We start from the raw sequence: 56,821 nt of genomic DNA on the forward strand, positions 1-56,821 counted from the left end.
CCCTGCGGACTTTCCCCGTTCTTCCAGGTCGCGCGCGACAACGCTGAGCGATGCCCTCGCGCGTCCGGCTTCGTCCTCGACGGACTTCGTGCTTGGTGTGTCCTGCGGCTCGGGCAATGGCTCAGACATGCGGGCGACGACACCGACGACCACACCCTGTCCGATCCCGGTGCCCTGCAGTGTTGTGTGTGTTCCTGTCACTGTCATGACTGCTCTCCTCGGCTCGTCGATCTTTTATTCGTCATGGTCCGTCACAAGAAGCTCCACGAGTTGGTCGAGCACAGCATCGGCGTTGGTGCCGTCTGCGGTGAGCGTCACGTAGTCGCCGAAGTCAACACCGAGCGAGATCACGCCGAGGATGCTCGAGGCGTTGACCGGCTTGCCACTTCCCTTGGCGATGGTGACATTCGCTCCGGAAGCCGCGGCCGCCTGTGTGAACAGCTTCGCGGGACGGGCGTGGAGACCGTGAGATGAACCGATTCGAACGGTGCGTTCAGCCATGAAGTGTTTCCTCCGTCGCTTGCCTGTGTGTTCCCTCACGTGTTGACCGTGCTCCGGCAGCAGAAAGAGCAAGGTCGAGGGCTTCGTCGCCAGCCGGCGACGAGAAGACTGAGGCGGGCATGACCGCGACGGCCACACCTCGCGAGTGCGCTGTCGCACGGATGATGTCGACGTGCGAGGTCAGGTGGGGTCCGACGAGAACGACATCAGCGCCCGCGCTCTGCGCATCGAACGCAGTGAGTGGACAGGCTGTAGCGGAGACATCGATCTTTCTCGCCATGGCGGCTTTTCTGACGCGCTGGGCGACAAACGTGCTGGACGCTCCCGCACCGCACACTACGAGGATCTTCATTGATCCGCCTCCGTCGACAATCTTGCTGTGGAAATCTGCTTGCTGTGGAAATCTACGCCGGGAAATGGCCAGCTTGTCAAGCATTCCGAGTTCCGACGATGATTGCCACCAGGTTCTCTTCCGCGGGGTAGGAAAGCGGGAGGGGCTTTCACGCACAAAATGGACGAAGTCGGCCCGCTCAAGGGTAACGTTGACTGGAGTCGGGACCGGCCATCGCGGACTCGGGTTCGACAGGAGTTGCACGTGACACGCGAGAAACAAGACCGCATCGCCTGGTATCTCGCGCGCGCCGACACCTGGGTGACCGCGGCCGAACTGGCAGATGCGCTTGGCGTGACCACGCGCAGCGTGAGGAATTACGTGACCGCGCTCAAGGAACGGGCTGCAGGACTCGACCTCATCTCGGGCGGGCCGCAAGGGTACCGGATTTCCCTTGACGCCTGGGCGGCGTTCCGGCAGGGCGCGGCTGAGCCGCAGACCGAGACCCCCCGTGCCCGCCTGTACTCGATCGTGCGTCGGCTCGTCGACAGCCCTGACGGCCTCGATGTCTTTGAGCTTGCGGCGGCGCTGTACGTCTCTGAGTCCACCGTCGAGGCGGATCTTTCGCGGGTCAGGCTTCTCCTCTCCGAAGCGGAGTTGACGCTCGTCAGATCCGGAAGCACAGTGATGCTCAGCGGCAGCGAGCTCGCAAGACGCCGCTTGCTCAGTCGCATGTTCCGTGACGAAACCGAACGTGGGCTGATTGAACTCGAGGCGATCCAGCGCGAATTCTCGGCACACAACCTCAGCGGGTTCAAGACCGACCTGCTCGCGATGCTCACCGACCTCGGTTATCTCCTCAACGACTACGGCATCGACAACGTCCTGCTGCATATTGCGATCGCCGTGGACCGGGTGTCGAAAGACCAGCAGGTCAAGGCGCCCGCGTCGCAGCCCGACGAGGCATCCACCGAGCTGTCGCGCCGGCTTGGCGCTCTCATCGAGGCATCCCTCGGCACGAGGCTCGGCGCTGCAGACGTCGAGTATCTCGCGTATCTCCTCGCGACGAGGGGCGTCCAGGCCGCTGACGCCACCGATGGTACCGCTGCGCACCCGGGGTACCTCGACTCGTCCGACCTCGAAACCGTGCGTTCCATCGTGCTCTCCGCCGGCAACGAGTATCTCGTTGACCTCAGCGATGAAGATTTCATCACGAGGCTGACCCTGCACGTGCAGAACCTGCTTCGCCGGGCGCAGGAACGCTCGTACTCCCGCAACCCGCTCGCGCGGAGTATCAAGACGTCGTACCCGATGATCTACGAACTCGCCGTGTTCATCGCGAGTCAACTGCAACGCCAGGGATCCATCGAGATCAATGACGACGAGATCGCATACATTGCCATGCACGTCGGCGCTCACCTTCAACAGCAGGTCAGGCGCGACGAGCTGATGCGCTGTGTGATCGTCTGCCCGAACTATTACGACATGCACCTCATGCTTCGCGACCGCGTCATGATCCTTCTCGGCGACACCCTCGAGGTCGTGAAGGTCGTCACGCGGAGCGACGTCGCGTGGAACGACCTCGACGCAGATATCGTGCTCACCACCATCGAGCCTCCCGTGCCATCCGACTCGATCCTCACCGTGCAGCCGTTCTTCACCGATGCGGATGCCGACCGGGTGCGCCAGGCGATCGCCCGGCTGAAACGCGTACGCCGCCGAGCACTCATCAAGGACGACGTTCTCCGCTATTTCGATAGCGCTCTCTTTCTCCGCAACGTTCAGGCCAGCGACGAAGAATCCATGATCCGCACCCTCGGTGAACTCATGCGCGATCGCGGCATCATCGACGACAGCTACATCGAGGGTGCCATCGAGCGCGAACGGATGTCGTCGACCGCCTTTACCGATTCGCTCGCGGTTCCGCACGCGATGGCGATGACGGCATCCACCACGTCGATTGCGATCGCCGTGAACGAATCGAGCATGCCGTGGGGCGACAATCGCGTGAACGTTGTCGCGCTCATCGCGTTCAGCGAAGCGGGGCGCGCGAGCTTCCAGACGGTGTTCGATCAGTTCGTCGAGGTCTTCTCAGACCGCGAGGACGTTCAGCGCATCATCCGCAAGTCGACGGACTTCGCCGCGTTCATCGACGAACTCGTCCACACCATGGACTCCTGACCTCAGGCAAGCAACGCAGCGTTCAGTTGCCTGGTCAGTCCACGGTCGGTCGGTATCTCTGTGCCGTCGACCTCGGTGACCGGTACGGCGAGCCGGACGCTCGACACCAGCCAGAGCGCATCCGACCGCTGCAGCTCAGCTATCTCGACCTTGCGGTAGACGCACTCGAAGCCATCACCTTCGAGGTGCGCGAACAGGTCGGCCTGGGTGGTACCGGCCAGAATCCCGTGCTGGATGACCGGGGTGACTATGGTGTTTCCCTGCCTGAGGAGCAGCGTCGATGTCGGTGCTTCCAGAGCGAACCCATCTGTCGACGTAAACACGGCATCGTCCGCCCCGCGCCGCTGAGCTTCGCGAAGCGCGGCCATGTTGATGGCGTAGGACAGCGTCTTGGCCCCGACGAGCAGCCAGGGGCTTGCCTCGCCGACGTCGTTGGCATATCCCCGGCTCAGGGTAACGACTTTCACCCCGTTCTCCCGCTCGGGAAAGTCACCGGTGATCGGCGTCGCCGTCGCCCAGCAGGTTGGTCCGCCCTGGCCGGTTCCGCGGGTGATGGTGAGCCGGATTGATGCCTGCCCGACACTCGGAAGCGCGTCGAGCAATGCGGCGATGGCTGCCCGCCACTGGTCGTGATTGGGTGCGGGCAGGTCCAGCTTGTGCGCGGAGCCGGTCAGCCTGGCGAGGTGGGCCTCGATACCGCGGGCCCGGCCGTCGTTCGCTCCGAGGGTCTCAAACACTCCGTCACCACGTGCCGCCGCGGCGTCGAACGCGGTGAGAATGGGCTCGTTCTCGGCTACGAACGTCAGTGACGCACTGAGTACGGCGTCGGTGGCGGCCCGGTCCTCCGGGATCGGATCGATCAGCAGCACGAGTCGAGTCATGTCATCGACACTAGCCGCACAACCGGCGTCAGGCGATGGGCGTTGGGGTGACGCCGAACGGGGCAAGCCCGGCTGCTCCCCCATCCTCGGCGGTCAGGACCCAGATTCCGTCCTTGTGCACCGCAACGCTGTGCTCCCAGTGGGCAGCTGCCAGGCCGTCGTCGGTGGCGACCGTCCAGTCGTCGTCGCGAGTGTGGGTGTCGATGCCTCCGAGCACGACCATCGGCTCGATGGCGACCACCAGCCCCGGTTTCACCTCAGGGCCCTTCTGCCTGACCCGGTAGTTGAACACGGGCGGTGATTCATGCATCGCCCTTCCGATGCCGTGGCCAACGTAGTCCGTGAGGATGCCGTAGCTTCCGCGCTTCTCGACATACTCCTCGACCGCCTCACCGACCTCGTTGAGGTATCGGGCCCTTGCGAGCCGCGCGATACCGGCCCAGAGCGAGCCCTCGGTGACGTCGGAAAGCTTCTGCCGCTCGGCAACGAGCTGTGGGCGTGACGGGTCGGGCAGGACAACACTGATCGCGGCGTCGCCGTTCCAGCCGCCCAGGATCGCGCCGCTGTCCACCGAGAGGATATCGCCCGGTTCCAGGCGACGCCCGTTCGGGATTCCGTGCACGACTTCCTCGTTGACCGAGGCGCAGATCGTGTGGTTGTACCCCGGCTCCAGCTTGAAGTTCGGCTGGCCACCGAGCGCGACGATCGCGGCTTCAGCCGCCGCGTCGATCTCGAGGGTTGTCCGACCGACAGCGATCGTCTGCCGAGCCGCGGCGAGCGATGCGGCCGTCGCGAGTCCCGGCTCCACCATGAGGCGAAGCTGGGCTGGGGTTTTGTAAATGGACTTGCGCAGCATTTCGTGTGTTTCTTGTTGTTCTACTCGGACGATCCGGTCAGACGGTGACGGCGATCCCCCGGGCAGCGAGTGCATCCCTGACGCGGGCCGCAACCTCGCCAACGGGGCCGAGCCCGTCGACGTCGATGACGAGTCCACGCTCGGCGTATGCGGCGATGACCGGTTCCGTCTGGTCCTGGTAGACGTCCTGGCGGTGCCTGATCACATCTTCGGTGTCATCGGCACGACCCTGTTCCGAGGCCCGCTTGAGCAGCCTCGCGACAACCTCATCCGGGTCGGCCACCAGACGCACAACGGCGTCGAGCTCAGCTCCGGTTTCGGCGAGGATCGAGTCAAGCTCGTGCACCTGGTCGACGGTACGGGGGTAACCGTCGAGGAGGAATCCCTCGCTCGCGTCGTCCTGGTGGAGCCGGTCGCGCACGATTTCGTTGGTGAGCGAATCGGGAACGTATGAACCGCTCGACACGATCTCCTGGATTTTCATCCCGAGTTCGGTCCCGTCCTTGATGTTCGCGCGAAAGATGTCGCCCGTCGAGATGGCCGGGATTCCGAACGTCTCGGCGATGATGGCGGCCTGGGTTCCTTTTCCTGCACCGGGAGGACCGACGATCAAGAGGCGGGTCATCGGAGAAGTCCTTCGTAGTGACGCTGTTGCAGCTGTGAATCGATTTGTTTGACGGTCTCGAGCCCGACGCCGACGATGATGAGGATCGACGCGCCACCGAACGGGAAGTTGGCATTTGCGCCAACCAGCGCAAGGGCGACCAGCGGGATGAGAGCGACGAGTCCGAGGTAGACCGAGCCGGGCAGGGTCACGCGGGTGAGCACGTAGTCGAGGTACTCGGCCGTCGGCCGGCCCGCACGGATACCGGGGATGAAGCCACCGTACTTCTTCATGTTGTCTGCCACTTCCTCCGGGTTGAAGGTGATGGCGACGTAGAAGTAGGTGAAGCCGACGATGAGCAGGAAGTACAGCGCCATGTACAGCGGGTGGTCGCCCTGCACGAGGTAGTTCGTCACCCAGGTGACCCACGCGGCTGGCTCCTGGCCAGCAGCCGGGGTGTTGAACTGGGCGATCAGCGCGGGCAGGTACAGGAGCGACGACGCAAAGATCACGGGCACGACACCGGCCATGTTGACCTTGATCGGAATGTAGGTGTTGTTGCCACCGTATGTGCGGCGTCCCACCATCCGCTTCGCATACTGAACAGGGATGCGTCTCTGCGACTGTTCAACGAAGACCACGAGCATCATGATCACGATTCCGACCGCGAGGACGAGCAGGAACGTCTCGAAGCCCTTCGCAGCCCAGATCGAACCGAGCGAGCTGGGGAAGGTTGCAGCGATCGAGGTGAAGATCAGCAGCGACATTCCGTTGCCGATGCCGCGCTCGGTGATCATTTCACCGAACCACATGATGAGCCCGGTACCGGCCGTCATGGTGATGACCATGAGAAGGACGGCGTACCAGGTGTCGTTGGTCAGCAGCTGGCTGCACTCGGCGCTCGCGTTCGTGCCGAACAGCGCCCCCGACCTCGCGACGGTGATGAGCGTCGTCGACTGCAGGATGCCGAGGAAGATGGTGAGGTACCTGGTGTACTGGGTGAGCTTGCCCTGGCCGGACTGGCCTTCTTTATGGAGCGTCTCGAAGTGCGGGATCACGACGCGCAGCAACTGCACGATGATCGACGCTGTGATGTACGGCATGATCCCGAGCGCGAAGATCGAGAGCTGGAGCAGGGCTCCGCCGGAGAAGAGGTTGACAAGTTCGTAGAGGCCGGAGGTCCCCTGGTTCTGCGCCAGGCAGGCCTGGACGTTGCCGAAGTCGACGAACGGTGCTGGAACGAATGAACCAAGGCGATACAGGGCGATGATGCCCAGTGTGAACCCGATCTTCCGTCGAAGGTCTGGAGTGCGGAAGATCCGCGCAACGGCGCTAAACAAAAAAGGCCTCCTGGTTTTCGAGCCGAAGAATTCGGCTCTTATTGCCGGTTGATGGCCCCGTATCGAACAGGCCCGGCAATCGAATCTACTCGATTACCGGGCCTGTCGAACAATCGGTGACCTGCTCGCTAGGGGCGAGCGCTCGACCGGCGTCTTTTGTTTTACTTTACAGAGCCGCCAGCAGCAACGATCTTCTGCTCAGCTGACCCGGAGACTTTGTCTACCGAGATGTTCAGCTTCACGTCGATGTCGCCGTTTCCGAGGACCTTGACCTTCTCGTTCTTGCGAACAGCACCCTTGGCTACGAGGTCGGCAACTGTGACGTCGCCGCCCTTCGGGTAGAGCTCAGCGAGACGCTCAAGGTTCACAACCTGGTACTCGACGCGGAACGGGTTCTTGAACCCGCGCAGCTTCGGAGCACGCATGTGCAGGGGCAGCTGGCCACCGGCGAAGCCGGGACGAACCGAGTAACGAGCCTTCGTACCCTTGGTACCACGACCTGCAGTCTTACCCTTGGAGCCTTCACCGCGGCCGACGCGCTGGCGGTCCTTCTTCGAGCCCTCAGCGGGACGAAGGTGGTGGACCTTGAGCACCTGCGGGCGGGGAGCGGACTCCTCCGCCTTCTTCGCGGGGGCCTTGCGGGCAGGAGCCTTCGCCACGGGGGCGTCAGCTGCTACGGACTCGGCCTTGGTGGAAGCAGCCTTGGTCGAAGCTGCCTTGGTCGAAGCCGCCTTGGCAGGCGCCTTCTTCGCAGGAGCCTTCTTGGCAGCGGGCGCCTTTGCGTCAGCCGTCTTTGCAGCGGCCTTCTTCGCGGGAGCCTTCTTGGCGGTCTCCTCGGTGACGTCTTTCTTGTCAGCCATTAGTCGATCTCCTCAACCTTGACGAGGTGAGCAACAGTGTTGACGTAGCCACGGTTCTGCGAGTTGTCCTCACGGACAACCACAGCGCCGATTCGCTTAAGTCCCAGGCTGCGCAGAGTGTCGCGCTGGTTCTGCTTCTCACTAATTTTGGATTTGATCTGCGTGATTCGCAATGAAGCCATTACGCACCTACCTTTGCGGCTGCCTTGGCAGCGGCCTGGGCCTCGACCTGCAGCAGCTTGGCAGGAGCAATCTCGGAGTACTCCTTGCCACGGCGTGCGGCAACGGCGCGAGGCTCTTCGAGCATCTTCAACGCGGTAACTGTCGCGTGAACGATGTTGATGGTGTTCGACGAACCGAGCGACTTGCTGAGAACGTCGTGGATGCCTGCACACTCAAGGACGGCACGGACGGGACCACCGGCGATAACACCGGTACCCGCAGCAGCCGGACGCAGGAGAACAACACCTGCGGCTGCCTCACCCTGGACGGGGTGCGGGATGGTCGAGCCGACGCGGGGAACGCGGAAGAAGTTCTTCTTCGCTTCCTCGACGCCCTTGGAGATGGCGAGAGGCACTTCGCGAGCCTTGCCGTAGCCGACGCCGACCATTCCGTTGCCGTCTCCGACGACGACGAGAGCGGTGAAGCTGAAGCGACGACCACCCTTGACGACCTTGGAGACACGGTTGATGGTGACGACGCGCTCGAGGAACTGGTTCTTGTCAGCGTCGCGGCTGTTACGCTCGCGGCCCTGGTTACGCTCGCCACGACCGCCACGGCGGCTGTCGCGAGCATCGGTGCGACCCGAGCTCTCGGTACCGGCTGCAGTTTCGACCGGCTTTTCGACGGCTGGCAGCTCAGCAGCAGCTGCAACCTCGGTCTTCTGTACATCACTCACAGGTTCAACCCACCCTCTCGAGCACCTTCGGCGATTGCCGCGACGCGACCCGCGTAACGGTTGCCACCGCGGTCAAAAACGACTTCTTCGATGCCGGCGCTCTTCGCACGCTCTGCAACGAGCTCGCCGACCTTCTTGGCCTTTGCGGTCTTGTCACCGTCAAAGGTACGGAGGTCAGTTTCGAGGGTCGATGCCGACGCGAGGGTGAAACCCTTGCTGTCGTCGACGACCTGCACGAATACGTGACGAGCCGAACGGGTCACAACGAGACGCGGACGAGCCGCTGTTCCCGCGATCTTCTTACGGAGGCGCGCGTGACGACGGTCACGCGCAGCCGACTTGGACTTTACGGCCATGGTTACTTACCAGCCTTTCCGGCCTTGCGGCGAACAATCTCGCCGGCGTAACGCACACCCTTGCCCTTGTACGGCTCAGGCTTGCGAATCTTACGAATGTTGGCAGCAGCCTCGCCGACGGCCTGCTTGTCGATACCAGACACCGTGAGCTTGTTGTTGCCCTCAACGGTGAGTGTGATGCCGGCAGGCGGGTCGATCAGGACCGGGTGCGAGAAGCCGAGCGCGAACTCAACAGAGCCGCCCTTCTGGGCAACGCGGTAACCGGTTCCGACAACCTCAAGGCCCTTGGTGTAGCCCTGGGTTACGCCGACGATCTGGTTGCTGATGAGTGTGCGGGTGAGTCCGTGGAGCGAACGTGATTCACGCTCGTCGTCGGGGCGAGTGACCAGAACCTGGCCATCCTCAACCTTGACCTCGATGGGGCTTGCGACGTTCAGCGCGAGCTCACCCTTCGGGCCCTGGACGGTGACGGCTGAACCGTCGACCGAAACTGTGACCCCTGCGGGGATCTCAATGGGAAGTCTTCCAATACGCGACATATCTGGCTACCACACGTAAGCGAGAATTTCTCCGCCTACGCCCTTCTTCTCAGCCTGACGGTCTGTAAGCAGACCAGAGGAGGTGGACAGGATGGCGACGCCGAGGCCGCCGAGAACCTTGGGGATCTCCGTCGACTTTGCGTACACGCGGAGGCCTGGCTTCGAGACACGCTTGATGCCCACGATGGAGCGCTCGCGGTTCGGGCCGAACTTGAGGTTCAGCGTCAGGGTCTGTCCGACGCGGGCGTCAGCAACTTCCCATCCGGAGATGTAGCCCTCTGACGTGAGGATCTCTGCGATGTGGCTCTTGAGCTTCGAGTGCGGCATGGACACGGTGTCGTGGTGCGCCGAGTTCGCGTTGCGCAGTCTGGTCAGCATGTCTGCGACCGGATCTGTCATTGTCATGTGTTATTTCCTTCGGTTCACCAGGTTTCGTTCACCCGTTACACGAATGACGACCTGTGGTGGTTAGGGGAGAAACGGATGCTCCGCCCCCCTGATCTCCACGCTCGAGTGCGCCGGACACCGATTTGTCAAACAAATGAGTGCCGGCGCAACCGTGCGAGAGAAATCTTCAGTTGTGGGCAACCGCAGTGCGGGCCGGCTGCAAGCAACCGACCCACTCTACAGTTACTTTGCTGAGTCTGTTGACGTGAAGGGGAATCCGAGCGCCTTGAGGAGCGCGCGACCCTGCTCGTCGGACTTCGCCGTCGTAACAACGGTGATGTCCATTCCGCGTACGCGGTCGATCTTGTCCTGGTCGATTTCGTGGAACATCGACTGCTCGGTCAGACCGAACGTGTAGTTGCCGGTGCCGTCGAACTGCTTCGGGCTGAGGCCGCGGAAGTCGCGGATTCGCGGGAGAGCGAGGCTCAGCAGGCGGTCCAGGAACTCCCACATGCGGTCGCCACGAAGCGTGACGTGGGCGCCGATGGGCTGACCTTCGCGCAGCTTGAACTGTGCGATGGACTTGCGGGCCTTGGTGACCTGTGGCTTCTGACCGGTGATCTTGGTCAGGTCGGCAACAGCGCCATCGATGATCTTTCCATCGCGGGCTGCCTCACCGACACCCATGTTCACGACGATCTTGGTGAGTGTCGGAATCTGGTGCACGTTGGTCAGGCCGAGTTCCTTGAGCAGCTGCTCCTGGATCTCTGCCTTGTACTTTTCCTTGAGGCGGGGCTGGATTTTGCCAGCCGCCACTGCCGTGTCAGTCATTAGAGGTCCTTACCTGACTTCTTGGCGTAACGAACACGGACCGTCTTGGTGACGCCGTTCTTCGTTACTTGCTCGTTGCGGTGTCCGACTCGCGTCGGCTTCTTGGTCTCGGGGTCAACGAGAGCCACATTCGAGATGTGGATCGGAGCCTCGTGGGTCTCGACGCCACCGGTCTTCGTTCCGCGCTGGGTCTGACCCTGGCGGACGTGCTTGGTGACGTAGTTGACGCCCTCAACGATGACGCGGTTCTTCTCGACCAGGACCTGGATGACACGACCCTGCTTGCCGCGTGAACCGCCGCGAGCCTGGGTTGCGCCAGAGATGACCTGGACGAGGTCGCCCTTTTTGATCTTCGCCATGACTAAATAACCTCCGGTGCCAGCGAGACGATCTTCATGAACTTCTTGTCGCGAAGCTCGCGACCGACCGGTCCGAAGATACGGGTACCGCGGGGGTCGCCGTCGTTCTTCAAAATCACTGCTGCGTTCTCATCGAACTTGATGTAGGAGCCGTCCTGACGACGAACTTCCTTCTTGGTGCGAACGATGACTGCCTTGACGACGTCACCCTTCTTGACGTTTCCGCCGGGGATTGCGTCCTTGACGGTCGCAACGATGGTGTCGCCGAGGCTGGCGTAACGCCGGCCGGATCCGCCGAGAACACGAATGGTGAGAAGCTCCTTGGCGCCGGTGTTGTCGGCAACCTTGACTCTGGATTCCTGCTGAAGCATTTTCTAACTCCTTCTGACAAGTAAAGCCCGGGGGCTTACTTGGCCTTCTCGAGGATCTCGACCAGGCGCCAGCGCTTTGTGGCGCTGAGCGGGCGGGTCTCGCTGATCAGAACCAGGTCACCGATGCCGGCGCCGTTGAGCTCGTCGTGCACCTTCCTCTTGGAGGTGCGGCGGATGACCTTGCCGTAAAGCGGGTGCTTTACGCGGTCTTCGACCTCAACCGTGATGGTCTTGTCCATGCGGTCGCTGATGACGTATCCACGTGCCGTCTTGCGGTAGCCACGAACAACGGCCTCAGCCTCAGTCGAGGGTGCTGCGCCCTTAGCGTCAGACTTAGCCATTACTTGGCCTCCTCAGTCTCGGTTTCGGGTGCCGCTTCAACGGCATCCTTCTTCTTGGTCTTCTTCGCAGCCTTGACCGGAGCCTCGACTTCAACGGCAACCGGGGTGGCCCGGATTCCGAGCTCGCGCTCACGGATGACCGTGTAGATACGAGCGATGTCGCGCTTCACGGCGCGCAGGCGGCCGTGGGTCTCGAGCTGGCCGGTGGCCGACTGGAAGCGCAGGTTGAACAGCTCTTCCTTGGCCTTGCGCAGCTCGTCGACAAGACGTTCGTCTTCAAATGTGTCGAGCTCAACGGGGGTGAGCTCCTTGGAACCGATCGCCATTATGCGTCGCCCTCCTCGCGCTTGATGATGCGTGCCTTGAGAGGCAGCTTGTGGATTGCACGGGTCAGTGCCTCGCGGGCGAGTGTCTCTGGGACACCGGCAACCTCGAAGAGCACACGGCCGGGCTTGACGTTCGCGACCCACCACTCGGGTGAACCCTTACCGGAACCCATGCGGGTTTCAGCAGGCTTCTTGGTGAGCGGACGGTCGGGGTAGATGTTGATCCAGACCTTTCCACCACGCTTGATGTGACGCGTCATCGCGATTCGAGCGGACTCGATCTGACGGTTGGTCACATAAGCGGGGGTGAGGGCCTGAATGCCGTACTCGCCGAAGCTGACAACGGTTCCACCGGTGGCCTGGCCAGTGCGGTGTGGACGGTGCTGCTTGCGGTGCTTGACACGACGTGGAATAAGCATGATTAAGCCGTAGCCCCTTCTGCAACCGGAGCGTCCGCACGAGGTGCACGACGCGGACGGTCACTGCGCTCCGGGCGGCTCGACTTAGCGTTTGCCTGCTCGCGAGCGAGTTCCTTGTTGGTGATGTCGCCCTTGTAGATCCAGACCTTCACGCCGATGCGGCCGAAGGTGGTCTTTGCCTCGTAGAAGCCGTAGTCGATGTTCGCGCGGAGCGTGTGCAGTGGCACACGGCCTTCGCGGTAGAACTCCGAACGGCTCATCTCGGCGCCGCCGAGGCGGCCGGAGACCTGGATGCGGACACCCTTGACAGTCGAGACGCGCTGGGCGCCCTGCAGGCCCTTACGCATTGCGCGGCGGAATGCCACACGTGCGGAGAGCTGCTCGGCGATGCCCTGTGCAACCAGCTGGGCGTCAGCCTCTGGGTTCTTGACCTCGAGGATGTTCAGCTGGATCTGCTTGCCCGTGAGCTTCTCGAGGTCTGTGCGAATCCGCTCAGCCTCGGCGCCACGGCGACCGATCACAATGCCCGGACGGGCGGTGTGAATGTCGACGCGGACACGGTCACGGGTGCGCTCGATCTCGATACGCGAGACACCGGCGCGGTCAAGCGAGGTGCCGAGCAGTCGACGGATCTTGACGTCTTCAGCAACGTAGTCGCTGTAACGCTGGCCAGGCTTGGTGCTGTCGGAAAACCAGCGCGACACGTGGTCGGTGGTGATGCCGAGGCGGAAGCCGTATGGATTTACTTTCTGACCCATTACTTCGTACCCTCCTCAGGAGTGGCGAGCACAACAGTGATGTGGCTGGTGCGCTTCAGAATCTGGAATGCCCGGCCCTGTGCACGCGGCTGGAAGCGCTTGAGGGTCGTGCCCTCATCAACGAATGCCTTGGCGATGTACAGGTCCTGCTCGTCGAGGAACTGGTTGTCCTTGTCTGCCTTGACGCGAGCGTTCGCGATGGCAGAAGCAACCAGCTTGTAGACGGGCTCTGATGCACCCTGCGGTGCGAACTTCAGAATGGCCAAGGCCTCAGTGGCCTGCTTTCCGCGGATCATGTTGACGACGCGGCGGGCCTTCATGGGGGTGACGCGGATGTGACGCACTCGTGCGACTGACTCCACCATTTCTCTCCTCCTTTTCGTCACCGCGTTAGCGGCGACGACCCTTCTTGTCATCCTTCACGTGTCCACGGAAGGTGCGGGTGGGTGCAAACTCGCCGAGCTTGTGCCCGACCATCGACTCGGTGATGAACACCGGGATGTGCTTGCGACCGTCGTGCACCGCGATGGTGTGCCCAAGCATGTTGGGGACAATCATCGAACGGCGCGACCAGGTCTTGATGACGTTTTTGCTGTTGGCCTCGTTCGCGCGAACCACCTTGCGGAGCAGGTGGTCATCAACGAAGGGGCCCTTCTTAAGACTGCGTGGCATCTTCTACAACTCCTACTTACGCTTCTTGGTGGCGGTACGGCGACGAACGATGAGCTTGTCGCTTTCCTTGTTCGGGTGGCGGGTGCGGCCTTCTTTCTGACCCCACGGGCTGACCGGGTGACGTCCACCGGAGGTCTTGCCCTCACCACCACCGTGCGGGTGGTCGACCGGGTTCATGGCGACACCACGCACGGTCGGGCGGATGCCCTTCCAGCGGCTGCGGCCGGCCTTACCCCAGTTGATGTTCGACTGCTCGGCGTTGCCGACCTCGCCGATGGTTGCGCGGCAGCGTGCGTCGACGTTGCGGATTTCACCGGACGGCAGACGAAGCTGCGCGTAGGGGCCATCCTTGGCGACGAGACGAACCGATGCGCCTGCTGAACGAGCCATCTTGGCGCCTCCACCCGGACGCAATTCGATTGCGTGGATGACGGTACCCGTTGGGATGTTCTTCAGCGGCAGGTTGTTGCCCGGCTTGATGTCAGCGCTTGCGCCCGACTCAACAACGTCGCCCTGTGCGAGCTTGTTGGGAGCCAGGATGTAGCGCTTGGTGCCGTCAACGTAGTGCAGGAGCGCGATGCGAGCCGTGCGGTTGGGGTCGTACTCGATGTGAGCGACGCGGGCGTTGACGCCGTCTTTGTCGTTACGACGGAAGTCGATAACGCGGTACTGGCGCTTGTGGCCACCACCGATGTGACGGGTCGTGATGCGGCCCTGGTTGTTGCGACCACCGGTCTTGGAGAGCGGACGCAGAAGCGACTTCTCCGGGGTCGAGCGGGTGATTTCAGCGAAATCAGAAACGCTCGATCCGCGACGACCAGGTGTCGTGGGCTTGTATTTGCGAATAGCCATAGTTTTTCCTTACGCCCCTTAGCCGACAGCCGTGAAGATGTCGATGGAACCGGACTTGAGCGTCACGATCGCGCGCTTGGTGTCCTTGCGCTTGCCCATACCGAACTTGGTACGACGAGTCTTGCCGGTGCGGTTCAGTGTGTTGACACTTGCGACCTCGACCTTGAAGATCTTCTCGATCGCGAGCTTGATCTCGGTCTTGTTCGAACGCGGGTCGACAACGAAGGTGTACTTACCCTCGTCGATCAAGCCGTAGCTCTTCTCGGAGACCACCGGCGAGATGATGATGTCGCGCGGGTCCTTGTGAATGTTGGACATGACTAGGCCTCCTCAGTGACGTCAGCCGACGAAGCAACAGCCTTGACCGACTTGCCCTTGACCGGACCGGCGACGAAAGCGTCGAACGCGGCCTTGGTGAAGATGATGTCGTCCGAGACGAGAACGTCGTACGCGTTCAGCTGGTCGTAGTTGATGACGTGAACGGATGGGATGTTGCGGACAGCCTTGTAGCTGAGCACGTCGTCACGCTCGAGAACGATGAGGACGTTCTCCGAGTTCGCAACCTGTGCCAGGTACTCGGTGGTTGCCTTGGTGACACGTTCCTCGGCGACGATGAAGGTCTCCACGACGTGGATACGCTCACCGCGTGCGCGGTCGGAGAGTGCGCCACGGAGGGCAGCAGCAATCATCTTCTTGGGGGTGCGCTGCGAGTAGTCGCGGGGCACTGGACCGTGAACGATGCCACCACCACGCATCTGAGGGGCGCGGATCGAGCCCTGACGAGCGCGACCTGTTCCCTTCTGCTTGAACGGCTTGCGGCCTGCACCGGAAACTTCACCACGACGCTTGGTCTTGTGGGTTCCCTGGCGGGCTGCAGCAAGCTGTGCCACAACGACCTGGTGGATGAGCGGGATGTTGGTCTGGACGTCGAACACCTCTGCGGGAAGATCGACCGTTCCGGTCTTCTTGCCCTTGGTGTCGAGAACGTCGACCGTAGCGATCCGAGTTGCGTCAGTCATAGGACTACGCTCCCTTCACTGCGTTGCGGACGAAAACGATGCGGCCACGAGCGCCGGGAACGGCACCCTTGACGAGCAGCAGGCCCTTCTCGGTGTCGACCGAGTGGACGTGGAGGTTCAGCACGGTGACGCGCTCTCCACCCATACGACCGGCCATGCGCATGCCCTTGAAGACACGGCTCGGGGTCGACGAAGCACCGATTGAACCGGGCTTGCGGTGGTTGCGGTGAGCACCGTGAGATGCGGAGACACCCTTGAAGTTGTGGCGCTTCATGACACCGGCGAAGCCCTTACCCTTGCTGGTTCCGACGACGTCGACCTTCTGGCCGGCCTCGAAGGTGCCTTCAACGGTGAGTTCCTGGCCGAGTGCGTAGTCGGATGCGTCAGCGGTGCGGACCTCGGTGACGTGACGGCGAGGCGTGACGCCTGCCTTGTCGAAGTGTCCGGCGTCCGGCTTGTTCACCTTGCGCGGGTCGATCTGGCCATAAGCGATCTGAACCGCGTTGTAGCCGTCAACCTCTGGCGTGCGAATCTGCGTCACAACGTTCGGGGTGATCTCGATAACGGTCACTGGCACGAGCTTGTTGTTCTCGTCCCAGACCTGAGTCATGCCAAGCTTCTTGCCGAGCAGACCCTTGCTGGTCTTGTTCTGCGTAGACATGCGTTCCCTTAGAGCTTGATCTCGATGTTGACGTCGGCAGGCAGGTCGAGTCGCATGAGCGAGTCGACGGCCTTCGGCGTCGGGTCGATGATGTCGATCAGACGCTTGTGGGTGCGCATTTCGAAGTGCTCCCGGCTGTCCTTGTACTTGTGAGGGGAACGGATGACAGCCACCACGTTCTTCTCGGTCGGAAGCGGCACGGGGCCGACAACCGTGGCACCCGCGCGGGTTACCGTGTCGACGATCTTGCGCGCCGAGGTGTCAATGACCTCGTGGTCGTATGACTTAAGTCGAATGCGGATCTTCTGTCCCGCCATGTTTGACTCACTCTCTGTCTTGCGTCTTACGAATTGCTTCGCATTGGACGCGCTTCTTAGCGTTTTTCAACGCTGGGCACCACTTGCTGTCGCACCACTATTTTTCTGTCAAGTCTTTGCCGGCCCCCGCCCGTGACTCGAGCTGAACGCGCAGATGTACTGACGTTCTGGCCGATGCCAATGTTGGGGGTTGCCGACCAAGTCGATGTTCTGCTGCCCGCGGCCTAGCTCTACTCTCAAGTGAGGGTGATCTATGCACTACCTGGCAGTGATTCCGGCGCTAAAGCACGGAAATGTTGAACTAGACGAGTCTGACAGATTGAACCCCGTTATGCAACCCGGGCGTGTCGCGTTGGGCGTGGCGGGATCGCCACTCGACCCCGCTCCCCCTCGCCGCCGTGCTGCTCCCCAGCCGGCGGCCCCTTGAGGGGTTGGGGCCGCCGGTGGACGTGACCGAGGGGATGCTGTCACGGTGCACTCCACTCTAGCTAAACATGATGAATCGTCATATACCGGCAGCATCGCGCTCGCACCCCAGTACAGGTGACTACGCACCGGACGTCGTCGACCTCACGCACAGGCGACCGCGCGGGCCACGGACATACGCCCCACGCACAAAAAGGGGGCCGGGCCCGAAGGGCCCGACCCCCTTCAGGGAATCGTCAGTAGCGAAAAACTACTTGATGATCTTGGTGACGGTACCAGCACCAACGGTGCGGCCACCCTCACGGATTGCGTAGCCGAGGCCCTCTTCCATGGCGATGGGCTGAATCAGCTCAACGGTCATTTCGGTGGTGTCGCCAGGCATGACCATCTCGGTGCCCTCGGGCAGCGTGATGACGCCGGTGACGTCCGTGGTGCGGAAGTAGAACTGCGGACGGTAGTTCGCGTAGAACGGGTTGTGACGTCCACCCTCTTCCTTTGACAGGATGTAGGCGGTGCCCTCGAAGTTGGTGTGAGGGGTAACTGAACCCGGCTTCACAACAACCTGTCCACGCTCAACGTCTTCGCGCTTGGTGCCACGAAGAAGAAGACCACAGTTCTCGCCGGCCCATGCCTCGTCGAGCTGCTTGTGGAACATTTCGATACCCGTGACGATGGTCTTCTGCGTCGGGCGGATGCCGACGATTTCAACCTCGGAGTTCAGGGCAAGGGTTCCACGCTCGGCGCGGCCCGTGACAACGGTTCCACGACCGGTGATCGTGAAGACGTCCTCGATCGGCATAAGGAACGGCTTGTCCTTGTCGCGAACCGGGTCGGGAATGTTGGAGTCAGCGGCTTCCATGAGCTCGAGAACCGAGTTGACCCACTTCTCGTCACCCTCGAGAGCCTTGAGGCCCGAAACGCGGATAACGGGAGCGTCGTCGCCGGGGAAGCCCTGGCTCGAGAGAAGCTCGCGGACCTCGAGCTCAACGAGCTCAAGGATTTCTTCGTCGTCAACCATGTCGGACTTGTTCAGTGCGACCATGAGGTACGGAACGCCGACCTGCTTCGCGAGCAGAACGTGCTCACGCGTCTGGGCCATCGGGCCGTCGGTTGCGGCAACCACGAGGATTGCGCCGTCCATCTGGGCAGCACCGGTGATCATGTTCTTGATGTAGTCGGCGTGGCCGGGTGCATCAACGTGAGCGTAGTGACGGTTGGGCGTCTCGTACTCGACGTGCGAAATGTTGATCGTGATGCCGCGCTGGCGCTCTTCGGGAGCGGAGTCGATCGACGCGAAGTCGCGCTGAACGTTCGTTGCCGAAGGGTACTTGTCAGCAAGCACCTTGGAGATGGCAGCGGTAAGCGTGGTCTTGCCGTGGTCGACGTGACCGATCGTACCGATGTTTACGTGCGGCTTGGTCCGCTCGAACTTGGCCTTAGCCACTATGGTCCTCCTCAGGACTGATGTAGCGACGCCGGGCACTGGATTGCAACCGGTTTACTACGGGGGTTTGTGTTTTTTATGTTACTAGGTCGCGGCTGGGGATATGCCTCCCCAGCCGCAGGGCGATTACTCGCCCTTGCTCTTCTGGATGATCTCCTCGGCGACAGCCTTCGGAACCTCCGCGTAGCTCTCGAATGCCATCGAGTACACGGCACGACCGGAGGTTTTGCTCCTCAGGTCACCGATGTAGCCGAACATTTCAGAGAGCGGGACTTTGGCGGTGATGACCTTCACGCCTGCTGCGTCTTCCATTGCCTGGATCTGGCCGCGGCGTGAGTTGATGTCACCGATGACGTCGCCCATGTACTCCTCGGGAGTGCGCACCTCAACGGCCATGAGCGGCTCAAGAAGAACCGGGTCAGCCTTGCGTGCGGCTTCCTTGAAGCCCATGGAACCCGCGATCTTGAACGCCATTTCTGACGAGTCAACATCGTGAGCCGCGCCGTCAAGCAGGATTGCCTTGACGCCGACGAGCGGGTACCCGGCAAGGATACCGACCTGAAGCGCATCCTGGAAACCAGCGTCGATGGACGGGATGTATTCGCGAGGGATACGTCCACCGGTGACCTTGTTGTCGAACTCGTAGGTCTGGTCAGCGGTGATCTCGAGCGGCTCGAGGCCGAACTGGATCTTCGCGAACTGGCCGGAACCACCGGTCTGCTTCTTGTGCGTGTAGTCGTGCTTCGGGACCGCGCGGCGGATCGTCTCACGGTAGGCGACCTGGGGCTTGCCCACGTTCGCCTCGACCTTGAACTCACGCTTCATGCGGTCGACGAGGATGTCGAGGTGGAGCTCGCCCATTCCGTGAATAACGGTCTGGCCGGTTTCCTGGTTCTGCTCGACGCGGAACGTCGGGTCTTCCTCGGCAAGCTTCTGGATAGCTGTTCCCAGCTTCTCCTGGTCCTGCTTGGTCTTCGGCTCGATTGCAACCGAGATGACCGGCTCAGGGAAGGTCATCGACTCGAGGACAACCTGGTTGTTCGGGTCACAGAGGGTGTCACCGGTTGTGGTGTCCTTGAGGCCGATAACCGCGTAGATGTGACCTGCGGTCACGAAGTCCACCGGGTTTTCCTTGTTGGCGTGCATCTGGAAGATCTTGCCGATGCGCTCCTTCTTGCCCTTGGTCGAGTTGATGACCTGGGCACCGGAGTCCAGGCGACCCGAGTACACGCGAATGTACGTGAGGCGTCCGAAGAACGGGTGGACAGCGACCTTGAAGGCGAGAGCCGCGAACGGCTCAGCAGCGTCCGGGTGGCGAAGGATGATCTTCTCTTCGTCGCGCGGGTCGCGTGCCTCGGTTGCCGGAACATCGAGCGGGTTCGGCAGGTAGTCGATGACAGCGTCAAGCATCGGCTGAACGCCGCGGTTCTTGAACGCTGAACCACAGAGAACCGGGTAGATCTCGCTGTTCACGGTGAGCTTGCGGATCGCAGCCTTGATCTCAGCAACGGTCAGCTCTTCGCCACTGAAGTACTTCTCCATCAGCGCGTCATCGGTCTCTGCGACGGTCTCGAGGAGGAGCTTGCGGTATTCAGCAGCCTTCTCGGCGAGGTCGGCGGGGATCTCTTCGATGGCGTACTTGGCGCCCATCTCGACGTCACCCTTGCTGTCGCCGCGCCACGTAAGCGCGCGCATCTCAACGAGGTCAACAACGCCCTCGAACTCGCTCTCAGCGCCGATGGGCAGCTGAATGACGAGGGGCTTGGCGCCGAGGCGCTTGATGATGGTGTCGACGGTGAAGTAGAAGTCAGCGCCGAGCTTGTCCATCTTGTTGACGAAGCAGATGCGCGGGACGTCGTACTTGTCGGCCTGGCGCCAGACGGTCTCGGACTGGGGCTCAACGCCCTCCTTGCCGTCGAACACTGCGACAGCACCGTCGAGGACGCGGAGCGAACGCTCCACCTCAACCGTGAAGTCGACGTGACCGGGGGTGTCGATGATGTTGATCTGGTTGCCGCCCCAGAAACACGTGGTGGCGGCGGAGGTGATCGTGATGCCACGCTCCTGCTCCTGCTCCATCCAGTCCATCGTGGAGGCACCGTCGTGCGTCTCACCGATCTTGTGGTTGACGCCCGTGTAGAACAGGATGCGCTCAGTTGTGGTGGTTTTACCGGCATCGATGTGGGCCATGATGCCAATGTTGCGGACCTTGTTCAGGTCGGTGAGCACGTCAAGTGCCACTGGGTTCCTCCAGGAAGTTTGGTGAGATGAGGGTGAACAGGCAGGCGGATGCCTCGACACGCGTGTCGAGGCATCCTGCCGCCGTGACTACCAGCGGTAGTGCGCGAATGCCTTGTTCGACTCGGCCATCTTGTGCGTGTCTTCGCGGCGCTTGACCGCGGCACCGAGGCCGTTTGATGCGTCGAGAATCTCGTTCATGAGACGCTCTGTCATTGTCTTTTCGCGGCGACCCTTTGCGTAGCTGGTGAGCCAGCGGAGTGCGAGGGTGTTTGCGCGGTGCGGCTTGACTTCGATCGGCACCTGGTAGGTCGATCCACCGACACGGCGTGACCGGACCTCGAGGGTCGGACGAACGTTGTCGAGCGCCTTCTTCAGTGTGACGACGGCGTCCTGGCCATTCTTAGCCGAAACGCCTTCGAGCGCTGTGTAAACAATGCGCTCTGCGAGGCCCTTCTTGCCGTCAACGAGAATCTTGTTGACGAGCTGGCTGACGATGGGTGCGCCGTAGACGGGGTCTGCGACGACGGGGCGCTTTGGTGCTGGTCCCTTACGAGGCATTACTTCTTCTCCATCTTTGCGCCGTAGCGGCTGCGAGCCTGCTTGCGGTTCTTCACGGCCTGCGTGTCAAGTGCGCCACGAATGATCTTGTAACGGACACCAGGAAGGTCCTTTACTCGTCCACCACGGACCAGGACCATGGAGTGCTCCTGGAGGTTGTGGCCTTCACCTGGGATGTAGGCGGTGACCTCGGTGCCGTTGGAGAGCTTCACACGAGCGACCTTGCGCATCGCCGAGTTCGGCTTCTTCGGGGTTGTGGTGTACACACGGGTGCAAACGCCACGCTGCTGGGGGTTGGCCTTAAGAGCGGGAGCCTTGGTCTTGGTGACCTTCGGCGTGCGACCCTTACGGACCAACTGCTGAATAGTTGGCACTACTTCTCCTTGTTTGTGCTGCACGGTGACAGCGGCAATGTTGCTAGCATTCGCGCGAGGCGAGTTCAATGGACCCACCGGCAGCGCAGAAGAGCGCGGCTTTTGGTGTGATGGGTATGCCGTGGGAGCCGGCGCTTATGGCAATCCGACCCAGTGTGTGAGAGTTGCCTGACCTCAAGCGGACCGTTTCGGGCTCGAGTTAAGAGCGCGACAAAGCGCACACCCCTAAATACTACCCGGGGGTAGCCCCGCGGTCAAGCGAAGGGCGCCTCTGCCTGGCCCTGTCGCGCGAGCGGCGTCCGCGACTGAGCCGGCCATAACCGCAGTCAGGCGACTGCGGCCGCGGCCGGCTCAGGAGTGTAGCTGGATGCGCGGAATTGCGCGACGATGTGTCCGTGTATCAGGGCACGTAGACGAACGTGGCGCCGTCCTCACCGAACGCCTCGACGTACCCATCGACGTCGAACGGGAATGAATCGGTCGCGATCGGTCCCGTCGCGCCGGTCAGCGGATCCCTCGCGTCAGCGCCAGCCTGGGCACTGCCATCGGTGTCCGTGGAAACAGGCCAGGTCCCATCGGCGAATTCTCCGATGGTAAAGGTCGGCCTGGTCACGGTCCACGTGAAGTTCGAGAGTTCATATCCCTCCGAGTTCGTCGCCCAGAATGGGCAGCCGGCCGGAGCGAGGTCCGTCGAGGCAACACAGGCGTCCAGCCACGCGTTGACCGCATCGGTGGCAGCTGTCGTTCCCTCTTCGGTGAGTGCGATCTCGAGCGTCGGCGCCTCTGCGGCCTCCGCTTCAACGCCGAATCCGACGACGGATGCCGACACCTCCTCGGCACTGTACCAATCGTTCTCTCCGCCAAGGGCGATCGGATATGTGCCGGGAAGAACGCGGAGGGTGTACACCCCGTCATCCTTCTTCAACTCGGAGATGTCGACTCCGGCAACCTCGACGACCGCGTCGTCCGGTGCGTTGATTCCGACCGCGATGCTGGAAAGGGGCGGGGACTCGAGCTGCCAGTTGTCAAAGAAGACGGCGTCCTTACCCTGCTTGACCAGGGTGAACTCCTGGTCATACTTCTCGCCGGCCTGGGTGATGCTCGCCGTCACGGTGGCGGTGTCGCCCTCAACGGAAACGTCGCCGAGCGTGTACCTGGTGATGCGGTCATCGACGTCGGCGTATGCCTTCTTGGTGAGGAGAAGGTCGGTCTTTTCCACCTTGGTGTCCGAGACCTCAAAGGCACCGGAGACGTCGCCCTTCTTGAGAGCGTCGAGGTACGCCTTCACTTCGAGCTCTGGTGCGTGGGCGGACGAACCGACGCCGAACGCTACGGCGCCGCCGATCCCGAGAAGAAGGACTGCGGTGCCCCCTGCGATCCAGGGCACGAGGCTCTTCTTTTTCCTGGGAGCCGGTGGAGTCGACGGGGCACCGGCGGGGTAGGCAGCCGTCGGGGGCTGTGGGGGGTACCCCGCTCCGCCGGCTGGCTGACCCATCGACGGGCCGGCAACGGGTGGCGCCTGCTGGGGGTAGGAAGCCGCACCCTGGTGCGCGCCGGGCGGAGTCGGCTGGCTCTGCTGGCCGAACTGCGGTGCGGCCGTCGGAGATGCCGGCTGCTGAACGGGGAGCGCTGGAACGGCAGGCGTTGCCTGTGGGTGCGAGGGCTGCGAAGCCGGGTACGGCTGCTGCGGCGGGTACGTGGGCTGCGGCGCTGCCGGCTGTCCCTGATGCGGGTTGGGCTGCGGCGCTGCCGGCTGCCCCTGATGCGGGTTGGGCTGCGGCGCTGCCGGCGAGGTCGACTGTCCCTCGTGCGGCTGGACCGGCTGCTGACCCGGCTGCGGCGGCTGCGGCTGCGGCTGCCCCCACGGGTTCGGCTCGGCGGGCTGGCCCCACGGATTCTGCTGTCCTGTGTTGTCGTTTGTCATGTCTCCCCGATTGATGGCGTGCGACTGCAGCGCAAGCATATCGATCAGAAGCGCTCACCATGTTGGGCACAAGTCCCCATCTTCAGGGGGCGAAAAACAGAATTTGCCGGGGCGGATGACGCATGATCGTTGGAAAAGCGCGCCAGTTTGCCCCCGGCCGCGTCACCAGGAGGGCGGCGAGTCCAGCTCGAGTGTCAGGTCGGCGAGAAGAGCCTCGATCTGGGGCTCGACGTAGAGAGCGACAGCCGCCAGAATCCGCTCACGGTGGGGAGCGATCGCGAGGCAGACGAGCTTGCCCGCGTGGATGGCGCACTCATCGGCGAGCCTGATTTCTGTGCGAAGCGCAGACTTCTCTTCCTCGGACAGGGGCGCGGGAACCGCCTCGGGTTCCGCCACCTCCTGTCCGGCCAGACCAGCGAGGGTGAACAGGTATGGCTCCCCCGGTACCGGGTCAGGATCGACGGGCAGACCGTCGTACTCAGGCTCCAGTCCGCGGTCAGGGCGGTACGACCGTGCCTTGCTCTCCTCGGCGGCCTTCAGCTCGCGCTGGAGGAGTGGGAGATTACGCTCCGTGTACTCGTCGACGACCTCGTCGACGATGGCCTTGATCCTGGTCGACAGCCCATGCTGGACGGTGTGCGGAACGTCACGGTCAAGCCCGACAGCGGCCATCACCGGGGAGCCGAAGCAGCGGCGACACAAGCGTGTTCGCCCGCGGTGCGTCGACGGTCGCCATCGCGGCAACCACTCAAGCCACGCGTCGACCGCCTGGCTGACCCTCGTGTCGAGCGACCGATCCATGACTCTGAGGGTACCTCGCTACTTCTCCCACGGCCACAGAGGGCGCGCCGGATGCGAACCCCCGGCGGCCAGGATGAGGGCGAAGGCCAGGTACACGACGACCGCGAGGACACCGACCGCCACTCCGTACAACCGCAGGATCGCATCCGCGGCGAACAGCATCCCCGCGAAGAGCTCATCCGCCGCTGCCGCATAGAGAATCGAGCCGACGAGCGCGTATGCGGCCCAGGCAAAGATCCCGGTTGAGATGGCGCGCCCCAGGGGAACCCGCACCGGGTCGCCGAGCGATGCTTCGGCGGAGCGCCGCACCGCGGCCTCGTACTGCCGTGCGGCGCCGAGGAGAGCGAACAGGACAACGGCCACGGCGGCAGCGGCGGCCGCTGGCCCGACGAGTGGACCGGCGTCCGGTCGGGCGACGACCTCGGTGTCCGTCAGCAGGCTGATGAATCCAAAGGCGCAGACGACGAGCGCGAAATACGTGAACGTCGCGAAGACCGACAGCACGTACGAGTATGGCGTCGGCCTGTTCCCGCTCTCCTCGGGTGACACTGACACGGTCAGCCCAGCCTCACCGCAACCCGGTACTCGCCGAACCTGATGTCAACACCAGGCAGCAGTGGAGTGGGTACCTCGGGAAGGCACGGCGTGAGGCTGCCGTCCTGAGCCACGAGAAACGTCCCGTTCGTTGAGTTCAGGTCGACCACCCAGGCGCCGCCCGCTGAGACGCCGAGCGCCGCGTGCGTCTTCGATACGCTTCGCTCGACGTCGTGGAGCCTCGCGAGCACGCTTGCCGGGTACCCCTCCTGCCGCAGCGGATCACGGCCAACGACGAGGCCGCCAGCGAGCGGAAGGACTGTGCCGTCCGGGAGTACCAGACTCGGGGCGGCGGAAGCGTCGCGCTCGTGGTTCCTGCCGGGAGCCGGTGCCTGTGGGGTCGGTGCCTGTGGGGTCGGTGCTGGACCGAACCCGGGCTTCGCGACGGGCACGACGGCGGGGAAATCAGAAGACGGCACGGTGTCAGGGTCGAAGTTGATGCCGGGAGGCATGCCGATTTTGAACTTGGCCGGCTCAGGCTCTGACTCGGCGCTCACGCGCGGGTCGGCGTTCCCGGCACCGGGCATTGGCACCGCCGGCACCGCCGGCACCGGTGATGCCGGTGCGCCGGGCGCGGCCGGAACTCCGGGCACGGCGGGGATACCACCATCGGATGCGCGAGCCACGCCGACCGGCGGAAGGGGCGGCCGCGGCGGAATAGGGTTGCCGTTCCACTCATCGGGGAACTCTGAACCGTTCGTCATTTCTGGCTCTCCCCCTTCGCACGTCTGCGCGACCTGCCCTTGTGCGCCGCCTGCCGCGTCGAGCCCGTTGTCGAGCCCGTTTTCCTCGAACTGACACGGAACCTGCTGAGTTGACGGCGCCACCAGCCTACAGCGGCAGCGGCGGCTACCGACGACCGTTCGGATGCCTGCCACAGTCCGTCCACATGCTCGTCCGTGGCGTCGACACCCGCGAAGACAGCTTCATCGGCGCCGTCCGCGAGGCGGGTCAGGACAGTGCCAGCATCCTCGCCGTCGCTCGCCCCGGCATCCGTCGACTCGCCCTGGGCAGTTGCGTGCGAACTGACCTGTGTTCCCAGGTCCCTCGCGAGCATGCCGCGGGTGCCGACGGCAGGGACGCTGAAGCCGAGCTCGGTGAAACTGTCGAGAGCTTCGTCCCACGCACCGGCAGCACGCGCGTCGGCCGTCGCGGCCTCGCGCCGCCTCTTCCTGCGCCTCGATTTGATCAGGGCGATCACGAGGAGGGGAACGAGATAGAGCACGAGCGGGACGCCGACGATCCACAGAATGGCGACGAGCCAGCCGGGAAGCTCGAACGCGTCGTCATCTTTCTTCTCGTCGTCGCTGTCGTTGATGTCGACATTGGTGAGGAGATCTTCTGCCTGCTTCTCGGCCCGGGGCGGCTGCCGTACCTGCGGCTGCGGTTCGGTCTTCGGCTTGGGGTTCTGGTCCTGCGGGATCTCCTTTTCGTCGGGCGTCGGCGAGAACGAAATCCAGCCGACACCTTCGAATGGAACCTCAACCCACGCGGTGATGTCCTCACCGGTGATGGTGACCTCTGCACCCTCCTCGATGTTCTCCGGTGCGAATCCCATCACCACGCGCGCCGGATAGCCGAGGGAACGTGCCATCAGGGCAAAGGCCGCCGCGAACTGTTCCTCATCGCCGATCATCTGGTTGCGGGTGAAGAGCTCTTCGATCCGGTCGGCGCCGTGTCCAGCCCGCGATGGGACGGCATCAGAGGCAAGGCCGTGGCTGAGGAATCCGTTGGCCTTGAGCTGTCGCTCGATCTCACGCAACTGCGCAACCGGGGTCGTCGCGGTTCCGACGTACTCGGCCGCCTTGGCGGTGACCACGTCAGGCACCTTGTCGACGGCTGGCAGCGTGACATCCGCCGTCGGGACGTTCTTCAGGGCCTCGTCGGAGTACACGTCCTGGATCTGGGCGTCGAAGCTGTAGCTGTAGCCCTTGTCGACCCCGGAGGTGAGCACCGTCGTCGCCGTCGCCGCGTTGTACCGAAGGTCCTGTGTCTTGTCCTCCGGCTCGGTGGGGAGGGTCAGCTTCGTCGGGTATCCGACGACGGGCACCCAGACCCCCGAGTACGCGCCAACTGACACAGTGACGGATCGTGAGGACTCGGAGACCAGGAGCGGCGCGTCTGGCATCCTCTCGCCGACGAGGCTGAACGAACCGGAGCCGCCGGTCTGGGTTTCGGGGCCAGCGACGTCCCACAGCCTGCCATCGTAGGTGTCCATGACGGCGAGACGAATCTTGTCCGCCGCCTTGAGACCGGTCACCGTCATGAGTTCGGACTCACCGAGGTCCTTGGTGTATTTGCGGAAACCGGCGAGCGGGCTCGGGTAGTCCTCCGGGTCGAACGGCGGGACGACCTTCTCTCTCAGCACGAACCGGGACTCAGGAGCGGGCACGAGTGCTGACCCGGCCAAACCGGTGACCAGGGTCGCCGCGACAACGATGATCGCCGTGCCGATGAGCTTGTTCCGGTTGAGTCCCTTGCGCTCCTGGAGACTCGCGTTGTTCGCGGATCCCTTGCGCCAGCCGAGCCACACGAGGGCGACGACAGCGAAGGCGATCCCGCGCAGCGTCGCGAGGAACGGTGTCTGCGTTCCGATGAGCACGCCCATGACGTACAGCAGGATCGGGCCGATGAGCAGGATGGCGAGCCGCAACGGGGTGCGGTCGTGCCGCGGCATCCACCGAAGGACAAGCACCGCCGACACCAGACCGACGAGCCAGCCCGCCGCATATGGCAGCACGGTGATGTAGTCGGGCGCACCGACGGGTGCCGCGAGCGTGACGATGTCTGCCCACCCGAACACCGAGCCGAGCGCGAGGCCGCGGAGCGTCTGAAGCGTTGGGAGCACGGCGAAGAGGGCATACCCCGGCATGGCCAGGGCGCTGCCCAGAATAAAGTAGACGGCAATTGCGCCGAGCGCCGTGACGAAAGCGTTGAGCCGGAAGCGGTGAGAGAGATAGCCCGCTCCCGTACCGACAAGGACGCCGCCGATGCCGGCGAGGAGGTAGCCGGTGTCTCCGAACGCCGGAGCGAATCCCCACACACCGACGAGCGAGAGCGCCGTCACAACCGCGAGGTCCCGCCACGTCGCCGCCGACACGGTTCCACGGGGAAGCTGGGGTGCCGGTACGCCCGGCGCGCGCGGCGGCCGTGCCCCGCTGCGTGAGAGCTTCGGCATCTTCGGTTTTTTCCGTCGCGTGGTGCCGGCGGATGGTTCGGCGGGAGCGGGCGCGGGTTTGGCCGCTCGGACCGTCCTGTCGTCGATGGGCTCGCTCATACCGCCCTCGCCATCACTCGGGGCAGGTCGCTGAGCGCGCCGATGGTAATGATTGCGAGACCAGCGACATCCTGGATCCTGGCCCGTGCGCCGGTTTCGATCCGGAGCGCCAGAACGTTGGTCTCGCCGCCGAACAGTCGCTGGATTGATCGGTAATCTGTCGCGTCCATGAGCGACCCGGCGACGATGACCACGACGCTCGGTGGCGGCAGCCGTTTGGTCGCCTCCCTGACGAAGTCCCTGGCGGATGCCGTCGAACCGGCGATCGACTCGATCCGGCACGTGTCGTCGAGCAGCGACGTCACCGAGTGCGTCTTCAGGATCCGGTCTTCCGTCACAACGCTGATCTGCGTGCCGTCGCGGATCACCTGTGAGCCGATGGATGCCATGACCGATACCGCGAGTTCGAATTCGGCGTCGTCGGCGTAATAGCGAGTGTCACTCGAGGCGATGATCGTGAGCTGGCTGCGGCGGGATTCCTCGAATTGCCGCACCATAAGCTGCCCGGTGCGGGCCGATGTACGCCAGTGCACGTAACGAACATCATCGCCGGTGACGTAGGCGCGCAGCGCGTGGAACGAAATGTCGTTGTTCGTGATCTTCTTGGTGACCTGGCCCTCGAGGTCGCGGACCAGTCCGGCTGCCGTCGGGTGAAGCCGGGTCGTGACGGGGTGCACGAACAACTCGATCTGGTCGGTCCATCGCACGGCCCTGCGGAAAAGTCCCAGTTGGTCGCCGCGCACCGAGACCGCAGGACCGGCGAGAATCACGGCTCGACGGTTCGTCGGCACGGCGAAGAGCTCTTCGGTGTCCTCGCCGGGTTTCAGGCCACCGATGGCGAACTCGGCGAGGCCCTCCCCCACCGGTACCTCCAGCGTCGTCGCCGTTGACGGACGCTTGCCAATGTTGGTCACAAGCACGCGGCCGATGGCACGGTCGCCAACGGTCACGCGGCGCGGGTTGAGTTCGATGTCGATGGAGTAGCTCGATCGGCCGATCAGGAAGAACAGGGCAACGACAGCGGCGACAAGGAGGGTGAGACCGATGAACGTCAGTTCAGGCCAGCCGAGCAGCAATCCGCCGGTCAAGGCGACGGCCCCCGCCACCAGCACGAGGGCCCCGAGGCCCGAAATGACCTGGACGTACGGGGCAACGAACCGCCATCCGCCGGCGGCCAGCCGCGACCCGGCTCGCCAGGCGGCTGTCGCTCCTGAGCGCGCAGAGGCTGCGACCGGGGCGAGCGGGTTAGCCCGCCGGCGTTTCTCCGGCGGCAGCACGAACTCACCGGTCACGTCGGCACCGCTTGTATCGGGTGCCGGCGCGATCGGTGGCGCGTCGAGGCTCGTGGTCATGTGAGGAACGGCGATCAGGCTGCGCGATACGCGGGAACAGGGAGGTCGACGAGGATGCCGGAGACGATGTCCTCTGCCTTCACCCCGGCGAACTCACTCTCGGCATCGACGATCAGGCGGTGCGCGAGGACGGGGATCGCCAGCGTGTTGACGTCATCAGGCGTTGCGTAGGTCCTGCCGTGTCCGAGCGCCCAGGTCTTGATCATCCGGGCGAGCGCGAGGCCACCGCGCATGCTGACACCCAGAGCGACATCCTTGTGCGAACGCGTCGCGTGCACGATGTCGGTGATGTATTCCATGACCGAGCGGTCGACGTGAACCTCGGATGCCAGTTGAGACATCGCGATGAGCGACGGCGCCCCGATGATCGGCGTGATTTTCGACGAGCGCGATCGGTTGGCGGCGTCGAGAAGCAGGCTCACCGCGGTATCCCTGTCCGGGTAGCCGAGCGACGTCTTGATCAGGAAGCGGTCGAGCTGGGCTTCGGGGAGTTTGTACGTTCCCGCCTGTTCAACCGGGTTCTGGGTGGCGATCACCATGAACGGCTTCCCAACGGGGTAGCTCTCGCCATCCACCGTGACGACGCCCTCTTCCATCACCTCGAGCAGCGCTGACTGGGTCTTCGGCGACGCACGGTTGATCTCATCCGCGAGTACGACAGACGCGAAGATCGGGCCCTTGTGGAACTCGAACTTGTTCGACGACTGGTTGTAGATCGTGACTCCTGTCACGTCGGACGGCAGCAGGTCGGGGGTGAACTGGATGCGGGAGTTCGTTCCCTCGAGGGTGTTCGCGAGCGCCTTCGCGAGCACAGTCTTTCCCGTGCCGGGGAAGTCTTCGAGGAGCACGTGGCCCTCGCTCAGCATCGAGGCGATGACCAGCTTGATCGTTTCCTCCTTGCCGAGAATGGCCTGCCCCACGTTGTCGACGAGGGAATCGAAGGCGCCCTGGAACCATGCGGCCTGTTCTGAAGTGACACTCACTGTTTCTGCTTTCCTGTCTGTGCTCATGGACGGAAGTCCACGTAGCCCGATTCTTTGTCCCCGACCTTGACCTTCGTGTCCGGGAAACCCGCGAAGCAGGTGAGTGGTGCCTCGTCGAAGCCCCCGCTGCCGTTCGTCCTGAGGGTATATGTGCGGAAGTAGCTGCCGTTGGTGTAACAGCTCCAGTCGTAATCGGTGTTTGGCTCCCAGTTCTTCATGGTGATGTGGAAGTAGAACATGCCACCGCCCGCTGGCGGCCCCTTCTTCAGCGAGAGGGTGCGCTTATCCTCCGGTGGCGCCGGCGGCGGTGGTGGAGGCGGTGGTGGCGGCTCGGAAACGTGAACAGCATCCGACTTGGCCCACGGGCCACACTCGAACTGACCGCACGCCTGAACCTCAACCGTGTAGTCACCCGCACCGACGTCAGTGATCGACGCAGACCTCGACGTGGTCGAACCAGCCGTCCCGTTTGAGAATCTCCAGTTGTAGCCCGTGATGCTGCCGCCGTCATCGTCCGGCACTCCCCAGTTCGCCCTCAGGGCGGTTGGGGCTGTCTTGCCGCTCGGATTGCTGATCGCCACGCTGGTCGGAGCCGTCGGCGTCCCGTACGAGGTCGCCGACCGCGTCGGTGACGCGGCGCTCTCGCCGACCTTATTGGTCGCGCGCACGCTGAACTCGTATGGCGTCCCGTTCTCACCCGCGAAGCTGAGCCGAGCGCCGGCCTTTCCCGTCTGGACAACGGAACCTCCGCCGCCGGTCCGCGTGACCGTGTACGACGTGATCTCCGCACCGTTGTTCGACGGCGATGGCTCAATCGTCACGGTGATTTTCCTGGGGCTCGCCGCAAGCGTCGGCGCGGCCGGCGCATCCGGGGCGCTCGTGACGATGACGTCTGCGCGCCCCTGGGCCTGCCTCGAGGCATCCTTCGTCGCGTCCTGGATCGTGTAGATCACGCTGATCTGCTGGCTCTTCTCCGGGCCGGGCGTGATGATCAGGTTGGAGCCAGAGATCGTCACTGTCGCGTTGCCTGAATTGAGCTGCGTCGAGGTGATGGTGAGCGGCTGGCCCGGGAACGGGTTGTAGTCGTTGGCCAGCACGTTGAGGGTGACAGCCTTGCTGCTGCGCCCGTTCGGTTCGGAGTCATCCACCGTGGACGGCATGGGCTTACTGGAGGCAACGACCCGGACGTTCATTGAGCCGTCGATGACGAACTCCCGGTATTTCACCTGGAACGTGAGGGTGGTCGCTGTACCCGTCGGCGTGCCGAACGGCGCAGAGACAGTCACAGTGGATCCGCTCAGCGCTGCCTGGATTCCGCCGGCAGCGCCGCCGAGTCCGGAGTACGTCAGGGCTGCGAGGACCTCCGGATTCTGGTGGAAGCTCGCCGCGCGGAGGTCGAAGGTCTCCGGTTCGCCGTTGGCCTCGATCGTCATGTCTGGCGGGGTGAATGTCGGCGGCTCATCCTTCATCTCGGGGTCGCCGACGACGATGGGGAGAACCAGTGTCGCGACGCCGGTGGACGAACCGTCTGTCGCCTCGAACGTGATGTTCGCGGGCCCGCGGTAGTCCAGCGCCGGGGTGAACGTGAGGGTCTGGTCGTCGACGAAGTTCGGGGCGCCGTTGCTCTTCGCGCTCGAGACAGCTTTCGCTCCCGTGATGCGGATCTTCTTGCCGGTGGGCGACTCAGCAATGTCGTCGAGCTTCCAGGTGCGGGTCGCGTTCTTATCGACGTACTGGGTCGGCAGATCCTTCATGCGCGGCGGCAGGCCGTCGGAGAACGGAGGCACAACGATGAAGGCGGCGGAGCTGAGGGCGTCGACGGTGTTCGTCAGGCGGTAGGTGATCGCCATCCGGTTGTCGACGAGGGTGACGCGAACCATGCCGTCGCCGAGGTTCTCCGCGTTGGCAGCGTTAGGTCCCTCGAGTGACACTTCGAGATCTTCGGTGCGACCGCCAGAGTTGTTCGCGTTCTTCAGCACATCGATATCGACGGTTTTCTGACCGACGACGTCGGCCGCCTCAACGATGTGGTCGATGAGCGTCGGCGGTTCGATTGTGGCGTCCCTGGTCACCCGCACCTGAACGAACGCAGTGTCAAACCCTCCGTTGTTGTTGGTGATCTCGTAGCGGATGGAGAGCGTCGTCTCCTCCTCCGGCGCCTCGATCTCGACGAACTGCTTCTTCGATACGGTCGCGGTCACGCCCTCGGGGACCTCTTTGAGCTTCTTGACCACTTCGATCTCGTACCCGTTGGGGTCGGAGTCGTTGGCGAGCACCGGCACTGTCGCGACCCGGCCCGGTTGCACCTCGATGGTGTCGTCGACGGCGATGGGTGGCGAGTCCTGCGCTGGGCGCTGGATGACACCGATGCGCACGGTCCCGATCGCTGTCGCTCCATAAGTGTCCTTGAGCGTGTACGAGAAGACGTCGGTACCGCTCGAACCCGGGGCTGCGGTATAGACGAACGTCGTGCTGGTGGAGTCCGTCACACTTCCGAGCGCTGGTGAGCTGGCCAGCCCGTCGAAGACGAGCGAGTCACCGTTCGGGTCGAGTCCATCCAGCGGCACGTTGACCTCGACGGACGAGTCGGCGAACACCCGGGCGGTCAGTGTTTTGGGCGCTGGTGCATCGTTGTCGTCCTTGTTCTCGGCGACGACATTGAAGGTGACCCGCGCGACCGCCTGCTGCTTGAAGGCATCCGTCACCGTGTACACCGCCGAGTACACCCCTGGCTCACGCGGCGCCTGGTAGCGCACCTTGCCTTCGGCGACGAAGGCAAGCCCGCCCGTGGCAGGCTCCACGAGGTCCGGAGCGAGCGTCATCACCGCGTTGTCGGGGTGAACATCGTTGTCGAGCACAGGGACGCTTGCAATGTCGCCGGCGCGCACGGTGACCGTATCGTCTGAAGCGATCGGCGCCTGGTGCTTGGTCAGCGGCGGGACGGGCACGATCGACACCGTCGTCGTTGCCTCGTGAGTCCCATCGGACAGCGTGTAGCTGAACTGAAGCTGGTCGGTAACGGCGCCGGACGACGTCACGCGGATCACCGAGGAGTTGAGCACCTCGATGGAGAGCACCCGCGACTCGTCGGGAATGTCGAGTGAGCGAATGGCGAGAACGCTGCCGCTCGGTGACACGTCGTTGGTGAGCACGTTGAGAGAGGTGGGCTCGTTGGGACGAAGGTAGCCCGTATCGTGCACCGCGATCGGCTTCTGGACCTCGGTGGGTGCGTCCCGGACATCGACGCGGAGCATGCCGATGCTCGTGGCGGCACCGGCGCCGAGCGTGTACTGCACGTAGTAGACGCCGGCGTTGCCCGCCGCGAGTTGCATCGAGTTGGAGTCGGGCTTGACGGTAACGGTCAGTCCGCCGCTCTGCGCCTCAGCGCCGAGGAGCGCGAGCTGGGATCCGTTGGTGGAGAGGTCGTTGTCGAGGGGATACGCCTCGACGGGTTCACCGACGAAGGTCTGCACGTGGTCGGGCGTGCCGATCGGCCCGAGCGTGCCTGCCGGCTTGACGTCGACGGTGAAGGTTCCGGATGCCGTCTCGTAGCCGTCAGAGACGACGTAGACGATGTCGCGCGGGCCCTCCTGCGCTGAGGTGTGTGTGACGGTGACGAAACCCTCGTGGGAGAACCGGACGAGGTCACCGTTGTCCGACACCGCTGACTGGAGGAAGATGTCGTCGCCGTCTGGATCGCGCCAGTCGATGAGCGGGTTGTAGGAGATCGATTGCCCGACCTCGACGCTGACCGCACCCTTCCGCTGCTCGACGGGAGGCGAGTTGGTCTCCATCGGCATGATGGTGACGCTCACCGTCGCTTCGGCGACGCCTCCGGTGCGACCGTCCGACACCGAATAGCGGAACGAGATTGTGCCGGCGGACTGCTCGGCATTCGGGGTGAACTGCAGCGCGCGGCCGCCGTCGATGAATTCGACGAGCCCTGACTCCGGCACAAGCCCCTGGAGGTTCGCACCGATGGTGAGGACGTCGCCGTCCGGGTCTGTGTCGTTGTCGAGGACGGGGAGGATTGTGCTCTTGCCTGGGCGCGCACCGAGGACGTCATCTCGCGCGATCGGCGGGCGGTTCTGCTCGGTGCGGTCGGCGAGGGTGTCTTCGAACGACTGGGTCGATGCCTTCTCGTCACCCTCCTCGCCGTCATCCTCCTGAGGCGGAGTAACTTCCTCCCAGTTCTTCACGAGCCGCATGTTCGCGTCGACGAGCCAGACGTCGCCGGTCTGCAGGTTGTTCAGCGCAACGACATTCCTGTTGACGCGGAACTCGAGGGTCCCCCCCTCGGCGAGCGGCTCGATGGCCTGGCGGGAGGGCGAGGCGTCTCCACACACCGCGACGTACTTGCTTGCGCCCGACCACGCGCCGTGGGCACAGCCGTTGAGGTTGACCGGCGATGAGATCTCGTTGGCCTTCTTCACCGGATTGGTGATCTCGGCCTTGATGGTCTGCGGCTTGTCATCGTTGAGGCGGACGCGAAGCAGGGATGATCCGGTCGCGACGATGACCTCGCCGCCGGTCGCGCTCACCTGCTGCAGCTTGACGCCCTTGTCTGGCAGCGAAATCGAGCCGTCGGCATCCGTCAGTATTCGGTTCTTGTCCCGGTCGAGGATGACGGCCTGCTCACCGGCAGCGGTCAGGAGGTAGTCGTCGAGCTTCGGCAGCGCGGTGACCGTCGGCTCTCCCCCGCCCTCGGGGTAGGCATACAACTTCTTCTTCTCGGGTGACACAGCGAATACCGTGCCCTCGCTCGACACAACCGACTTGGCGTTCTTGCCGAGCTTGGCGATGGGCTTGGTGTCGACCGTCGAGAACCGCAGCTCTCCCGCCGTGTTCGTGACCCACAGCTCACCGGACTTGGGGTCGACGATGGAGAGCTTCGCGTCGCCGAGCGACAGCTCGGCGCCCGGCGGCATATCCGCGCGCTGGACAAGGGTGGTGAAAGCGGAGTCGATGCGCTCGACGGTGGAGCCTGAGCGGTCGTGGAGCAGAACGTTCTCGCCGTTCTGGAGGACGTCGATGTCGTTGGACACCGTGGAGACGGAGGCGTTGAGCTCTTCAATCTGACGGTTGAGACGACCAGCCATGAGCTCAGTGCCGTTCGTCACCCAGACGTCGCGGGCGCTCAGGTCGACGTCGGTGACCGGGAAGCCCTCGTGGATGACGGCGACGGTGACGGGGACCGCGACGAGAACCGAGAGCGCAACGACGGATGCCGTGATTTTGCGCCCCTTGAGCCACTTCAACAAGCTCTTGTCCCCCCAGGATTGACACGGTCGAGGGGTTCCTCACCGGCGCGACATCATCGCCGTGCTGAGAAAACCCACGCAACGCTAACATGCAGGGCAAGTGCCCCGATTATGCTTTCGCATGAACGCGGCAGGGCTACGACCGCGTGAGCGCGCGGGGACTGCCTTCGCCGGGTTCGAGAGAGTCGCCGCCCCCCAGTTTTGGGGTAGCACCGGGCCCGCTCGCATCGGCAGCAGCTGCGGCGCGTTCGAGCTTTTCCCTGTCGAGCAGCACCAGGTCACTCGCATCGACGAGTCGCGACGAGACGGCGTACTCAACGAGGCGGGCACGACGCCCGGTGGCGAGCTTGCCCCGTCCACCTCGGAGTCCTCGGACGCCGATCCGGTCGAGCTTGTCGCAGACATTGTCGAGTTTGCGGTTGAACGCCGTCTGGGTCCAGCCGAGTCGGGCGGCGGCGTCGACGGATGATGGAATCTCACCGCGGCCGGGAAAGTCCTGTCGCAGGACGTTTTCGGCCAGCGCGACGATCAGGAGACGCTGGCTGCTGGTCAGGTGCACCGGACCAACGGTGGTTGTGCCCGCTGCCATCGCGGTCATCGCCGATGTGCCGAAGTACTCGACCTCCGAGTGGACGGTGAACTCGTATGTCGTCGAACCCGCGCTGAACATCACCGTGAGCTCGGGGAACACGATCGGCAGCCTCGCGCCGGGAGCGAGCCAGGCCTGCACCTGACCGGTCGTGTCTGTCACCGTCGCGGAGAGCAGGTTGCCGACGTTGGCCAGCCACCAGAGTCCGCTCTCGTCACTGATCGAGAGGAACCTGCGGTGCAGGAACGGGTTCTCGTCGATGATCAGGTCGGACTCCCGCCCGACGAAGAAGGGTTGTCCTGGTGTGATGTCGTACCACTCGCCGCAGAACTCGATACGTGGAGCTTTCACTGTGTGCACATCTCCAATGGGTCGCCCGACACTTTCCCGGAGCTTCGCCTGGTGACGATCTCGATGCAGACCTGGCTTCCCGGGGTGATCGAGTCGAGGGTCACCGTCGGCTCCTTCGCGGTTTTGGGTTGCTCGTCGGCCGCGCCACCGACTCGCCGCCAGATGAAGGTATCGCCGTCTTCCGGTTCGGGGTTCGACCAGGCGAACGTCACCGAACTGCCGTCACCGACCGGTGACACCGACACCGGTTGCGGCTGGGGCACTCCCGCCGTCACGATGTCGGACGAGGCCGTTGGGGTGGGAGCCGCGTTCGGGTTCTCAGCGCCGGAGCCAAAGACGACGGCTGCGACAATACCGCCGGCGACGACCACGATCGCACCCGCACCGGCCAGGAGCGGAAGGAGTCGGCGTGGTTTCGGTGCGGGCGCGGGTGCGTCTTCGACCTCCGTCGGTGTGGCCCGCTCACGGATGACTGTGTGCTCGGGAGCGTCGCCGGCGATAGAAGGAACGGCGGGCCCCGCCCCGTGGGGCTGGATCGACGGCATCCGCCTGATGACCGTCGGGTCCCCACCGGCCTGAACCGGCGAGGACGCTGGAGGCTGGACGGACGGCGGCGCCTGCACCTTGGCGGGCTGCGCGTGCACGGTGGCGACGCCACGGATCCGCGTCTTGTCCTCTGAGTCCTCAGCCCGGTCGCCCGGTCGGTCAAGAATCGTGAGATTCGGTACATCGATGGCGGTCGGCGCGTACGAGAGCTCCATCTCAACGCGCTGCAGCGCCCGTGCGAAATCGACGGCGGTGGAGAAGCGATCGTCGGCCTGAACCGACATCCCCTTCGCGAGGATGGAGGTCAGCGACCGCGGAATGTCGTCGCGGTCCATCGGTGTGACCGTGCCGCGCTCGATCCGGCCGATGAGGTCGACGGTGCCGTTGGGGCGTCCGGGGATCTCGAAGGGCGTGTGGCCCGCGAGCAGGGTGTACAGCGTTGCGGCGAGCGAAAACACGTCGCTGCGCACGTCCGGCTGCGGGTTGTCGTCGAACATCTCTGGCGGTGACCACGGAATCGACATGCCGATGGAACCGGCCGCTGTCGCTCCGACCTCGGCGTTCATCGCCGCCCGTGTCGTCGAGTTGACGGGCAGTTCGGTGTCGACAGCGCTCGAAATCCCGAAGTCGGTGAGGGCGGGCCAGCCGTAGTTGTTGGTCAGAACGTTCGCCGGCTTGATGTCCCGGTGCAGGATGCCTGCCGCGTGCGCCGTCGCGACGGCGCTGGACAGCCGAACTCCGGTGCGCAGCGCATCGGCGACACTGAACCGCGCCCGCTTGTACTGCTCGGCGAGGCTCGGCCCCGAACAGTACTCCATGACGAAGTACGGGCGTCCGTCGGGCGCAAGCGCCGCGTGGTAAATCGTGACGATGTACGGGTGCGCCGAGAGCTGGGCCATGAGGTTCGCTTCGGCGATGAAGGCGGCCCGAAGCGCGTCGGTGAGTTCGTCGGATGCGAGCACCTTGACCGCCACCTGGCGCTTGGGGAGTTCCTGCTCGTAGAGGTAGACGTCACTGAATCCGCCGGCGCCGAGCGGCCGGACGTATTGGAGGCCGGGCAACTCCGGAGGAGTGGCGACCTGGCGAGGGGCCACCCTATGCCTCCGTGATGCGCAACACGATGTCACTGCCGAGGTCGATGACCGTCCCGATGATGACCGGGGTCGGCTCTCCGCCGCGAAGCAACTGCGGCGGCTTGCCAGGGGCGACGACGTGGGTGCCGTTGCTCGAGTGCAGGTCGGTCACGACGACAGTTCCGCCCTCGACCGCGACGCGGAGGTGGCTGCGCGAGATGTCATCGCCGGTGAGGGTGACGAGGTGCGGGAGAACGGATGCCGGCACGTTTGACACGCTCGGCGCCCGGCCCAGGATCACGGGTGCCGTCAGTGGCTGCTTTCCGCCGCCGGGCAGTTCGAGCACGTACGCGTGTGTGGGTTGCGCGGGCTGCGGAGAGCTCGTCGCGACCGGTGTTCCCTGGGGCGCCCCGTGAGCCTGGGTGCGTCTGCGAGCCTCGAGGATGTCCGCGGCCAGCATGGTGTTGCCGTCGTGGTCGCCGAGCGTCGTCGAGGAAGCTGGCGCTGAGGCAACGGTCGTCGAGGAAGCTGGTGCCGGGGACGCTGCCGTCGATGCGGGCTGCTGGTGAGTCGCCGGGGCGGCGGGGCGGCCGGCATCCTCGTCCTCATCGCCGGGCTGCTCGACCGCAGCGGAACCGACGGTGCGGAAGACGGTTGCCCCGAAGAGGTAGTCGTAACCATCGGGTTCGTCCTGGCTGGCCGGAGCGACGGGAGTCTCGGCTTCAGGCTTCACCCCGGTGGTGGTGTGGAAAACGCGCGTCTCTTCTGTGCTCTCAGCGAGCGACGGTGATTCGGGTTCCGGTGCGGGTTCCGGTGCGGGTTCCGGTGCGGGTTCCGGTGTGGGTTTCGGTGTGGGTTTCGGTTCAGCGTGCTGGGGAGCCCGTCGCGGCGTGGCCGTCGCGGCATCCGTTTTCTTCTGCTCATCGCCGGACTCGCTCGCGTCGCTGTCGAGTCGAATGGACGACACCCACGCCGCGCCCTGCGTCAGCGGGAGCAGTGGAGCGTCGGACGAGCCGGCACCGGTGTCGACGGTGAAAGTGACGGCGTTCTCCACGACCTGCTCGGTCCATGTGGTCACTCCACGTGAGGAGACCACGACCGTGCCGTCGTCGGTGACGACGCTGACTGTCGCTCCCCCGCGCACGATGACTCCGAGGCCATTGCTGCGCATGGCACCGTCTACCCAGAACACGAGGGCGAACGGTCCAACGTTCGACAACCCTTTTGCGGTGAGCATTTCCAGGACGGTCTGGACGGATGCAGCGGGGTCGATTGCCGAGGCAACCTCGGCGATCCGTTCTGCGTCCTGCGCGACCTGGGCCACGAGGACGCGGCCGGTCGTCGCGACGGCAAGCCAGTCGTGCTCGGGCGCGTCGGCGTAGAGATACCCTGTCATGTCACCCTCAGATCCTCGGCAGGGTCTGCTCGAGGAATCCGAGCGACCGATTTTCATGATAGCCCGGGCGCGGTGGCGCCGTGTCGACGCTGCGCGAGTCGACGATGAGGATGGTCACGTTGTCGTGCGCACCGGCGTCGAGGGCAAGTTGAAGCAAACGCTCGGCCGGATCTTCGACGCCGGACCGCAGCACAGCTTCGATCTGCTCGGTGGATACCTCACGCGTGAGCCCATCAGAGCAGATGAGGAACGTCTGGTGGTCGGATGCCGGGAGCAGCCAGACATCGGGGTCGGCATCGGTTTCGACGCCGACCGCGCGGGTGACGACGTTGCGTTCGGGGTGGGTCAGCGCCTCGAACGGCGTGATGTCTCCCGCGTCGATGAGTTCCTGGATCGCTGAGTGGTCGACGGTGACCTGACGCAGCTGGTGGTCGTCCCAGAGGTATACCCGGGAGTCACCGATGTTGAACGCCATCCAGTGGCAGTCGGCCTGGCTCGAGAGCGACACGAGGGCGAGCCCCGCCACCGTTGTTCCCGCGATTCCCGAGCTCTCGGCCCACGACGAGATGAGGGAGTTTGCGGCGGTGATCGCCGTGAAGACGGCCTCGGGCGACGTCGGCTCCCCGCGGCGGATGCTGTGCGACAGCTGGTGCACCATCGCCTGGCTGGCAAGATCCCCGCGGGTGTGTCCGCCCATCCCGTCGGCGACGGCGAAGATCGGCGCTTCCGCGATCAGGCTGTCTTCGTTGTGCTCCCGGACGTGTCCGGTTTCGCTCCGGCCGGTGACGGTCACCGTCACTATCGAGCGCGGAGTGGTGATGGTTTCAACGTGGGCAGACATATTCATGCAATTCTATGGACGGGGCAGGGCCTGATCGCGGTGCGGCGCCATCGAGACGCCGGCGGTATCCGAGCATGAGGGCGGTCCGGAACCGGACCGCCCTCATGCTCGACACGCTGGGGTGTTAGCCGCTGATGCCCTTGGCGAGCTCGCTGTCAACGTTGCCGAGAGCATCCGCCGCCTGCGTCAGGAACTGGCTCATGCCCTCAAGACCGTTCACAGCCTCCGTCGTGCCCTTGGTGAACTGGTCATACGACGTCTGGAACGCACCCGAAGCCTGGTCAGTCACAAACCCGTTCTGAACCAGGCTGTTCACCTGCGTCTGCAACTCAGTCAGCTTCGAAACGAGATCTTCCTTACCCGTCGTCAGACGCGTAGCAGCATCCGTCATCTCGCTGTAAGTCACATTCATGTTCGCCATGACAACACTCCTCAAAATCTCAGGCCAACCCCAACGGCTGACCGGCACACCACACACTATCGACCAGCACACCACCCACCAATGGGGAGGACTCCCCATTGGTCCTAAACGAAGGACTCGCCGATACCGAGGGGCATTCCCGCTTTCCAGTACTGCCTGGCCATCCACACGCCGACGCAGAACACCACGCAGCCGATGACAAGCGAGACCAGGAACAGCACGATGTCGGCTGTGAACAATGCGAGCCAGCAGCTGCCGAGAACAGCCCCGCCGACCCCACCCAGCCAAAGATCGAAGCGCCACCGATAGGTGAGCCAGCGCCAAATTCCTACCGGCGACTCGAGCAAGCGGCGATCCTCAGCGGCAATCATGTCGAGATACCGCTTTTTCTTGAGCTGTGAGACAGCAAGCACGCCGGCGATCGCTGATGCGAGGGCACCATACATGCCGAGAGTGAGCCAGACGTATACCTGCGGGAGTTCGTCGACGGTCGCGGGCCAGCCCCCGCCGAGAGCGAGAACGAGCGGCACGACGATCAGCAGGAACCACAAGGCGAGGGCAACGCCGATCCAGGTGGCCTGCGCCCTGGCCGAGAGGATGGGGCTGCTTGAGACAACCGTTCCTCCCCGCAGCCCTGTGGTTATCCGCGTTCCGACCTGACCGCGAAGCACCCGGCCCGTCATGATGAAACAGAGCGCGAGAAGGAAAAGCACTCCCGGAACGGAGAGAAAGAACGACAATTGCTCGATCTCCGACGGAGACATCCCGAAAAAGCCGCCGGGCACTACGACGTCGTTGTCCCACTCGGCCACGTCCCGGATCCGGGAGAAAAAGAACAGGTTGACGGCAACCGTTGCCACACCCAGAACCGCGAGAACAACCCCGATCCCGACCACGACATTCAGCGTGCGCTGCTTGACCTTACTTTTCGGCGCTTTACGACTGTCGCGCGTCTTCGACAAGTTCACGTCCCACAATCTCTTCTGCGATGTCAATGTCCCACGTGAGCGAGCCGATCACCGCATCAAACAGCTGAATGAACAACGGCGATTGCGGCGCCATCGGCGCTGAAACGGTGATGTAGAGCAGCTCGCTCGTGTGCGGTGCCGGCGTCCAGTATTCGACGAGAAGCGACGGTGTTTCTTCGGTGGCGTACTTTTGCGTCCCCGTCGTTGCCGTCCTCGCCGCCCAGCCGCCCCCATCGAGCGGAAGGATCTCGGCATCGGGGAACGTCGTCGCGAGGCGCGCTGCGGCGTCACCGACACCTGGATCAGACCAGGGCTGCAGGCGGGCCATCATGGCAGCTCCGAACGGCACTCCGGGCAACAGTTCAAGCGCGAGGGCGAACGAGACGGCTCCCTGCTCGGCCGCTGTGCCAGCGACCTCGGTGAGCTCATTGCGCAATTGCAGTCTCCGGCTTGCGAGCCGGTCGTCGCGACCCATCTGCTCTTTGACCAGCGCCGCGACCCGTCTCTTCATCGAGTCGGCGTCGGCCATTGGTATCGCAGCCCACGTGCCCGGCAGGACGAGATAGAAATCGGTCAGACCCAGTCTGACCTGACGCGTTTTCATCCGCGCTCCAGGGCGACCTCGATGGTTGCAACGAGGCCCATCGTCTGCTGAATGATGTCGTCGTAGGAATTCAACGACTGAGCGGTGAAGATGCACTCCACCATCTCCTTGCTTCTCGGTGGGAACACCCCGATAACCGTGCGTTCTTCGACCGTGGTCTCCTCGCCGAGATCGGTGTGCGCGATGAGGTTGTATGCCCCGACCGCCAACCCCGCCTCAACCGGCGCCGTCCACGTCTGCACGTTCTGGAACTCGACGCCGAGTTCGCGCCGGCCCTCGTCAGCGGCGAGCGACTCGAGATAGGTCTCGGGCCCCTGGTCATCAGCGAGCTGCACCAGACCGAGACCGAGGATGCTCGCCACGTCACCAGTGGACGGATCAGGAATCCAGACGGCCGTCGTCAGGTGCGAAGGCATCCGCCTCATCGTCTCCTGGACGGTACCGAGGCGCTCGACGAGCCGCTCCTTGACGTCGCCGCTCAGACCGAGCTCTCCAGCGAGAGTGCGGGGCCACGCCGAGGCGGTCTCAGGCTCCAAATCGACGGGGTACCAGTCCTCCGTCAACCCGATGTCGCAGTCGGCAATGATTCGGTTGCGTTTACCGCGCAGCATTCGGCTCCCAGTGAGTGAAGGTTTATCGGTGCGAAGAAGTGCTCTTAGCCTATTGGCCGGAGCGCAGCGTTATTTCTCGCTCGCGGATGGCAGGTACGAGTTGACTTCCTTGGCGATATCACCAAGCGGGCCGATCGCGTAGCTCTCCCAGTCGGTGACATCGAAGTTCAACACCGCGTTCGTGGACTGCGCACCGTGGACTGTGGCGGCGAGGCCCAACCGCGCCAGAGTCATGGAGTCCTGAAGAACTGAGGGGTTGTCGATGGCCAGGCGAATCGCCGTGTACGTGTCTTTGTTGAACTTCACGGCAGCGAGCCCCGGATCCACAACGAAGTTCTTGAAGAGCGTCTTGATACTACGGAAGTCGGCAGGAACCATACCCTTCTCGATCGTCGTCATCGCCTTGAACGGCTCCTTGAAGAAGATGTCCTTGATGCCCATACGTACTCGCGCACCGGCTTCCATCATCGACGGCGCGATGCTCTGGTTGCCCTTCAGACCGAGCCTGACCTTCATCCGCTTGAGTCCGGCAGGATTCCCGGTGACCTTCGCTGCGCTCTTGATCATGATCGAGGACTTGGCGAGCTTTCCGAGGTGCTTGATCAGTGCGCCACCGAAGAAGGTGAGGGCGACGCCAACGGCGGCTCCCAGAACGTCCATCCAGCTTCCGCCCTCGGCGATGGCTTTGACAAGCGAATCGATAAGTTCGATGAGGGCGCCGATCGCGGCGAGCACCAGGAGGATCGGCCCGAGAAAAGGCACCCACGATAAGAAGATGGCCAGAATCCCGGCCCACTTGCAGATGTTCTTGAACGCCTCGTAGAGCTTGGATCCGATGTTGTCCCACCCGGTGTCGTTGAGCTTGTCGCCCTTCTTTCCCTCGGTGACTCCGATGATCGACGCTATCGCGGCTTCGGCGGCGTTGTTCTTGTACGTCCTGGCATCACGCCAATCCTGCTGGTAACCCGTCAATGCGCTCGATGCAGCTACCAGGTCCGAGTCGGCGTCATCGACGGCGGTCGTCGGCAATGTGGGGTCACCTTCGGCGGCCTTCTGAGCCGTCGTCTTTGCGGTCTCGGCCGCATCGACGCTGGACTGGGCCGAGCCGATACTCGCGATGGCTGTGTCTGCGTTGCTCTTCGCCGTCTTCAGTTTGCCCGCGTAGGTCTGAAGGGCGTTTGCCGTGACCTCGTAGCGCTCTTGTGCCTTCGCGATGTCCTCCGCGACCGCGGTTGCGCTCGTGCGGACCGCATCGATTGCCTTGCTCGTCATCTGGCTGGTGTCGGCAAGGCTCTTGAGGGATGCGATCGAACGGGTAATCGCGTGCGCGATCTCCAGGTAGTGGGTCGCCTTCGACGAGACGACGGCGTCGTCGCCCTCAAGAGGTTGGAACTCGGTGTCAGCCATGGCGTGTCCTCTGCTTCGTGCCGCGGAAAAGGTTCAGGAATCGGAAATGTTAAACAGCGTCAGGCGCCGATCGGCCCGACGAGCCGGGTGCCGCATCCGGGTTGCTCGCAGCGGTGTCGGCGGCAGCGTCTTCGAGCGCTTTTGCCAGCTCACTGTCGACTTCGTTGAACGCGTCAGAGATCGCTTCGATCTGCTGCTGAAGTGCTTTGATCGACTCGGTCATGTCCGCGCGCTTGTCGTTCCACTTGTGCGCAAAGTCGGTGACCTTCCCCGACAGTTCATCGTGTCCTACGGCGTTCGCCACCTCGTCGCTGAAGCCGTCGGCCTTCTCGAATTCCTTCGCGATAGCGTCGAGGTCTGTCGTCAGCTGCTCGAGCAGGTCAGTGCGGATTTCCAGGTCGCTCATGGCGAACTCCTTTCAGCGTGTGGACGGCCGGCCCTGATGGGCCGGCCGCGACAAAGGTTGTGCGGGTGTTAACCGCTGATGCCCTTGGCGAGCTCGCTGTCAACGTTGCCGAGAGCATCCGCCGCCTGCGTCAGGAACTGGCTCATGCCCTCAAGACCGTTCACAGCCTCCGTCGTGCCCTTGGTGAACTGGTCATACGACGTCTGGAACGCACCCGAAGCCTGGTCAGTCACAAACCCGTTCTGAACCAGGCTGTTCACCTGCGTCTGCAACTCAGTCAGCTTCGAAACGAGATCTTCCTTACCCGTCGTCAGACGCGTAGCAGCATCCGTCATCTCGCTGTAAGTCACATTCATGTTCGCCATGACAACACTCCTCAAAATCTCGGGCCAACCCCAACGGCTGACCGGCACACCACACACTATCGACCAGCACACCACCCACCAATGGGGAGGACTCCCCATGCCCCCTAAGTGGGGTCGACGAGTGGGAGTTGAACCCGGGCGAACTTACCCCTGGCGATATACATGCCACGCCCGGGCGGGAATTCGGACTTCGCGATGCGCGGCAGCGGCGTCTTGAGGATGAGGTCTCCCTCGATCATGTCCGGCTGAAGCAACAACCCGCGCCTGGCGTTCTTGAACTCGCTCATGAGCGGCCAGGACGAGTTCCAGGACGACGTTTCTGCCTCGGCGAGTATGAAGTGGTCGCTGCGCTTGACAGCCTTCGTGAGCTCGACGATTGCGGCGTCGGCCGGGGTCTGCAGGAAGTCACCGATCGCCTCGATAAAGACCGCGATGCGGCCCTCCGTCTCCGGGTCAGCCACGGCGGCCGACAGGTTCTTGGCAAGCGCCGCAATGGACTCGATGGTGGTCGCTGCTTCGACCCATTCACGGCCGCTCGACACTGCGGACCTGGCGTTGCCGATGTAGTAGAACCGGGTCTCCGGGTCAAAATGCCGGAACGCATCGATGATCGCGAACAACGAATTGGTGCGTCCGGTCGCCGGTCCTCCGGCGAGGAGCATGGAGCCGGCCGGATCGATTCCGTACGGGCCGAGTTCGGCCTCACTGATACCGAGGACCGGCTTCCCGTCGAGGGCCGCAGGAAGATCGGACTGCGCATATTCCTTGGGCAGCGAACCGATGGGCGGCGTTTCGACCACTCCCGCACGTCCCATGGACGCGGCGAGGCGCCTGGTTGCCGCAGCCTGGTCGGACATCTGCGCTGAGCCACCGATGATCGCGATCTGGGTTTCGAACCCGTCGACAATCGCCCGGCCGGGAGGCGACGTTGCCGAAAGCACATCGCTCGGTGCGTCGAGCAGGCTGTATCCGCTCTCATCCGAGAGCCGCAACACGACGCGACGCTGAATGTTGGATCCGATGCTGCCCGGCACGGCGCCCGGCCGGTCCGCGGTGAACGCCACGTGCATGCCAAGCTGCCTGCCATCCGTCAGGATGCTCTTGAATACGTCGTACCAGATCGATCGTCCCGCGGGCACTTCCCACTCATTGCGGAAGGCCGGGTAACCGTCGATCACCAGGAGGATGCGGGGTTCATCCGGGCGGTTGGCCAGACGACGATAGTCGGTGATGTTCGCAGCGCTGGCCTCGGCATAGCGGGGGCCGCGCGCCTCCAGTTCACTGTTCAAACGACGGAACAAACGCACGATGCGTTCGGTGTCGTCGCCCGAGATCACCGCACCAACGTGCGGAAGGTCGTTGAGCATCCGCAGGCTGCCCGCACCGAAGTCGAGGCCGTAGACCTGCACGGGCCCACCCCGAGGGGTGATTCCCGCTGCGCCGGCTATCGTGCGCAGGGCAGCTGACTTGCCGGAGCCACCGGTTCCGAAGATCGCGATGTGGCCGTCGACATCCGGCTGGAAGTAGACGGGCTTTTGCTGCTGGATGTCCGGAAGGTCAGAGACTCCGAGGAGCAGGTCGGTGTCGCTGCGCTGGCGCAGCAGCCCGAGGTCGTAGATCGATGCGATCTCGTCGAGCCATGGCCGTCGCGGTGCCGGGATTCCGGCTGAGGAGGCCGCTGTGATCAGGGATGCGACCAGCCGCTGCTGGTCGGTCGGGCCGAGATCCTTTTCCTCGGTCTGGGTGGAGTTCGGCTCTTCCCATCTGGTCTCGCCTCCGAACTTCAGCTCGGCGACGTCGATGTCAGGCCTGTCGATCTCTTTCGTGGTCCAGCCGCCCGCGTACCCCGACTGGAACTTCATAAGCCGCCCTGGCCCGGTCTTGGCGACACCGCGTCCGGGAATGGCGGGGTCGAAGTGCGCCGCGTCCTGGATCCCGACGACGTCCTGGCTGTCGGACTCGTCTGCCATGCGGAGCGCGACCCTGAGGTTGGTGTTTGCACGGAGGTTGTCTTTGATCACTCCGGCGGGGCGCTGTGTCGCCATGATCAGGTGGATGCCGAGCGACCGGCCACGCTGGGCGATGTCGACAACGCCATCGACGAACTCGGGAACCTCACCGACGAGTGCCGCGAATTCATCGATGACGAGGATGAGAGCGGGAGGGCTGTCGGGGTCGCCGCGCTTCTCCAGCTCGAGAAGGTCTTTGGCTTTCTTGCGGTTGAGCAGGTGCTCACGGAAATGCAGTTCGGCCCGAAGGCTCGTGAGCGCACGTCGAACGAGGTGCGGGCTGAGGTCCGTGACGAGCCCGACCGTGTGCGGGAGCGACACGCAGTCGGCGAACGCGGATCCGCCCTTGTAGTCGACGAAGAGGAACGTGACGCGGTCCGGGCTGTACTCAGCAGCCATGCCGAGAACCCACGCCTGCAGGAACTCGCTCTTTCCCGCACCGGTGGTTCCACCGACGAGGGCGTGTGGCCCCTGGGTACGCAGGTCGAGGTGCATCGCGTCGACGCCACCGGACCCGACGATCGCCCGGAGCTTGCCCGCTCGGCGCGGCTTGTGCGGAGCGCCGGGGGTGCGGTCGTGGATCGACGAGTTCTGCCGCCACCGGTCGATGACTGCTTCGCTGGATTCGACGAGGTCGTGCCCGAGCAAAGTCACCAGCGAGACGGAGCGGGGCAGGTCGCTCGAATCCTCCACGAGGGCGCCCGCGTCAATCAGCGGCGCCATGCGCTTGCCATAGTCGAGCGCGGTGTCCGCGTCGATGAGTTCGGTCTCGACATCATCGATGTATTCGCCGAGTCGCACGAATCCGGCCGTCGCCTTGGTGCCATCGTCCGGCACCGACAGGAAGGTGCGGCACACCGCGGGAAGCGACGCAACGTCGCGAGCGATCCAGATCGGGTAGACGCCAGCATCCGCCCCCAGCTCCGCGAGCTGAACGAGTCGTGCCCGGTCGACAGCGACGTCGTCGGTGATCAGAACGATGACCGCTGGAATCTGTGACTTGGTACCACTGGAGATCGAGTCTTTGCCCACCTCTGCACCTCGTTCAAGCGCGGCGGCGCCCTGCGTCATGGCCCCACGCCGGACTCTGCTCGACCGGTTGGCACTCAGCCGCGAGTGGATGAGTTCCTCCAGCGCGGACAGGAGGTGGCCGGCGCTCGAGGCGCTGTCGGCAAGGTGGATCGCATCGATCGGGCTGTGAGGCGACGATGTGTGTGGCAGCCATTTCAGCCACGCGAGCTCCTGCGACCAGTCGGGCGTCACCAGGGCGGCGACGACGACCTCCGCTGGCGAGTGCAATGCGGTGATTTGCACGAGAACGGAGTTCACCGAACCCGCGGCGGAATGAGGAGAACCGGCGATGCCGAGGGCACCGGAGTCATAGAGGTTGTCGATGAGGGGAACACCGTCGATCGTCCGGTTTTCTTCGATCACGGCGTCCAGTCGCTCCTGGAACTCGGGAAGCATGTCGCCTCGCGCACCAGAGCTGATCGTGTTGCGGCTGGTCATCGTGCCCACACCGAGCCGGACGTTGAGGAACGACCAGTGTTCCGGGCGTCTCGTCCACAGCACCGGGCCGCGCCTCATCGCCTGCTCGTACGCTTCCTGGGTCGAGGGCGACTCGCCCAGCCGGAGCTCGCGCTCCGTTGGGCGTTCCTTCTCCATTTCGAGATTCAGCGCCTCGAGCCGCGCCTCGAACTTTTTGATCTGCTTTTTGAGTTTGCGCTTGTCCCGCTGCTTCTGCATGACGAAGTTGCCGATAATCATGATCGGCGACAGAGCGACGAAGATCAGGGAGGTCAACCGCTGCGTGACGGCGAAGAGCCCGAAGCCCATCAGGGCGGGGGCCAGCATGGCGAGGAAAGGGAACGGCTGGTCGTCGGGTTCGGCAGGCACTTCCGGCCCCGCGAATTCCTGGCCGAGATAGCGCTTCTCGACACGCGGTGACCGGTTGAAGAAGATCGGGCCGGCCTTGGGCGCAACACCCGAGTGCACGACGGATTCCGAGAGCGTGATTTTGAGCTGGGTATCACCGAGTTGAATGGTGTCGGAGTCCGTGACGCGGAGCCGGGACACCAGCCCACCATCGACTTCGACACCGTTGGCCGAGCCGAGGTCGATGACGTCGACGCCATCGCCTACTTCGAGCCTGACGTGCTTCTTCGACACGAGTTTGTCATCGAGCGCCAGGTCGCAGGACGCATCGCGCCCGACTGTGTAGCTGCCGACCGACAGTGGGATGGTCCGCCCGACGTCGGGACCGGAGAGGATCGTCAGCGTCGCGATGGTCGGCGCGTGCCCGGTCTTCGCCTGGGAGAAGTACTTGCCAGCATCCGAGATGTGGACAGTCGCGCCCGATCCGATCCATGCCTCGCCGACCGGCCCGTCAGGGGGCAGCGGCAGCCACTCGGTGTGTCCCGGAAGCGCGGCCTGCAGCGTGTAGTCACCCTCGGGCGGCAGCGGCTGGGCGGGGTCGGCCCGCGCAACCTTCGACGCGACCTCTGCGATCGTGGCCGCGGCATCCGTGGTGACGACGATGTCCTCACGCGATCCGTTCGGGCGCGCGAGAGTCAGTTTGAGACGCATCGGAGGTTCCCTTTCGCAGGTCGGTCCCGGCGAATCATCGCCGGGACCGGAAGTACTGTCACACTATCGGCCGATTCCGCCCTTCGGCGTCACGATGTGGACTAGTCCCCATTCCGACTGTGGCGGTCGCGACGCATGCGAGCGCGACGGCCAGATACACAGTTGGATACCCGGACTGTGCGAGCGCCAGGGCCGGTCCCTTGAGGGGGTCGCCACTGCCGAGTCCGTGAAGCACAAGCGCGGCCAGGAGAAATGCACCACCCGCACCCACGGCTGGGAGCAGATATCGCGAAACCCCGGTGACACCCTCAGGCAACCGCAGCAGCACGACGAGCCAGCCCGCCACCGCGGCGATGATCATGACCGGTGGGAGCCAGGCCGCGTAATCACTGCCCCCGATCGGCTCACCGAGTCCGACGCTGAGGGCCCACGCGCCTCCTCCGAGCACGACGAGATACCCGACAGCTACGGCCAGCAGACGCCCAGGCGATTGCGGATTGCCGCTCACTAAGAGACCACGGGCCCCTGCTCGAGAATGCGCTCGTACTCGGCCTGAGCCTCTGCGTTGCGCTCCCTGACCTTGCGTCCGCGCGATGCAATCCACGCACCGAACCAGATCGGCACCTCTCGTGCGACGAGGAACGAGATGATGGCGGCGGGCGAAAGCAGTGCCTGGCGGACGGTCTCTGACACCTGATTTGGGGTGATGTTGTTTGCCTGGTCGACGAGCACTCCACCGAGGAACGAGGCATAGACGATCGCCGCGACGGCAAAGCCGCCCAGGACGTAGGCCCACCAGCCGCCGCGGTTGACGACCGCCACCAGCAGGGCCATGGCGAGGAAGAAGAAGATGACGGGAATCCAGTACGGTGCCTTGGCCAGGACATCCCCCAGAACGTCGACGGAACCGTTGTTGACGACGAGGATCAGGGCGAGGATGCCGGCGTACAGGGCGGCGAACACCGCGGTAGCGAGGAGCGAGACGGCGATGCCGAAGCCGCGGTTGCTCTTGGGCTTCGGTTTCGACGGCGCCTGCACGTAGATCGGCTGGCGAACGGCGGCCGGAGCCGAGGCGGTTGCTGTGTCCCGCGTGCCGTTGTCGTCGGAGTTCCGGTCAGAGCGATCGTTGCGCTCCCGGTCGGCCTGATCTTGCCGGTCGGCTTCTGCGCGAGCCGCGGCAGCGCGTTCTGCGGCGCGTTCTGCTTCTGCACGCGCGGCCTCTGCGCGTTCTGCTTCTGCACGAGCGGCTTCGCGCTCGGCAGCGAGGCGCTGCGCAACGGTCTGCTCGGCGGGGACAGCACCGGTTCCTGCCTCGGCTGCACGAATTTCGTCCTCGCGAAGGTCGGCCTGGGTCAACACGCTCGGCTCGCTCGACGATGCGACGCGCGCGTCGGACTCTGCCGGGCGGTCGGCGTCAACGGGAGCGGCGTCAACAAACGCAGGCTCACCATGCTCGCGCTGAACGTATTCAGGCTCAACGTACTCGGGGTCAACAGCGGAACCGTAGTCGATGACGATCTCGCGGTCGTCGGCGGGATCCACGGTGGGCGCAACAGCCGTGTCGCCCTCACGAGGCAACTGGTCCGCAGTGTGCGACTCCGGGTTCGATCCGTCGCGGATCTCTTTGTCGGGTTCCGGGGTTGTGTTGCTCATGTGACGCTCCTCGTTGCTCGGGGCGTACAGTGCCCCCTTTGTGGTCACTGTAGCGCGAGCAGGCTCCCGCGAAGCCCTAACGCGCGGGAGTTAGTCGTCATCCAGCGGGTGGAGAACGCGGTGCAGGAACTGCTTGGTTCGTTCTTCGCGCGGCGCCGAGAACATCTGGCTCGGGGTACCACGCTCGATAATGACGCCCTCGTCCATGAAGAGGACCTCGTCAGCGACCTGTCGCGCGAATGCGAGTTCGTGGGTGACGACGAGCATCGTCCAGCCCTCATCGGCGAGTTCCTTCATGACCACGAGTACGTCTCCGACGAGTTCGGGGTCGAGCGCGCTCGTTGGCTCATCGAACAGGAGCAGGTCCGGTTTGAGAGCCAGTGCCCGGACGATACCGACACGTTGCGCCTGTCCGCCCGACAACTGGAACGGGTAGACGTCGCGCTTCTCCGCCATGCCGACGCGTTCAAGCAGGGCTTCGGCCTCGCTGACCGCCTGCGCCTTCCGGACACCCTTGACCTGGACCGGGCCTTCGATGATGTTCTCGAGCACCGTCATGTGCGGGAACAGGTTGTAGTGCTGGAACACCATGGCCGTGCGGTTGCGGAGCGCGAGAATGTCCTTCTTCGCCGGCTTTGCTGCATAGTCCACGCGGATGCCGCCTGCCGCGGTGACGACACCGGCCTCCGGGATCTCCAGGCCGTTGATCGAGCGGAGCACCGTGGTCTTGCCGGAGCCGGATGGCCCGATGAGCACGAGAACCTTGCCGCGGTCGACGGAGAGGTCGATGCCGCGAAGAACCTCGTGCGTGCCGAACTTCTTGCAGAGGCCGGTCACCTCGAGAAGCGGTGCGTCCTGGCCGGTGTTAGTGAGCGACATAGCGGTCCAACCTCTTTTCGAGCAGGCTCTGCCCCGATGACAACACCAGGCAGATCAGCCAGTAGATGAGCGCGGCCTCGAGGTACAGCAGCATGAACTCGGACGTAAACGATGCGATCTTCTGGGCCTGGCGGAACATCTCCGTCACCAGGATCAGCGATGCGAGAGAGGTGTCCTTCACCAGGCTGATGAAGGTGTTCGACAGCGGGGGCACGGAAACCCGCGCCGCTTGGGGCAGAATCACGCGTCGCAGGGCTCGCGCTCGCGACATCCCGATTGTGTATGCGGCTTCCCACTGCCCCTGATGCACCGAGAGGATGGCCGCGCGGATGACCTCTGCCGCATAACCGCCGACATTGAGCGAGAAGGCGATGATCGCGCTGGGCCAGGGGTCGATGGTGACGCCGATTGACGGCAGCCCGTAGAAGATGACGAAGAGCTGGACGAGGAGCGGCGTTCCGCGAATGATCGAGATGTAGACGCGGGCGATGCTCGACACGAGCCGGTTTCGCGAAAGCCGCATGATCGCGACGAGAAGCGCAAGCGCGAGTCCGACGGCGAACGAGATCAGCGCGAGGGGAATCGTGCCGGTGATTGCTCCAGACAACAGCGGCCAGAACGAGCTGAGAAACAGAGTCCAACCGGACTCTGTCGCTCCGCCCGTTGCCGCTGTCGGCGCGGGTGCCGACAGCGTGACGTTGAGAAATTGCCACTCGGTCATGAGGGCAGTGTCCCAGCCGCGGGGACTACTTGCTCACGTCCTCGCCGAAGTACTTCACGGAGATCTCGGCGAGCGTCCCGTCTGCGGCGAGCTCGGCGAGAGCCTCATTGATGGCCTCGGCGAGGTCATCGCTGCCCGACTTCAGGGCGAAGGCGCTGAGAGACGGGTCTTCGGTTTCGGCGACTACCTTGATGGGGGCGTCAGGCTTTCCCTTGAGGTAGTCGAGGTAGGTGAGCTTGTCGTTGACCGTGGCGTCGATGCGTCCCTGCTCGAGAAGTTCGATGGCCTGGGCCCAACCCTCAACGCCTTCGACCGTTGCCCCTGCTTCTTCGGCAACCTTGTACCAGTTGCTCGTGAGCGACTGGGCTGTGGTCTTGCCGGCGAGGTCCTCGAGCGAGGTGATGTCTGTGTTGTCTTCGGAAACGATCAGGACGCCCGGTGAGACCGTGTACGGATCGGTCAGTGTGTACTGTTCTTCGCGGTCGGGGCTGATCGAGACCTGGTTGGCGATGATGTCGAAGCGCTCAGCTTCGAGACCGGCGAAGATGCCGTCCCACTGTGTTTCTTCGAATTCCACGTCGAGTCCGAGCTGGTCGGCGACGGCGGTGACCACCTCAACGTCGTACCCGGTGAGGTCTCCGGCTCCGCCTTCGTGGAAGCTGAACGGGCGGTAGGTTCCCTCGGTTCCGACGACGAGAGTCCCGGCTTCGGTCACACGCTCGAGTGCACTTCCGCTCGTCTCCTTGGCTGATCCTCCGCCTGCATCAGCCGAGCAGCCCGACAGAGCGAGACCGGCAACGATGGTTGCTGCGAAGACAGTGGTGAGACGGCGTGAGTTCATGACGTGGGTGTTACCTTTCAACTTTGTGGAGGCATCGCGATCAATCAATCCAGCGGATGCGCCAACTTACGACCCTAAGTGGACTCGGTCGGCAGACAAATTCGCGTGACGGACTATTACTCTGACGTGACAGGTATTTATTACTTTGAATAGAACCGTCGACTGCTCGGGTTTATGCCTGTGCACGCAGATTTATTTGATATTCGAACCCCGAGCTCCAGTTTGCGCTCGAATTCCGCACCTGCACTCGGCCGACCGGGCGGGCCGGACGCCAATCCCCAGACATGCTCATGCTCGCCCTCAGCTGCACCTACGCGGTGCAGCCGACTACGCGGTGCGGGTGTGCTGGGTTGGCAGGTGGGCGGAGCTCTCCCCCGGCCCTTGACCACCGGGTCTAACCGCCCGGTCACCGCCACCACCGGCAACGCCCGCCCCAGCACTGCCTCTCCCGGCGGCGGCGGCTCGTGCTGCGGCGTCCGCGGCGTCGGTTGCTGCTTTGATCCCGGCCAGGCGGAGTCGTTCCTTCTCCAGCGGTGATTTCGAGGGCATCCGGATCGGGATCCGTTCCCCGTTCTCGCCCGGCGGCGGGATCAGGTAATACTCACCCTCGATCCGAACCACCCGATACCCAAACGTGTGCACCAAAGTGTGGTGATACGGACACAACAGGATCCCATCGGCGAGATCGGTGCAGCCCTCGTGGGCGACCCATTCGTTGATGTGGTGCGCTTCGGTCATCGACGGCGGACACTCACACCCCTCGATCCGACACCCACCGTCCCGCACCGCCATCGCCACCCGCTGCTTCCGGGTATGCAGTCGTTGCTCCCGCCCGACGTCGAGGATCGTGCCGGAAGTGTCCATCAGGATCGGTGAGATCCCGGAGATACAGATCTGCTTCTCGATCACACTGCCCGGAACCGCATCTTTACTGTCTTCGAGATAGCCGGTACCGACCAGGTGCTCCGCACCTTCACCGTCAGTACCGTCACTGTCGGTGGTGCGGTTGTCGAGGTTGGGTTCGGTGATCACCACCCGGATCCCGGGTTGGCGTGACCCATACGTTGCGGTCGGGTCGGCCTGCACACCGGTGCGCATCGCACCCATCAGGATGTCGTACACGATCTGGTCGTTACTGCGCTCATCAACCCGGAGTTTCTCGGCCCGTTCCGCCTCGACCGGATCCACCATCCGCGGGCCGCCCCGGCGCGGCCGCAACGCCGCACCCACGATCGACTCCACCCAGGCGGCGCCTTCCTCATCGAAGGCCACGTACGCCGTTTTCGTGCCGTCGTCGTTGCGGCCGAACCGCCACTTCCGGTTCGCGAACCGCTCATCCCACCGCAACTGCACCCCGGCCGGATCAATCCGGTCCCGCAGATGCCGCGCACGTGCGCCGAGCTCGTCAGCGTTCACACCGGCAGCATCCGCAATGAGCTCCACCGCTGCCGCGCGCAGCATCTCCACATCCACCCGCTCATTCGGCACCCCGAGGCCCCGCATGATGATCGTTACCGCCTCGGACCGGATCACACCTTCCCGCGCTGCCCGAGAGATCGGCTCGTGCCACGGCACCACCGGCACCGGACGCAATACCGACACCGCAGCGCGGTCTTTGTCCGCCTCGGGGTCGGCATCAGGATCAACGAGGATGTTCCCGTCAAGATCAACCAGTGGCTCATCCGAGCCGTCGACACCGGGGCCACTGCCAGGACCAGTGCCGGAGCCTAACCCGGTCGGGTGGGTGGCGGCATCCGCTTCACCCATCGCCTCGCCGAGCCGCACCTGCCGGAACGCCTCGGACTTCGTCGACCCGGTCAACCGTTGCACCAGATTCACCGCCGTGCGATCCCCGGTCGACTGCGCCCACCCCGAATAACCCAGATCACGCGCCGACCGCTTCGCCGCAACCCCAGCACCGGCCGCGATCACCGCATCCAGCTCGGACTTCGCCCGCGCCGCGTTGCGCAGCAACTCCTCCAGCTCGGCATTCGCTGCCCGCTCCAACACCATCGATAACGGCAGGTCAGCGTCGGAGACAGTCCCAGCAGCGCCAGCAACAACGCCAACACCGCCACCGCCTACACGAGGGCTCATCTGCTCCGGCTCCGGCTCCGGCTCCGGCTCCGGCTCCACCGGCACAAATCGCGGCCGCTTAAACGACGAACCGGCACCACCGAACTCGGTGATGCCGGTCGAAACCTCAGCAGACGAAGATCCGCCCCTGCCAGAACCCCGTAACGATCCTGACGCAGGTTCAGGACCGGACGCTGGCTCCGGCCCCGCGGCATTCCCCGCCGCACGACCAACCGCCTCAATGGCGTCCTCATACCGGGCGATCTGGTCACACACCCGAAGGGCGACCTCTCGAATCTGCTCGGACACCTTTGCCATACTTCATGATACCAAGAGATTCGATATTAGAGAAGCGTTTTCCGTAAAAGATTAGAACATATCTTCACTCGACCATCCCCGCGCGTCGCGCGCATCGGGAGCCGGCCCGCAGCCCTACTTCTCCAGCAGCGTGTAGATATACCCGGTCACCACGGTGACTAACAGCTCCGGCGCGTCGTCTTTCGGCGCCATCGACAGTTGCGTCGCCATGAACAAGCGAGGCCCGTGCTGCAGCTTGTCAACAAACGACCGCACGCCGTCACGA

59 protein-coding genes (2 of these 59 cut by a window edge) are annotated in these 56,821 nt (G+C 63.9%); 1 reads left to right on the forward strand and 58 read right to left on the reverse strand.

Going from position 1 to position 56,821, the window contains the following annotated elements; all coding sequences use genetic code 11:
- The 3 genes in view from ptsP to C3E77_RS11475 are tightly spaced (at most 27 nt apart) and all read right to left on the reverse strand, a layout consistent with a single transcriptional unit that may run on beyond the window.
- Positions 1-207: the 5' end (the start) of a phosphoenolpyruvate--protein phosphotransferase gene (ptsP, locus tag C3E77_RS11465; protein ID WP_108391755.1), read on the reverse strand. Its footprint begins 1,488 nt before the window's first position; 207 of the gene's 1,695 nt are visible here — the first part of the coding sequence; its start codon is at positions 205-207; its stop codon lies off the left edge, out of view.
- 27 nt (positions 208-234) lie between these two features.
- The gene (locus C3E77_RS11470; RefSeq protein ID WP_108391756.1) at positions 235-501 is read right to left on the reverse strand and encodes an HPr family phosphocarrier protein; all 267 of its coding nucleotides are present in this window, start codon (positions 499-501) and stop codon (positions 235-237) included.
- Positions 494-853, reverse strand: a complete 360-nt coding sequence (locus tag C3E77_RS11475; protein ID WP_198410466.1) for a PTS sugar transporter subunit IIB — start codon at positions 851-853, stop codon at positions 494-496. Before C3E77_RS11475 ends, C3E77_RS11470 begins: the two co-directional genes overlap by 8 nt.
- A gap of 243 nt (positions 854-1,096) precedes the next feature.
- Here C3E77_RS11475 and C3E77_RS11480 point away from each other — a divergent pair, with 243 nt between their 5' ends.
- Positions 1,097-3,013, forward strand: coding sequence for a BglG family transcription antiterminator (locus C3E77_RS11480; protein ID WP_232528966.1), 1,917 nt, complete (start codon positions 1,097-1,099; stop codon positions 3,011-3,013).
- Positions 3,014-3,015: 2 nt separating this feature from the next.
- On the opposite strand, the gene C3E77_RS11485 is transcribed toward C3E77_RS11480, so the two are convergent.
- The 55 genes from C3E77_RS11485 to C3E77_RS11755 all read right to left on the reverse strand — a co-directional run.
- On the reverse strand, positions 3,016-3,894 hold the full coding sequence (locus C3E77_RS11485) for an aminodeoxychorismate lyase (RefSeq protein ID WP_108391758.1): 879 nt from the start codon (positions 3,892-3,894) through the stop codon (positions 3,016-3,018).
- 28 nt (positions 3,895-3,922) lie between these two features.
- Entirely contained in the window at positions 3,923-4,750 is an 828-nt protein-coding gene (gene map / locus C3E77_RS11490; protein ID WP_108391759.1) for a type I methionyl aminopeptidase, read from the reverse strand.
- A gap of 37 nt (positions 4,751-4,787) precedes the next feature.
- Entirely contained in the window at positions 4,788-5,375 is a 588-nt protein-coding gene (locus tag C3E77_RS11495) for an adenylate kinase (protein WP_108391760.1), read from the reverse strand.
- Positions 5,372-6,694, reverse strand: coding sequence for a preprotein translocase subunit SecY (gene secY / locus C3E77_RS11500; protein ID WP_108391761.1), 1,323 nt, complete (start codon positions 6,692-6,694; stop codon positions 5,372-5,374). Before secY ends, C3E77_RS11495 begins: the two co-directional genes overlap by 4 nt.
- A 161-nt stretch (positions 6,695-6,855) precedes the next feature.
- Positions 6,856-7,554 (reverse strand): 50S ribosomal protein L15, encoded by a 699-nt coding sequence (rplO, locus tag C3E77_RS11505; RefSeq protein WP_108391762.1) that lies wholly within the window; start codon positions 7,552-7,554, stop codon positions 6,856-6,858.
- Positions 7,554-7,736, reverse strand: a complete 183-nt coding sequence (gene rpmD / locus C3E77_RS11510; RefSeq protein WP_108391763.1) for a 50S ribosomal protein L30 — start codon at positions 7,734-7,736, stop codon at positions 7,554-7,556. Before rpmD ends, rplO begins: the two co-directional genes overlap by 1 nt.
- Positions 7,736-8,452: a 30S ribosomal protein S5 gene (rpsE, locus tag C3E77_RS11515; protein WP_416046393.1), complete on the reverse strand. Its 717-nt coding sequence runs from the start codon at positions 8,450-8,452 to the stop codon at positions 7,736-7,738. The genes rpmD and rpsE overlap by 1 nt, the downstream gene beginning before the upstream one ends.
- Positions 8,449-8,808, reverse strand: a complete 360-nt coding sequence (rplR, locus tag C3E77_RS11520) for a 50S ribosomal protein L18 (protein ID WP_108391764.1) — start codon at positions 8,806-8,808, stop codon at positions 8,449-8,451. The genes rpsE and rplR overlap by 4 nt, the downstream gene beginning before the upstream one ends.
- Positions 8,809-8,810: 2 nt before the next feature.
- Positions 8,811-9,347 carry a 50S ribosomal protein L6 gene (rplF, locus tag C3E77_RS11525; protein ID WP_108391765.1) on the reverse strand — a complete coding sequence of 179 codons (537 nt, stop codon included), beginning with the start codon at positions 9,345-9,347 and terminating at the stop codon, positions 8,811-8,813.
- Positions 9,348-9,353: 6 nt separating this feature from the next.
- A complete protein-coding gene (gene rpsH, locus C3E77_RS11530) occupies positions 9,354-9,752 on the reverse strand; it encodes a 30S ribosomal protein S8 (RefSeq protein ID WP_108391766.1) in 399 nt (132 codons plus the stop codon).
- A gap of 225 nt (positions 9,753-9,977) precedes the next feature.
- Positions 9,978-10,565 (reverse strand): 50S ribosomal protein L5, encoded by a 588-nt coding sequence (rplE, locus tag C3E77_RS11535; protein ID WP_108391767.1) that lies wholly within the window; start codon positions 10,563-10,565, stop codon positions 9,978-9,980.
- The gene (gene rplX / locus C3E77_RS11540; protein WP_108391768.1) at positions 10,565-10,924 is read right to left on the reverse strand and encodes a 50S ribosomal protein L24; all 360 of its coding nucleotides are present in this window, start codon (positions 10,922-10,924) and stop codon (positions 10,565-10,567) included. The genes rplE and rplX overlap by 1 nt, the downstream gene beginning before the upstream one ends.
- A gap of 2 nt (positions 10,925-10,926) precedes the next feature.
- Positions 10,927-11,295, reverse strand: coding sequence for a 50S ribosomal protein L14 (rplN, locus tag C3E77_RS11545; RefSeq protein WP_108391769.1), 369 nt, complete (start codon positions 11,293-11,295; stop codon positions 10,927-10,929).
- Between the two features lie 35 nt (positions 11,296-11,330).
- Complete coding sequence (gene rpsQ, locus C3E77_RS11550; protein ID WP_108391770.1) at positions 11,331-11,636, reverse strand: 30S ribosomal protein S17; 306 nt, start codon at positions 11,634-11,636, stop codon at positions 11,331-11,333.
- Positions 11,636-11,962: a 50S ribosomal protein L29 gene (rpmC, locus tag C3E77_RS11555; RefSeq protein ID WP_108391771.1), complete on the reverse strand. Its 327-nt coding sequence runs from the start codon at positions 11,960-11,962 to the stop codon at positions 11,636-11,638. The genes rpsQ and rpmC overlap by 1 nt, the downstream gene beginning before the upstream one ends.
- The gene (gene rplP / locus C3E77_RS11560; protein ID WP_108391772.1) at positions 11,962-12,381 is read right to left on the reverse strand and encodes a 50S ribosomal protein L16; all 420 of its coding nucleotides are present in this window, start codon (positions 12,379-12,381) and stop codon (positions 11,962-11,964) included. The genes rpmC and rplP overlap by 1 nt, the downstream gene beginning before the upstream one ends.
- Positions 12,382-12,383: 2 nt before the next feature.
- Entirely contained in the window at positions 12,384-13,139 is a 756-nt protein-coding gene (gene rpsC, locus C3E77_RS11565) for a 30S ribosomal protein S3 (protein WP_108391773.1), read from the reverse strand.
- Entirely contained in the window at positions 13,139-13,504 is a 366-nt protein-coding gene (rplV, locus tag C3E77_RS11570) for a 50S ribosomal protein L22 (protein WP_108391774.1), read from the reverse strand. Before rplV ends, rpsC begins: the two co-directional genes overlap by 1 nt.
- A 25-nt stretch (positions 13,505-13,529) precedes the next feature.
- Positions 13,530-13,811 carry a 30S ribosomal protein S19 gene (rpsS, locus tag C3E77_RS11575; RefSeq protein ID WP_108391775.1) on the reverse strand — a complete coding sequence of 94 codons (282 nt, stop codon included), beginning with the start codon at positions 13,809-13,811 and terminating at the stop codon, positions 13,530-13,532.
- A gap of 12 nt (positions 13,812-13,823) precedes the next feature.
- A complete protein-coding gene (rplB, locus tag C3E77_RS11580; RefSeq protein WP_108391776.1) occupies positions 13,824-14,663 on the reverse strand; it encodes a 50S ribosomal protein L2 in 840 nt (279 codons plus the stop codon).
- Between the two features lie 18 nt (positions 14,664-14,681).
- Positions 14,682-14,981 carry a 50S ribosomal protein L23 gene (gene rplW, locus C3E77_RS11585; protein WP_108391777.1) on the reverse strand — a complete coding sequence of 100 codons (300 nt, stop codon included), beginning with the start codon at positions 14,979-14,981 and terminating at the stop codon, positions 14,682-14,684.
- Between the two features lie 2 nt (positions 14,982-14,983).
- Positions 14,984-15,682, reverse strand: a complete 699-nt coding sequence (rplD, locus tag C3E77_RS11590; RefSeq protein WP_108391778.1) for a 50S ribosomal protein L4 — start codon at positions 15,680-15,682, stop codon at positions 14,984-14,986.
- 4 nt (positions 15,683-15,686) lie between these two features.
- Positions 15,687-16,343, reverse strand: a complete 657-nt coding sequence (rplC, locus tag C3E77_RS11595) for a 50S ribosomal protein L3 (RefSeq protein ID WP_108391779.1) — start codon at positions 16,341-16,343, stop codon at positions 15,687-15,689.
- An 8-nt stretch (positions 16,344-16,351) separates the two neighbouring features.
- Positions 16,352-16,660, reverse strand: coding sequence for a 30S ribosomal protein S10 (gene rpsJ / locus C3E77_RS11600; protein WP_022895514.1), 309 nt, complete (start codon positions 16,658-16,660; stop codon positions 16,352-16,354).
- Between the two features lie 676 nt (positions 16,661-17,336).
- Positions 17,337-18,530: an elongation factor Tu gene (gene tuf / locus C3E77_RS11605; protein ID WP_108391780.1), complete on the reverse strand. Its 1,194-nt coding sequence runs from the start codon at positions 18,528-18,530 to the stop codon at positions 17,337-17,339.
- Positions 18,531-18,656: 126 nt separating this feature from the next.
- Positions 18,657-20,771 (reverse strand): elongation factor G, encoded by a 2,115-nt coding sequence (gene fusA, locus C3E77_RS11610; protein WP_108391781.1) that lies wholly within the window; start codon positions 20,769-20,771, stop codon positions 18,657-18,659.
- An 87-nt stretch (positions 20,772-20,858) separates the two neighbouring features.
- Entirely contained in the window at positions 20,859-21,329 is a 471-nt protein-coding gene (rpsG, locus tag C3E77_RS11615; RefSeq protein ID WP_108391782.1) for a 30S ribosomal protein S7, read from the reverse strand.
- Positions 21,329-21,703, reverse strand: coding sequence for a 30S ribosomal protein S12 (gene rpsL / locus C3E77_RS11620; protein ID WP_108391783.1), 375 nt, complete (start codon positions 21,701-21,703; stop codon positions 21,329-21,331). Before rpsL ends, rpsG begins: the two co-directional genes overlap by 1 nt.
- Positions 21,704-22,103: 400 nt before the next feature.
- Positions 22,104-23,627 carry a zinc ribbon domain-containing protein gene (locus C3E77_RS11625; RefSeq protein WP_162924991.1) on the reverse strand — a complete coding sequence of 508 codons (1,524 nt, stop codon included), beginning with the start codon at positions 23,625-23,627 and terminating at the stop codon, positions 22,104-22,106.
- 162 nt (positions 23,628-23,789) lie between these two features.
- A complete protein-coding gene (locus C3E77_RS11630) occupies positions 23,790-24,428 on the reverse strand; it encodes a spermidine/putrescine ABC transporter substrate-binding protein (protein WP_108391785.1) in 639 nt (212 codons plus the stop codon).
- Between the two features lie 18 nt (positions 24,429-24,446).
- Positions 24,447-24,983 (reverse strand): DUF6121 family protein, encoded by a 537-nt coding sequence (locus tag C3E77_RS11635; RefSeq protein WP_162924992.1) that lies wholly within the window; start codon positions 24,981-24,983, stop codon positions 24,447-24,449.
- 2 nt (positions 24,984-24,985) lie between these two features.
- A complete protein-coding gene (locus tag C3E77_RS11640; protein ID WP_108391787.1) occupies positions 24,986-25,726 on the reverse strand; it encodes an FHA domain-containing protein in 741 nt (246 codons plus the stop codon).
- Positions 25,723-28,299, reverse strand: a complete 2,577-nt coding sequence (locus tag C3E77_RS11645) for a transglutaminase TgpA family protein (protein ID WP_108391788.1) — start codon at positions 28,297-28,299, stop codon at positions 25,723-25,725. Before C3E77_RS11645 ends, C3E77_RS11640 begins: the two co-directional genes overlap by 4 nt.
- Complete coding sequence (locus tag C3E77_RS11650) at positions 28,296-29,651, reverse strand: DUF58 domain-containing protein (protein WP_108391789.1); 1,356 nt, start codon at positions 29,649-29,651, stop codon at positions 28,296-28,298. The genes C3E77_RS11645 and C3E77_RS11650 overlap by 4 nt, the downstream gene beginning before the upstream one ends.
- Positions 29,652-29,665: 14 nt before the next feature.
- Positions 29,666-30,634 carry an AAA family ATPase gene (locus C3E77_RS11655; protein WP_108962902.1) on the reverse strand — a complete coding sequence of 323 codons (969 nt, stop codon included), beginning with the start codon at positions 30,632-30,634 and terminating at the stop codon, positions 29,666-29,668.
- 23 nt (positions 30,635-30,657) lie between these two features.
- Positions 30,658-35,895, reverse strand: coding sequence for an Ig-like domain-containing protein (locus C3E77_RS11660; protein ID WP_162924993.1), 5,238 nt, complete (start codon positions 35,893-35,895; stop codon positions 30,658-30,660).
- Positions 35,896-36,031: 136 nt separating this feature from the next.
- Positions 36,032-36,844: a hypothetical protein gene (locus C3E77_RS11665; protein WP_418288042.1), complete on the reverse strand. Its 813-nt coding sequence runs from the start codon at positions 36,842-36,844 to the stop codon at positions 36,032-36,034.
- A complete protein-coding gene (locus C3E77_RS11670; RefSeq protein ID WP_108391792.1) occupies positions 36,832-38,475 on the reverse strand; it encodes a protein kinase domain-containing protein in 1,644 nt (547 codons plus the stop codon). The genes C3E77_RS11665 and C3E77_RS11670 overlap by 13 nt, the downstream gene beginning before the upstream one ends.
- Position 38,476: 1 nt before the next feature.
- On the reverse strand, positions 38,477-39,850 hold the full coding sequence (locus C3E77_RS15750; RefSeq protein WP_108391793.1) for an FHA domain-containing protein: 1,374 nt from the start codon (positions 39,848-39,850) through the stop codon (positions 38,477-38,479).
- A 7-nt stretch (positions 39,851-39,857) separates the two neighbouring features.
- Positions 39,858-40,691, reverse strand: coding sequence for a PP2C family protein-serine/threonine phosphatase (locus C3E77_RS11680; RefSeq protein ID WP_158270290.1), 834 nt, complete (start codon positions 40,689-40,691; stop codon positions 39,858-39,860).
- 124 nt (positions 40,692-40,815) lie between these two features.
- A complete protein-coding gene (locus C3E77_RS11685) occupies positions 40,816-41,112 on the reverse strand; it encodes a WXG100 family type VII secretion target (RefSeq protein ID WP_108391795.1) in 297 nt (98 codons plus the stop codon).
- A 104-nt stretch (positions 41,113-41,216) separates the two neighbouring features.
- Positions 41,217-42,080 carry a hypothetical protein gene (locus tag C3E77_RS11690; RefSeq protein ID WP_162924994.1) on the reverse strand — a complete coding sequence of 288 codons (864 nt, stop codon included), beginning with the start codon at positions 42,078-42,080 and terminating at the stop codon, positions 41,217-41,219.
- The gene (locus tag C3E77_RS11695) at positions 42,049-42,684 is read right to left on the reverse strand and encodes a hypothetical protein (RefSeq protein ID WP_108391797.1); all 636 of its coding nucleotides are present in this window, start codon (positions 42,682-42,684) and stop codon (positions 42,049-42,051) included. The genes C3E77_RS11690 and C3E77_RS11695 overlap by 32 nt, the downstream gene beginning before the upstream one ends.
- The gene (locus C3E77_RS11700; RefSeq protein WP_108391798.1) at positions 42,681-43,295 is read right to left on the reverse strand and encodes a hypothetical protein; all 615 of its coding nucleotides are present in this window, start codon (positions 43,293-43,295) and stop codon (positions 42,681-42,683) included. Before C3E77_RS11700 ends, C3E77_RS11695 begins: the two co-directional genes overlap by 4 nt.
- 69 nt (positions 43,296-43,364) lie before the next feature.
- Positions 43,365-44,702, reverse strand: a complete 1,338-nt coding sequence (locus tag C3E77_RS11705) for a putative T7SS-secreted protein (protein WP_108391799.1) — start codon at positions 44,700-44,702, stop codon at positions 43,365-43,367.
- Between the two features lie 49 nt (positions 44,703-44,751).
- Positions 44,752-45,108 (reverse strand): hypothetical protein, encoded by a 357-nt coding sequence (locus C3E77_RS11710; RefSeq protein WP_198412142.1) that lies wholly within the window; start codon positions 45,106-45,108, stop codon positions 44,752-44,754.
- Positions 45,109-45,176: 68 nt separating this feature from the next.
- Entirely contained in the window at positions 45,177-45,473 is a 297-nt protein-coding gene (locus C3E77_RS11715; protein WP_108391795.1) for a WXG100 family type VII secretion target, read from the reverse strand.
- Positions 45,474-45,577: 104 nt separating this feature from the next.
- Complete coding sequence (locus tag C3E77_RS11720; RefSeq protein ID WP_108391800.1) at positions 45,578-50,068, reverse strand: type VII secretion EssC family protein; 4,491 nt, start codon at positions 50,066-50,068, stop codon at positions 45,578-45,580.
- A gap of 58 nt (positions 50,069-50,126) precedes the next feature.
- Positions 50,127-50,576 (reverse strand): hypothetical protein, encoded by a 450-nt coding sequence (locus C3E77_RS11725; protein ID WP_108391801.1) that lies wholly within the window; start codon positions 50,574-50,576, stop codon positions 50,127-50,129.
- Complete coding sequence (locus C3E77_RS11730) at positions 50,576-51,721, reverse strand: transporter permease (protein ID WP_108391802.1); 1,146 nt, start codon at positions 51,719-51,721, stop codon at positions 50,576-50,578. The genes C3E77_RS11725 and C3E77_RS11730 overlap by 1 nt, the downstream gene beginning before the upstream one ends.
- Positions 51,722-51,811: 90 nt before the next feature.
- Positions 51,812-52,600 (reverse strand): amino acid ABC transporter ATP-binding protein, encoded by a 789-nt coding sequence (locus C3E77_RS11735; RefSeq protein WP_108391803.1) that lies wholly within the window; start codon positions 52,598-52,600, stop codon positions 51,812-51,814.
- Entirely contained in the window at positions 52,587-53,321 is a 735-nt protein-coding gene (locus C3E77_RS11740; protein WP_108391804.1) for an amino acid ABC transporter permease, read from the reverse strand. The genes C3E77_RS11735 and C3E77_RS11740 overlap by 14 nt, the downstream gene beginning before the upstream one ends.
- A 25-nt stretch (positions 53,322-53,346) precedes the next feature.
- Positions 53,347-54,162 carry an amino acid ABC transporter substrate-binding protein gene (locus tag C3E77_RS11745; RefSeq protein ID WP_108391805.1) on the reverse strand — a complete coding sequence of 272 codons (816 nt, stop codon included), beginning with the start codon at positions 54,160-54,162 and terminating at the stop codon, positions 53,347-53,349.
- Positions 54,163-54,489: 327 nt separating this feature from the next.
- Positions 54,490-56,259, reverse strand: a complete 1,770-nt coding sequence (locus C3E77_RS11750; protein WP_162924995.1) for a DUF222 domain-containing protein — start codon at positions 56,257-56,259, stop codon at positions 54,490-54,492.
- A gap of 411 nt (positions 56,260-56,670) precedes the next feature.
- Positions 56,671-56,821, reverse strand: partial view of a hypothetical protein gene (locus C3E77_RS11755; RefSeq protein ID WP_108391807.1) — the 3' end only. 551 nt of this gene lie beyond the right edge of the window; only the last 151 of its 702 coding nucleotides appear in the window; the start codon falls outside the window, past its right edge; it ends in the stop codon at positions 56,671-56,673.

It is taken from the genome of Mycetocola zhujimingii (assembly GCF_003065425.1).
In the GTDB taxonomy this organism is placed as follows: domain Bacteria; phylum Actinomycetota; class Actinomycetes; order Actinomycetales; family Microbacteriaceae; genus Mycetocola_A; species Mycetocola_A zhujimingii.

Coding starts and splice junctions, on each gene's coding strand:
- C3E77_RS11715 (WP_108391795.1), bottom strand. CDS start 45,473: ATGGCGAACATGAATGTGACTTACAGCGAGATGACGGATGCTGCTACG.
- C3E77_RS11475 (WP_198410466.1), bottom strand. CDS start 853: ATGAAGATCCTCGTAGTGTGCGGTGCGGGAGCGTCCAGCACGTTTGTC.
- C3E77_RS11710 (WP_198412142.1), bottom strand. CDS start 45,108: ATGAGCGACCTGGAAATCCGCACTGACCTGCTCGAGCAGCTGACGACA.
- C3E77_RS11700 (WP_108391798.1), bottom strand. CDS start 43,295: ATGCTGCGCGGTAAACGCAACCGAATCATTGCCGACTGCGACATCGGG.
- C3E77_RS11685 (WP_108391795.1), bottom strand. CDS start 41,112: ATGGCGAACATGAATGTGACTTACAGCGAGATGACGGATGCTGCTACG.
- rpsG (WP_108391782.1), bottom strand. CDS start 21,329: ATGCCTCGTAAGGGACCAGCACCAAAGCGCCCCGTCGTCGCAGACCCC.
- C3E77_RS11745 (WP_108391805.1), bottom strand. CDS start 54,162: ATGAACTCACGCCGTCTCACCACTGTCTTCGCAGCAACCATCGTTGCC.
- rpsH (WP_108391766.1), bottom strand. CDS start 9,752: ATGACAATGACAGATCCGGTCGCAGACATGCTGACCAGACTGCGCAAC.
- rplV (WP_108391774.1), bottom strand. CDS start 13,504: ATGGTGGAGTCAGTCGCACGAGTGCGTCACATCCGCGTCACCCCCATG.
- C3E77_RS11730 (WP_108391802.1), bottom strand. CDS start 51,721: ATGAGCAACACAACCCCGGAACCCGACAAAGAGATCCGCGACGGATCG.
- rpsJ (WP_022895514.1), bottom strand. CDS start 16,660: ATGGCGGGACAGAAGATCCGCATTCGACTTAAGTCATACGACCACGAG.
- rplE (WP_108391767.1), bottom strand. CDS start 10,565: ATGACTGACACGGCAGTGGCGGCTGGCAAAATCCAGCCCCGCCTCAAG.
- rplX (WP_108391768.1), bottom strand. CDS start 10,924: ATGGCGAAGATCAAAAAGGGCGACCTCGTCCAGGTCATCTCTGGCGCA.
- rplO (WP_108391762.1), bottom strand. CDS start 7,554: ATGGCTGACAAGAAAGACGTCACCGAGGAGACCGCCAAGAAGGCTCCC.
- rpmC (WP_108391771.1), bottom strand. CDS start 11,962: ATGGCGATCGGTTCCAAGGAGCTCACCCCCGTTGAGCTCGACACATTT.
- C3E77_RS11740 (WP_108391804.1), bottom strand. CDS start 53,321: ATGACCGAGTGGCAATTTCTCAACGTCACGCTGTCGGCACCCGCGCCG.
- C3E77_RS11485 (WP_108391758.1), bottom strand. CDS start 3,894: ATGACTCGACTCGTGCTGCTGATCGATCCGATCCCGGAGGACCGGGCC.
- rplD (WP_108391778.1), bottom strand. CDS start 15,682: ATGACTGACGCAACTCGGATCGCTACGGTCGACGTTCTCGACACCAAG.
- C3E77_RS11625 (WP_162924991.1), bottom strand. CDS start 23,627: ATGACAAACGACAACACAGGACAGCAGAATCCGTGGGGCCAGCCCGCC.
- rpsQ (WP_108391770.1), bottom strand. CDS start 11,636: ATGGCTAAGTCTGACGCTAAGGGCGCAGCACCCTCGACTGAGGCTGAG.
- map (WP_108391759.1), bottom strand. CDS start 4,750: ATGCTGCGCAAGTCCATTTACAAAACCCCAGCCCAGCTTCGCCTCATG.
- rpsS (WP_108391775.1), bottom strand. CDS start 13,811: ATGCCACGCAGTCTTAAGAAGGGCCCCTTCGTTGATGACCACCTGCTC.
- rplW (WP_108391777.1), bottom strand. CDS start 14,981: ATGTCCAACATTCACAAGGACCCGCGCGACATCATCATCTCGCCGGTG.
- rplN (WP_108391769.1), bottom strand. CDS start 11,295: ATGCTTCAGCAGGAATCCAGAGTCAAGGTTGCCGACAACACCGGCGCC.
- C3E77_RS11735 (WP_108391803.1), bottom strand. CDS start 52,600: ATGTCGCTCACTAACACCGGCCAGGACGCACCGCTTCTCGAGGTGACC.
- C3E77_RS11720 (WP_108391800.1), bottom strand. CDS start 50,068: ATGCGTCTCAAACTGACTCTCGCGCGCCCGAACGGATCGCGTGAGGAC.
- C3E77_RS11680 (WP_158270290.1), bottom strand. CDS start 40,691: ATGTCTGCCCACGTTGAAACCATCACCACTCCGCGCTCGATAGTGACG.
- rpmD (WP_108391763.1), bottom strand. CDS start 7,736: ATGGCTTCATTGCGAATCACGCAGATCAAATCCAAAATTAGTGAGAAG.
- rplP (WP_108391772.1), bottom strand. CDS start 12,381: ATGCTTATTCCACGTCGTGTCAAGCACCGCAAGCAGCACCGTCCACAC.
- rplF (WP_108391765.1), bottom strand. CDS start 9,347: ATGTCGCGTATTGGAAGACTTCCCATTGAGATCCCCGCAGGGGTCACA.
- C3E77_RS11695 (WP_108391797.1), bottom strand. CDS start 42,684: ATGAAAACGCGTCAGGTCAGACTGGGTCTGACCGATTTCTATCTCGTC.
- C3E77_RS11750 (WP_162924995.1), bottom strand. CDS start 56,259: ATGAGCCCTCGTGTAGGCGGTGGCGGTGTTGGCGTTGTTGCTGGCGCT.
- rpsC (WP_108391773.1), bottom strand. CDS start 13,139: ATGGGTCAGAAAGTAAATCCATACGGCTTCCGCCTCGGCATCACCACC.
- C3E77_RS11650 (WP_108391789.1), bottom strand. CDS start 29,651: ATGACCACGAGCCTCGACGCGCCACCGATCGCGCCGGCACCCGATACA.
- C3E77_RS11630 (WP_108391785.1), bottom strand. CDS start 24,428: ATGGATCGGTCGCTCGACACGAGGGTCAGCCAGGCGGTCGACGCGTGG.
- C3E77_RS15750 (WP_108391793.1), bottom strand. CDS start 39,850: ATGACAGGGTATCTCTACGCCGACGCGCCCGAGCACGACTGGCTTGCC.
- C3E77_RS11705 (WP_108391799.1), bottom strand. CDS start 44,702: ATGGCTGACACCGAGTTCCAACCTCTTGAGGGCGACGACGCCGTCGTC.
- C3E77_RS11645 (WP_108391788.1), bottom strand. CDS start 28,299: ATGAGCGAGCCCATCGACGACAGGACGGTCCGAGCGGCCAAACCCGCG.
- C3E77_RS11495 (WP_108391760.1), bottom strand. CDS start 5,375: ATGACCCGCCTCTTGATCGTCGGTCCTCCCGGTGCAGGAAAAGGAACC.
- rplB (WP_108391776.1), bottom strand. CDS start 14,663: ATGGCTATTCGCAAATACAAGCCCACGACACCTGGTCGTCGCGGATCG.
- C3E77_RS11470 (WP_108391756.1), bottom strand. CDS start 501: ATGGCTGAACGCACCGTTCGAATCGGTTCATCTCACGGTCTCCACGCC.
- C3E77_RS11640 (WP_108391787.1), bottom strand. CDS start 25,726: ATGACGAACGGTTCAGAGTTCCCCGATGAGTGGAACGGCAACCCTATT.
- rplR (WP_108391764.1), bottom strand. CDS start 8,808: ATGGCCGTAAAGTCCAAGTCGGCTGCGCGTGACCGTCGTCACGCGCGC.
- rplC (WP_108391779.1), bottom strand. CDS start 16,343: ATGTCTACGCAGAACAAGACCAGCAAGGGTCTGCTCGGCAAGAAGCTT.